Source organism: Salmonella enterica subsp. arizonae (assembly GCF_008692845.1).
Taxonomy (GTDB): Bacteria; Pseudomonadota; Gammaproteobacteria; order Enterobacterales; family Enterobacteriaceae; genus Salmonella; species Salmonella arizonae.
In genome coordinates, this window is sequence record NZ_VXJW01000016.1 from 1 (window position 1) to 55,928 (window position 55,928).

Sequence of the window (55,928 nt, forward strand, 5' to 3'; positions counted from 1 at the left end):
CCAACGCCGTTGGGCTGCTTCGATTTTACTATTAGTGCAAGTTTTCGAACGGCTGAGTACGGATTCTTTATAAAACAATATGTTATCTTCTTAGCGTACGTTTTCGTTCCATTGGCCCTCAAACTCCCTCACCGGCTGAAACAAAACATCCGGCTCAGGAGAAGGACCACAAGAGGCGAGTAACATGCCAAATGTGCTCATGTTCTCCGTTATTGATGGTGCCATTGAGGTGTCGAAAGCTCACGGCCGGAAATTTCGGTAGTTCTGGTGTAGGATCCCTAAAGTAGCCATGGAGACCCGTCAGCGCTGGATTGCCCATTTCAGAGTGCTCAGAAACGACACCGGCAGGCAATTCATCGATGCCATAACGTAAAGCACCGGAAACAGAAATTCGCTCAAGGTATTTCCACCTGCGGGTGATAATTCGGGCTGCACCCTGCTATTCCGGGAGGAAGCTCCGGAGGCGGAGGAGTGATTACATGTTCCTCAGTGAGTGGAGGAGAAATAATGTGGCGTTTTTTCTTCATCACAATGACCGGTGTATTTTTTTGTTTACCAGCCGTCATAACCACTTCGAAAAATAAGCATAACGCTATGAAATAATAGCATATTTAATTACAACAGACATAAAAAAAGAAAAACTTAACTGTTGTATGGGCACGCAGGGTGGAATTGTCAACTGCTGAATCGTGGGGCCCCGCGCCTTTGGCGTGGGTTCCGATTCAGTGGTTGACAACTGCACATAAGATACCCTGCTGGCGGGGTGATGGTTCACGCAGTGGGCCATCGCCCTGCAAAGCCATACGGGACTTGAAACCACTCGAAAGTTTAGTTACATCATCCAGCATTAAAAGCGACTCCACTCCGGCCCTTTGGGCCGGGGCGGCGGCGCTTTTCAGTGGTGGGGAAGGGCTGGATATTAGGTTTTTGCTCCGGTTTCGTTGGTCATAATTTTGGATGTTGTAACTATTTGCACGACCGGGGCCCGCCGCATAGCGACGGGAGGTACTAATGGTGTTTCCGAACCGGCGCGGACGTGAGTCCGCTGCAAGGGCGGTCATTCTCTGGAACCTGTCCACAGGGCAGGTGATGAACAGGTTATTTATTTATAAGAGAGAAAGATTATGTATTTAAAAGAAGTATAGATCTGGGGTTTAAAGGAAACCACGCACTTTGAAATCAGGTCGCCTGGCGCTTTGTCAGTATATCGGTTGTAACTTTATGGAAAGGTCCCTTGCAGTTATTTGTGGGTAACTGAATATTGCGACCGGAAATGGCTCAGGCTGGAACATTTCTGACCATTCTGGCAGCAGAATGAGCGATATTTTGGCAGGAAGAACGAGCGTTCCGCGCAGAAAACAGGCGGTGCCAGGCGACAGACGTACAAAATCCTCCGGCGTCAGCCGGATTTTCATAATCTGGTGGGTTATATGGGGACGGTGGCCATGGCCAGTCGCGTGTAGTTTTTGCCCCGCGACATCATCATGCGCTCTTTCACGCGCCGCTGCAGCTCCCGCTTCATGGCATCAAGCCCGCCGGTAAAGCGTCCGCTGGCGTATTCCCGCGTCAGCTGCTGTTTCACCAGTGTTTCGATGTCCTTACGGGTTCTGTCCGCGTCACGCCGCGCCCGGGCGCGTTTCAGTCCGTGCAGTTTACGTTCAGACTGGTAGCTGCGGAACCGTTCGCGCACAAATCGCCAGGCTTTCGCTATCAGTTCGTCCATCTCCAGCGGCTCCAGATTCTGCTTTTTGCGCTGCTGATTTTCCCATTCGACACGACTGCGGCGGGCGGCCACAACAGCCACGTCAGAGACGTCGAGCGCGGAGAACAGTGCCGGCGTGAAGGTGATATCGGTCGGGATGTTGCAGCCAATCTGCGGATCATACTCGGTCTGGTAGGTAATCAGCCCCAGCTCTGCCATAAACTTCAGCGCCCGTGTGGCGCGGGTGATGGACAGATTGCCACTTTTTGACTCGGTGGCCAGACCGCACTCTATAGCCAGATTGGTGATGGATCTCTGTACACGGTTGGCCAGTGGATCATAATGGAAGCACAACCCCTGAAGCAGCGCATCGATGGCACGACGGCGCAGCAAAGGCGGCATCCGGTGACGCTTTCCCAGCGAACGAACGAACGCCACATGGACGGAAAAATCAAAACGGGACGTGAACCCTTCGGCTTTCGCCATCAGCTTACGACAGAACGGCAGGGTCTTTTTCCCTTCTCGCGGCGTGAATTCCGGATTCGGATTTTTGACCTGTCGGTAATGAGTGAACAGTGTTCGGGTGTCAGTCACTTCTGCCTGCACTTACAATGCACGGAAGGAGTAAATGCCACAGAAACAAGTATTGAAATTTTCTGAGCATAAAACTATACTCCCTGCATAGCCTGATTGGTGGCTATACAGTTTAAGTAGGCCCCGTTAATCTTTCGTTCCCGCCAAGAAATGAGAAGATTATCGGGGTTTTTGCTTTTCTGGTCCCGGGTAGACACCTCATCAGAACCAGTTCCCTGCCACCTTACGGCGTGGCCAGCCATCAAAACTCTTTAGACGATCAGCAATCTAACACTCACTGACGAGACGATCAAGAAAGTTACTCATTCACCTTCTTATCTCAGGCTCTTTTGGCCATTTCCCGTTCAATTAGTAACTCAATCATTTGAGCCTGAGTAGTTCCAGTCTCTTCACAAAGCTGCTGCAAGCTTTCTTTATGCATGTTTTGTATGAAAACATTGAGCTCTTTATGCGTCGCCTTTTTTCGCGAAATAGATAATCTCTTCTTCTCAGCGGAAGATAAGGGATTACCCTTTCTGTAAATGCGTTTCGATGAGGAAGTTACTGCATTTTCAATCTGCGACATCTCTGCCTCCTCAAGGATCAAACCTAGATCGTTTGCAGAGAATACTACAGATTTCTAAAATCAGCGACTTACTTTATGAACGTAACCTGTGTTGGCGCACGGTTTACGTTTCAGGATCGTTTCTTGGGATGTCAGTACGTCTGTTTCCAGTCCGTTCCCTGCGCCCAGCGGGATGTCCAGTGGTTCAGGTAGCTGCGGGCTAAGACTGGGTCATCCCAGACGACAAGCACGTTCTCCGAATTCGAACGGTCTGCAGCCCGGCTGAAGTTAAATGAGCCGACCTGGGTGTTGCGGCCATCAACGACGATCACTTTGTTATGGAGAATTTTGTAGGCACTGACTGTACGAACCGGGATACCAGCACCAACCAGAATGTTCATGGCTGCTTTACTGGCGTTGTTGTTCCTTCCGGTATTAGCTTTCCAGTCCAGAACCACGCCCACATCTACACCCCGACGTTTTGCCCTGACAAGTGCCCTGGCCACCTCCGGAGAGGTGAAGGAATAGCCCATCAGACGGATTTCCTGTTGCGCGGTCTCAATTGTCTTAAGAACCAGCTGGAGAGCTGTACCTTCTGGAGAAAATCCTGCCTCAACGGTGGCTGCGTAAGTATTCGGTACTGGCGCGCACAGAACCAGACCGAGCAGGCCGGGCAGAAGCCATCGGCACATATGTTTTTTAGGCATTGTTTGCATGGTATTTCCTTCGCTGGATGTATTCAGAAACGCCGGAATCGGGGGAAACTCGTTTTTCCCCGATTGCCGGGGTTGGGCAACGACGCCCTGCGGAGGCGTCAGGCCGTTGAGGCTGAACTAAACCTGACCGGTAAAGGCCAGTTTCACGTGTTTAACTGCAGATACTGCATTTTGCTTTTTTTCCATGTGATTTATTTTCACTGGCAGAGACAGGTCAGAGAATACTGACCAGAAAACCAATACACAGCAGATGGAGGGCATACGCTGGTGCAAACCACCGTCCGGCCTGCAGGCGTCGTCCGAGAGCCGGTACCAGCCCGTGCACACAAAACAGCACAGTCAACGTCAGCAGTACGCCGGAGAGCATCATCACATCACCGTGCCGGGCATTAAGCAGGGCGACCAGCAATAGCCAGACAGCAAACAGGGCTGGCTGCAGTGAGTCCCGGACCTGCCAGATAAGCAGCGCACCGGCTAGCATCAGTAGACCAGGTATGCTGTAACTGGCGGAGCTAAGCGGCAGGTATCCCACCAGGGCCGTGAACGCTGCAACGCCATTAAGCACGGTTGCCGCCTGCAGGAAGCGGGTCACCTGCATGACAACGGCGAAGGCGAACAGGATATTCAGTTGCCACCACATGAGTCCGGCTTCCCTGAAGGCCAGCCAGTAACCCGGCTGGGCCAGGAGTGCCATCAGCCACAGGCGGTTGAGGCTGTGCTGACGCAGGGTTTTGCCTGCCATGTTACAGCCGCTGACCAGCGCAAACAGGGGGAATGCACAACGCCCGGCCATGTTCAGTAAGGGCATATCCAGCTGAAAGGCAGTGGCGATGTGGTCCCCCACCATTGCCATAAATGCGGCCATCCGGATGACATCGCGCTGCAGCGCGGAGAAATTCAGGAGCGGCCTGAAAGGATGCAGGGCAACAGATTTCCCCGGACTCATGCTGCAGCCTCCGGTCGTTGTGCGCAAAGGTGTGCCCTGACGCGCTCAGCCAGTTGCTGCTCATCATCGCCGCGCAGCAGCGGGATACCCGCCTGTTTCAGTACCTCTTCCAGCAGCAGGTCACGCCGCTGACGTTTCGGCGCCTGATGGGAACGGTCGTCCAGCTCCACTGCCGCAATGATTCGCCCGGCGCGGTCCGTGATAACCACATCGCAGTGCCACTGCGATACCAGGCGGAACAACTGCCACCATTCACGGCTTCCGGACTTACGGTCGGGCGCAACTCTGACGATATCGGCCACTCGAACCTGCGGGCACAGCCGCCACTGGCGGGTATCGGTCACCCTGTCGAGCCGGCGCAGAAAACGCTGCTCGCGTTCAGTCATTAACCGCCCGGCACTGACAAAAGACGGTCGGCCACACAGCAACAGTACAGTACTGCCCGGACGAATCCCTTTCTCACGCAGTCTCTGCAAAAGTGGATACCGGGCTGAACCGGCCTGCCTGAGCAATACCACAAATCCGGCGAGCAAAATGGCAATGATGATTATTCCGGCAACCATACACATATCCTCCCTGAATCAGTCCCCACCGAGCGTTTTTTCCAGCTCAATGTCTTTTTCCGGTACATTCACCCCCCACTCACGCTCGGTACGCAGCATCTGTTCGTGCACCTGCTGGCGGATACCCCGACCGTCCGCCACCGCTTCCTGAATGGCCTCATCCAGCTCACGTTCTCCCCGCGCTGTACCGTCACGCAGGCGACGTTCTTCATCAGCAGACAACAGGGGTTCTGGTCTGGTGCTCTCCTCACCCGGCACTGCCGGCAGCAGTTCCTGCCGGGCCTGCTCCGCCAGCTCCCGGGCCGCTTTTTCCTGTGCCTCTGCCAGTTTCTGCTGCTCGTCCGGAGGCAGCGTAATGGGGTCTTCCGCTTTCGCCGCCGATTCAACCTCCGCCACACTGCGCACTGTCCGTGCCACCTCGTCAGGCTCCGTGATACGTCCCCCGGTCAGACGAGCGGCATTGAGCAACCGTTCTTCGCCGTGCAGGCGTATCACCACCCCACTTTCCGGATTCTGCTGCGCCAGCTGCAGCGCGGCTTCCGCACTGTCGGCAATCAGTGTCTGACCATTCCGGCTCGCCTGCAGTCCGGCGAATTGCGCATCTTCACCGCCACGCAGTCGGGACTCATCACTGAGCACCACGCGCATCCCGTCATCCTCAATGCGGATTTCGGTCAGCAGTGCCCCGGCTTCTTTTCCGTGACGGGTCCACGCCGGCAGGGCCACATACGGTGTCGGGTATTTTTTACCTGCCGCGATAAAGCGGGCCATCGTTTCACCCTCAAGACCGTTTTCCGCCAGAACCCTGCGTCCCAGCGCTGTTTTATCCAGTCGTGAGGCGGTGGCCAGCAGACGGTTACCAGTGGCGGCATCCCGGTCACTCTCCTGGTGCAGCAGGTCGTGAGCAGTTTTTCCGCCGTCAGACTGCTGAACCAGCTGCCGCCAGCGCTCCAGGTTGTCCGTAAATACCTGAACATGCTCTTTTGCTCGTGACAGCGTCACGTAAAGAGATTCCAGTGATGCCATCAGTTTTCGCCCACCTTCAGCACCGAAAAGGGCGATAGCAAAACGCTCGCTGGCCCCCTGCACGCCATGCACCGTCAGGGCATACGCAAGGTCAATATGACGGTCCTCCGTCGTGGCCTGCGGGTCGACGATTTTCTCCTGGTCCCCCTGGCGGAAGCGGATGGCCCCGTCGTCAGTGAACCCGGCCACCTCCCACAGGCTGTTGGCCACATAGCCGCGGTCGGTGTCCGAGCGGGTAAAGCGCACCCGGTCTCCCTGACTAAGCGTCAGGTCGCGGTGCGTGAAGAGGGAAATATCCTGTGCAGTGTTCTGCTGAGGAGAGATCAGCACCGACTCCCCGTCAGCATTACGCAACGTGACCACGGCGTCCTGCGTATCCACCTCCGCCACAGTCCAGTAGCGCTCGTTCATCATGGCCACGGCGCCGGTATACTCCGCAAAGGTTTCAGCCGCACGCAGGGCATTGTCAGGCACCCGGAGCGGTTCCAGCACGGTGAACGTGCGTTCTTCAGCACCTGTATCGCCTTTCTCATGCCGGGCGGCATGAATGGCATCATTGATGGCATGACGATCGGCGTTGAGTTCCGCCACAACCAGCGTCTGCTGCTGCGCCTCCGGGGTGCGCCCCATCCAGTCATCCCGGATGGCTTCAATGATGTCAGTCCGGACCAGTGACAATTGCTCTGGTGTCAGTGTCTGTCCATCGGCAGCGGGAGTGTCCTGCTCCTGGTCCTTTTTCGGCGCACGGATTTCCATGACGGAATTCCCGGGCACCCAGGCTCCTTCCTGACGTGGTACCTGTTGCGGGCTGACATCATCCACCTGGCGCAGTGATGTATCAACCTGACCTGCGATGATGCTTTCAATCGCCGGGCGCAGAGCCGGAGTCTGGCGGACAATCTCCTGCATCACCACCGTATCGATGGCACTGCGCTGTTGCACCAGGCGGAACGGCAGACCGGTTGAGATGGCCTGCAGCTGCGCGGTGTCCCCGCTGGAGACCATTCGTCCTCCGCCTGCGGCAACCAGCTGATAGAGCTCTGTCATATCGCGGTTACCCACCATCGAGCTCTCATCGGTCAGGAACAGGACATTGCGGAAGTCCGGTGTTTCTCCGGCCTGAATGGCCAGCCGGGTTTCACTGAGGAAACTGGCCAGCGTCCGTGCATCCACCCCGGCCTCACGCATCTCATGCACGGCCCGGTGCGTGGGTCCCAGGCCGATGACCTGCGGGCGCACGGATTCAGACAGGGTGTTCAGGGCACCCATCACCGCCCGGAACTGGGTGGTTTTCCCCACCCCGGCATAGCCCTGAATGGCCATAAAACGGTCGGTGTTCTCCAGTACCGTCCGTGTGGCCTCCCGCTGGCCTGCCGTCAGACCGGCCAGCACTGAGGCAGGCGTCAGCGCTATAAGGGGCTGTACAGCATCCTTACCCTCAGCAATATGGCGGATGATGGTCTTTTCCATCTCATACGCCACACGCGGAACAAGCACCCTGTTTCCCGCCCCGGAAACCGAATCCAGCTGAATCAGCTCCCCGCTGTTCACCTGCCGGGCGATTTCAGTCCGGACATCAGCCAGCCGCTGGCCGGATTTTACCGCTTCTGACAGCAGGGCAATTTCACTGAGGTGTACCTGTCCCTGCTGCGCGCGCGGGATGGCCAGACTGACGGCCTGCTCTGCATCCGACATCAGACGCTCACGGCTGGCCTGTATGGCGGTATCCAGATTTGCCTCGCCGGTCGACTGACGGACCTGGTCACTGGCCAGTCGCACGGCAGACACACTTTCCACTTTGCGTGCTGCCTGCCGGGCTTCCAGCGGCGTATAAATCCGGATGTCGCTGCCACTTTGCGCCAGCGCGTTCAGGGTCTGTTTATTAAGCCCTCGCGGACCGACTGCGGCCAGTACCGTGCGCGACGCGCTGGTACCCGCCCCGGTCCCTTCCACATAGTCATGAGTCAGCTTCACGGCCCGTTCAGTGGGCAGGCGCAGTTCCCGGTCGCCGCTGCGCAGCCGTACCGCACCATTTTCCAGCCCCGCCACGGTGAACTTCTCTTTCGCTTTGATGGCTCCCTTCAGCTCTCGCCCCAGCGCCCTGACGCGGTCCCCTTCAGAAACCTCCAGTGTCCGGCTGCGGTACAGGCTCCAGCTGCCGTCCACCTGGGTCACCTTCAGGGTCAGGCGACTGCCGTCTTCCCCCTGCAGAACCAGACTGTTAGTGGCCTCTGCCACCCGGTCAATGGTGTGCCGTGTCATCGTTTTCTTCTCAGCGTCCCACTGCTCCATCACCATCCCGGGCCGGTAATTATCGCGCTGATGACGGGTTTTGCTGTCCAGCCACACCGGCTCCAGTACCCTGAGTGTCACCTGCTCCCGGCCCAGCTCACCCGCATCACGCCGTATATCCCTGATAACCTCCGTCAGCTGCTGCTGTTCCCGGGCACCGGTCACCTGGGCCACGACATCCCGCCCTTCTGCTGACAGGCGCACATACTCCTGCGCCAGCTGGCTGTAACGGCTGCGTTTGTCCGCCTCACTGACCAGCCGCACTTCCGGCAGCTGCGTGCCGTAAAACCGGTACTGCGGGATATCCGCCTCTTTCAGCACAGACAAAGCATTCCCCGTTCCCTGCCGGTTCTCCGTATCCATAAAAATCAGCTGCGCACCGGCGCTGAGCGCCTTTTCCTGCAGCAGCACGGTTTCTTTCAGTGACAGCCTTTCCGCCCGGTCAACGATAACCGTGCCCTGCACCGGCAATACGGTGTCAGCATTCATCTGCGAGCGCAGCATTACATGACCTGCCAGATGAAGGCTTTCTGACAGAAACTGGCCACTGCGACCGTCGGCTGCAATCACCATCACCTCACGGCCCTGTGCGCGGGCCATCATGGCCACGTCTTCCGTGCGCTCACGCAGGCTCTGCGCACCTCCGCGACCGCTGAGAATGGCCACAGGGCTTTTATCCTGCGACAGCACAGAGACAGCATCCCCGGCAGGTATATCGCGCTCCTGTGCCCGTTCAGGGAAGACCAGCACGGTTTGCTCCGCAACGGCCGTACGCGCCAGCTGATGGACACTGAGTTCGTTCAGCAGGTGGATATCAGAGGTGAAGATGCCCTTCTCCCGGTCCAGGGGAATAAGACGCTGCCCTTCAATCGCGGCCTCAATACCGGCACGGGCCTGCTCAAACAGGCCTGACGCTGACGGCAGACGACTGACCGTGCCGGCCAGCATTTCCGACCAGGTAAACTGGACCTTCTTCTCCGACAACGCCGAAATCGTGTCACTGACGGCTTTCTGCACGTCTGACTCAGAAATCTGAGCGGAAGACGCACCACCAGGCTGGCCTGTAACCCGAATACCCTCTGTACCGCCGACAGCAGAACCTGGTGGCTCGGCCCGCGTCTGCACCTGGCCGATGTAGTTATCGATATCGAATTTTTCATCGGTCAGCCGCCGGCGCCACTCAGCTTTCAGCAGGTCCGGGTCGGCCCAGGCTTTAGCCTGGCGGGTATCAAGTGCGGCAACGTCGCGGGTTTTTTTGGACGCATCCGGCCCTGCCGCTTCGCTGATAGCCTGACTTCGGGTCGAAAACGGCGCAACGGGAACATCTTTCAGCTCCCAGAGACCATTTTTACCGGCTGCAACCGTTTCATAACCGAGTTTTTCCGCCTCCTGTCTGAAGGGTTGCAGTACGAGGTTTCCGATCGCCACCTGCAGCGCATACAGATTTTCACCGAATCCGGTTTTCATACGTGTATCGCTGGCCAGCGCCCGCCATTTGTCTTCCGCAAACGTGGTATTGAACACGAGCGCATGCGTATGGATCTGCGGATCTAAAGCACGGGAGGTATCATGGTTGTACAGTGCGGCCACCATGTTTCCCGTCAGAACAGTGTCGGTTTTTCCACCGTCCGTGATGCGCGCACTGATAAGCTTCTCAACCTCTTTCATGCCGTTTTCAACACTGCGGTTCCACGCATCAAGCAGGCGGGTATCACCACCAATGAGGATCATCATCGACACACTTTTGGGGGCTGAAAAGGTCAGGTCGTAGCCACTGCGGTGTTTATTCACGCCATTGACCATTCTGGAGAGATCGGTGCCGTCAGGAAGTTTGCCCTGACGTATCGCATCCATATCGGCGTTGGCGACTTCGCCCTTCAGGCCCAGTTTCTCCGCGCCATCTCCCAGCCAGCGGGACTCCAGCGAACCGCTGGCATAGTAGTTATCTTCATGACTGTAATAGGCCGAATCACCCTTTACAGAAGAAATGGAGAGCATCAGAACACCTCCCTGTCGTCATCAAAGTCATGCGTTTTATCTGTCGCATGGTTGATGTTGACCTCTTCCCTGCGGGTCACATCGCGGGTCTGATGTGAGGACTGAGCCCAGGCCTCATACGCTGCGAAATCCACCACCTCACCGTCGCTGTTCAGGCCCGGGGGAATATCCTGTGGTAAATCCTGTTCAATATCCCGTTCCGTCCCTCCGGTAGTGACAGGGCTGCCAGCAGTTGCATCGGTAGAAGAAGTGGTATTCACCGTGGCCGTTGCAGGAGCTATGGATGGTGATGTCTTCGGTTGGATGTCGGTTTGTGGTGTTGTCTCCAGGAGTGGGTTTTCAGCTACCAGCTTCACGGGGTTAAACAACCCATCCAGGCTGCGGCGTTCCTCCTCTGTACGGCGTACCAGCTCGTCCTCAATAGTCCGGTCGAGACTAGTCTGTACGTCCCGCAACAGCAGGGAGTCAGCCACTTTAGGCATCGCTTCATACTTCATTGTCAGCTTCACTACCGGGTAGCTTCCCGGCAGGGTGACATAACACTGCAGGTCGTTCAGGGACTGTACATCCGAGTAGCTGACGATGCTGACACGTTCTTCTTCCTTGCCAAAAGAAATCCCGTCACGCACCTGTTCATGACCAAAGCTGGTCTGTTCGCTGAACTTCAGACGGCGGGTTTCCCCAATATCCTCCTCCACAAACTTCGCAATCTGGGCGCTCGGTGAGCGGAAGAAGAACTTGGTATTCAGCAGGTCAAAAAGCCCCGCTGCCGCTTTCGGGCCGTAGATTTCTTCCATCTGAGCCTCGTTCTGAAAGCCCAGAATAAAACAGCCGCCAAATTTACGACCTTCAGCAATGATGCGGGGTAGAGTGACCAGCTTATTGAGTGACGGAATTTCATCGTATACAAACCAGACACGACGCTGCCGGTTTTCCCCCATCGCAAGCAAACTAGTGGCGGCAATACTGAGCCACATCGTTATAAGCGGTTTGAGGGACTCGTGATACTGCTCATCAGAGGTGATGAACAACCAGCCATTCTTCGATTTATCGGCCTGGCCCTTCATCCATTCGCGGATGGTGAATTTCTCCCGCCCCGGGCGGTCGATACCCTGCAGATAACGCATCGCCTTGACGTAGTTGGTCAGCACACTGCGAATGGAGATGGCTGTTTTTTCAATCTTACCGTCAACCAGAGTGGATGCAGGCGTACCGGCAAGGAATGTCCTCAACTGATCAAGTTGAATGGCCAGCAACGTGCGCAGGAATTTGTTATAGCTGCGGTCTTCGTCCTTGCGCATGCGCTCTGCACCTTCCGCAAAGATGGTGCGTGCACTACCCTGCCAGAAAGGATCTTCACCGCTGCTGGCCGGGATAAGTGTACTACTTGCGTTCTCCAGTTCAGATATCGTGCGGCATTCTTCCCACAGATCCCAGTTAGGGCAGCGGGCATCCATAGCATTAAGCACTTCATCCCGGGATTCATCATAGAAATCCTCAACAAAGGTGCAGCCCTTGTCGTAGATAATGACCTGGTCACCACGCTCGCGCAGTTGCTTCAAAATCTTGCGCATCAGCTGGGACTTACCCGATCCCACTGTCCCGTGCATGGCGAAGTTCTGGATTTCAGAATCCAGCTTCAGCGGCAGGTCATCGATACGAATATCGGATGCTTCTCCGCGTTTTTTCATCATCCGGGCAACTTCTTTTGGCGATTCGCAGAGTACCCGGCCCCCGATAATTTCATCCTCACTCTGTTTACGGCCAGCACGCCCGAGATACCAGTACACGGCCAGCGTGGCCAGAAAGGCAATCAGCAGCGCGGCACATCCGGCAATAACCAGTTCCTGTTTCAGCAGTTGACCGCAGTACAGGGTGTAACTGTCGCTCAGTACCTGTCTGGCGCTGTACTGCAGGTTATGTTCGTAATAACGGATGGTATAGACAGGCTGACTAACCATTTTTTCAGTAAAGGGCGACATTACCCGGACAAACCAGTAAATAATGCCGTTGGTCAGATTCTGAATACTCATTCGCATAAGCAGGACGGCGATGCCAAATAAAACCGTCCCCATAATAACGTAATAAGAAATCAGGTTATTTATTTGCAGGAACATTTTCAGGCGCATGAATGCGACCTGACCGCCCTGCGTTAAGTCACGAGGATTCAGGCTCATTATATTTCCCATAGACAGACTGATCGTAAAAGCAAAACAAAATGCTTCAGACGATTAGTTTATGGAGTCAAAGAAGATTGGTGTGTGTTATTTGCAACAGGCAAGTCAGGAATAAGGGTGGTTGAATAACCACCCTGGTATTTCAGAGAATATTAGCTACAGATTTTGCAAGCTGATCCTCAAGCACCGGCTTCGCCTCTTCAAATTTCAGGTTTACTTTATTAGCAGAAGACACAACGCGGGTCTGGTATTTATGCTGATTACCAGTTTGTGTACTGGTCTGAACTTTATAACCAGAAGTGCCCTGTTTCAGAGCAGCGACATTATCGGTCTGCACGCTGGCGTTTGTTTTTTCAGAAATCTGAATATCCGTCACCATCGTATAGTTGATATCTTCCACCATCGCGTCAGCGGCCATCCCCACAAGCCCGGCCGCCAGACCTACACCTAATGTTGCACCGGCAGAGTTCGAGTTATAACCGGTGATCCCCGCCCCTAATGCAGCGCCCGCTATTGCACCTTCATAACCCTGGTTCAGGAACCCCTGCGCAGTGCGCAGATCCATTTTATCCGCCTTCAGGACATTAGCCTGAATCCAGTAGTATGCGCTGTCCGGTGAGGACGTCACGGTATAGCCCTTATCCTGAACCGCTTTGGTTATTTTCGCCTGCAGGCCGGACATATCTTTGTCAGAAGTATTTTTTATCTGGAGGTATACGGTCTTCTGTGAGGAAGGCTCCAGCCAGATGGTTTCACTCATCTGTGTTTTCACTTCGAGGTTGCGTTTTTTAATCGCTGTGCTCATCGCGCCACACCCGGAAAGCACAAGGACAGAAGATAATACGGCTATCATTGTCATCAATTTAACATTATTTTTCATATACTTTTCTCATTTCCATATAAGTCGCATGCCATATGCCATGCTCTGAGGTACTACTGTTGTTACCCGCACGCCCAGCACGGGTATGGATAATGTAAAGCCTGCAGTACAACCACATCAACTCTATGGTTGTACTGTGCGAATTTTCAGAGTATGTCACAAAATCAGACGCTTATTTTGGGGAGGCAGAAAGCAACTCTTTCACTTTTGACAAACTGCTGACCACCGCAGGAGTCATATATCGGGATAATGAACCCTGTAAAAAGAGAGCACTCATGAGAAAAGTCACAAACCATGAGATACCTAACCCAGCAATAAAGGGCTCACCGGCCCACAGTAAAATGAAACCAATCAAGGAATTAACAATGAGTAACAAACGACTGTAAAAGCCTATTTTTTTCTTGATAATCCTCAGCAGGATTGATTCATTTTTAACTTCCTCCCCTAAAATCAGGGAAATACACACATTACTGTATGTCGCGCCAATAAAAACGAGAGTGAAAACCAACATGAATGGTGCGGAAAGCAAAATAAGGGAGACAATTTTTTGCATTTGAAAATTGAGATCTCCAGGCTCCCTATAAATAAAGAACGCCAGAAAAACAAAAACAATCTGAATCCCATAAACATACTTCAACCAGTTAAAAACAACCTTCAAAATATTTTTATTTGACGGAATCTCATAATCCCTTTCGCTCATTGATTTCAATATAAAAGCTGCATCCTTTTCTAAATCTGAACGTTTCATCTAACTTCACCTTATGACTTATCAATCCGTTTTTGCAAATCATCCTTTATCTTATTTAACTCTTCACGTCCTTTGCCACTCCCACCGTCCCATTTTTGTCTATCTTCCTCGGCACTTTTAGCGTCATTAAAGTTTTTATTACCCTGTTCATGTTCTTTCTGCAAGCGATTGTAATCCGTCCTGGCAGAACTACCGGATGAGTTCACAGAATTTTTATCAATATCGACCTGAGATTCAGCACTATTGCGGCGATGTTGTACATCAGCACCAACCTCATTACCTTGTTTCACTCCATTCGCACTGGCCATTGCATTCATGCTGCTCTGCTGCTGAGCGTATTCCGCCTGAAGATCTACGTGACCTGATGATGCGCCGACACCGCCGATTCCGTCACCGGTTCGTCCTTTATTTTGTTCAAATTCCTGCAGCAACTGTGGTTTCATGCGGTCTTCCACAAATTCCTGGACCAGCCTGTCTCGTTCTGCACGCACCTCAGGGCTGGCGGCATCTGACAATATTTTGTCAGCCTCCCCAGGGTGCTTACTCGTGACATAACCAACAAACTCCTGAGAGTAGTTCTGGTTAATATTGGCACTGTTATTTTCCGCATAGCTGGCCAGCTGTGAGTACTCATGACTTCGGGTAACCGCATCGTTAAACTGAGATGCCTGGCTCTTCAGACTGGAGAATGTCGAAGACAGCTGGTTAGCAAGGGATGATGATGCATTGTCGGTATGGCTGCCGCTGTCCGTCACGCGGGTAGACGTCACAACGTCCATTGCGTCGCGGAAATCCTTCAGTTCCTGTGCACTGAATCCTTTGCTTGTACCTCCCTGATGAGTCAGATCGGAACTGGTACCATGCGAAGAACCACTTCTGCCGGTATACTCGGTCTTCAGATGCCCTTCTACCGAGCCTTTCATCCCGGTAGCCAGTCCAGCAACTTTCCCCAGAATCTGTCGGTCAGAATCGAAAGAAATCTGAGCACTTCCGCCTGCTCCGGCACTCATATCCTGACTTTTAGTTGCCGCTGCCCGAATACCTTCCGCCAGAGTGGTATTTTCATCGCGGGCATAGCGGGAACCAATAGACTGAATGGTGTTCAGTGCTTTGGTCAGATTGCTGTTAGTCGACGTGTCTGTACCCGAAACAGTGGTATCGCTGTTACCACGTTGCTGACTCCACTGGTTTAACTGCGATGTCGCCAGGCTTGAGGTCTGAGACAAGCTGTTGCTCAGGCTTTGAGCCTCGCTGATAGCATCGCGTTGCTGTTTCTGCCAACTGCTTGTCGCCGTTTTACCCAGCATGATATCCACCGGCAGTTTTGATATGGACTCAGCATTATTGAACACCTGCTGACCTGACGAAGTCAGGGTTTTCGTCGCCCCGCTCTCAAGCTGGTTCGTCATATGACCTTCACGATGACTGTAGTTGGTGTCCCACTTATTACCCTGTACATTCCCCGTCGTCATATTGTTATAGGACCAGTTACCGTCAATCGCCTGCGAAGACGACTGTGTGGAGGCTGACTGCAGGGTCTGTCCCAGATAGTTCCCCGCCTGCGAAACCACCTGCCCTAAACCTTTAACCATACCCCATGCGATAAACGGGATGGACAGCGCCAGCCAGCCGGCTGTGGTGCCAATATCGGAATAGGTATTCTGTACCTGGTCAAACGTGGCCAGCGTCACCGCCGTCCCGTTGAGTTTGCCCTGCAGGTAGAAATTCATCGCATGGTTCAGGATGGAGAACAGAATGGGCCACATCTGCAGATAAGCAATGGTGTAGATGTAGCCTTTGATAATGGTCCAGGACAGAGAACTCACCACGGCCAGAACAATCAGCACCGGGAACAGCGCCATTGTCATGCCCAGCAGAACGCTGTGCATCACCGGCAGCGTGTTGGCAGCGATGGACGCACTGGTCGCCTGAGACAGGCGCATTTTTGCCATCGATGTCTGCGTTGCGGTGTTCACCAGTCCGGCCGTATCGCCATTCTGTGCTGAAAAGCTCTCCAGGCCACTGCGCAGGCCATTCATCACCACGTTCTTGCGGATGATTTCGGTGGATGTCATGGAATTGCCGTGAAAATAGTTATAGCTGTCGCCCAGCATTTCGGTGAACAGTGCCGTACTGGCACCGTTTGTCGGACCAAAGACCTGGTTCGTGAAACCGTGCATCCGGTTAAGCACCTGCTGGAGAAACGGAAACATATTCCTGCCACTGATATCACTCGAATCAGTGTTTATTTTGGTTGCGGCCTGCTCGCAGGTCAGAAAATTGCGGTTTTTGTCATACAGACCACGCAGCGGACTCGGTTTACTGAATATCAGCGCGTAGGGGTCTGTAGAATTCATCAGGTCGCCAATGCTGTACTTGTTGTTCAGCATAATGTCACCCACCACGCAGTTATGAACGTAATCAGAGAACATGCGCTGAATTTCCGGCTCAGAGAACCGGAAATCACTGCTCCCCGCCGCCAGCTGCGCGCCAAACAGCATCCCGGTTTTGCTGTAAGTCAGCGCGTCCGGACGGGCAAACACAAAATCGTAAACCTGTGCCATTCCGGCACCAATACGGGTGATCAGGCTGGCAGGGGCTGCAAGGCCGGTAGGGACATTATCCACCTGATAGATAGCCGCTGGCTCAGACAGGTCAATAATCTGCACGTTCCGCTTGTCCCCGACCAGAACGGCAATCACCAGGACATAAAATCCGGCCCATTTGACCAGGTCCATAATATTGCGCGTCCGGATATAGGTTGCCGCCCCGACAATCACCGATACGGCGGTGGCCATAGCAATCAGTGAGTCTCCGGCTCTGCTGTTAAAAAATGCCGCCACGCCATTGAGCGTATCCTGAAACCACGCCCCGCCGGCAACGGTGTAAATCGTATCAACGGCCATATCAATTCACCCTGCTGAACTGGTAGTTACCCAGCACACGATCGCTCATCTTTGAGGAGACCTGCTGGCGGATAAAGCGGATTTGCTGCTGCGCGGAGATAAGGGCATCCTCCTTAATCTGTACCTCCATACGCAGCGAGTTAAGGGCCTGTCTGGCATCTGACAGGCCATTTTTCAGCGCCTTCATGTTGGCGCCCGGGTAATCTTTGGTGGCAAGCGATCCGTTAACCACCTTCATTACGGCTTCCAGATACTGCAGATAAATATCGACCGCGATGTAATCCGTCAGTTGGGCGAACAGGGACTGCGAGACACTCAGTGACGACTGGTCCACAATCCAGGAGAGGATGGGGATGGAGGTACTGTTGATGAACTGCTTCTCTTTTTCCGTCAGCGGTGTGTCGGTGATGGCCTTGTTCTCGATGCTGGTCAGCATGTCCTGCACCATCTTAATAAGGGATTTGTCTGCGGAAATCGTCACGTTATTCAGGGTCGGGGACAGGCATTTATTCTGGTTATCGCAAACGTATACCTTTGCCGTCCCCCCGCTCATCATCGCTGTCAGCAGGCTGCGGTCCGATGCCATTGAAGACAGAACCCGCAATTCGCCGTTACTGCCGAAAATCACCGAACCACTGATGCTCATGGCGAACTGACGCAGCTCTGTGTTGCTGCTGAGCGAGCTGTTGCCGAGCGCATCCCACATCAGGTTAATATCCTTCAGTACCTGATCCTTTTCCGCGCCGGTGGCCTTGTCAGCGACGGAGCCGTATTTGCCGCCTGAAGTACACCCCTGGCGGGAGGCAACCCAGTCAGAGAAGACACTTTTCTGCCCGCCAACAGACTGGCAGACGTTCTGCTGGCTCTCTCCCCACAGCGATGCCACGCTGTCGACCATCGCCTTTGCCGCCTGACAGCTGGACATATTGAACCGGTTAATATCAGCGACCATCTTCTGTAGGAAGTCTTTCGCGGCCTTCAGTTCCGGTACGGTGGTTTCCAGCGCAAGGTCAAAGAAGTAGCCCGCAGCATTAGCCATCGTCTGTTTCACAAACGCCATAATCTGGTCGGAGTTTATGAAAGAGAACGCCCCCAGATACACATCAATACCGCCACACCCGGCGTTAATGGACGGCAGGCTAATAGAAACCAGCTGAATGTTCTTGTTGCCAGTGCGCGCATAAAACGAGCCTCCGGAGACATAACGTGCGGCCTGTCCCTGCCAGGCTTTTGCCGAAGTGGTGTTGCTGGCATAACTCATGTCATTAAAGAAGGAATTCATGTCATCCTGCAGCCCGGCATGTGCCGTTCCTGCACTGTACAGGCCCAGCGCAAAAGCCAAGCAGAGCGGTTTCAGTCGCATTATTGTTGTCCCTGAGCGTTGAGTGGCATGCTTTTCCCTGACTGCCGATCCAGTGCCATACGCAGCACCTCATTGAGCCGACTGCGGAACTCACCTGCCTCTGCGGCACCCTGCAGCAGCGGCCAGGTTTCCATCGTGTTGACGTTGGTCAGAAAGGTGGTTGGCGTGGCCACCGGCAGGCCACTCTGGAAATATTCCACCATCACATCCGGCGTTGCTGGCAGAACATCGGGGAATTCGGCATCCCCCTTCCCGTCAAGGCTGATGGGAAAGACATCAAAGCCCGTCTTCTGAGAAAAGGCTTTCAGCACCGGCGCAAACTGGCGGCAGTACGGACAGGTCGACTGCATGAACAGCACCACCTTCCAGTCCTGGACCTTCACTTTCCGGTTATCACTCAGTGAATACCAGACGGGTGACGTATTCTGAATATTACGGTCTGTGGTTATTGCTGCCCCGTTTTCTGGCAGACTGAGCGAATCCATCGCGGGTGCGCTCCGGCCCGTTTTTCCGGCTTCAAGGGCACGAATATCATCCAGTGTCCCGGCCTGCAGACAGCCAGCCAGCATCGCCGCCATCAGGATGGCGGTCCGCAATACAGTAGTAAGCATGGGTTACCTCAAAAGACAGGTGTTATCAGTAGTCAGGTGCAAAGTGGGTAAGGACGCTGACCATCTGGCGATCCAGGTCGTCGTGGCTCATAAAGCCCCATGCAAGGGGTTGCCACTGGTGAGTTTTCGGGTCGACCAGAAACGTAGCCGGGAAGTGGGTGACACGCATTTTTTCAGCCTGTCCGCTGTCAGGACGGCTTTGCGGCAGCTGGTCGCTGAGTTTACCGTCCACGCTGACGGCCATTAGGCTGATCCCCCGATCTTCACAGAAAGCCCGTATCACCCCGGCCATCAGGTTGTCGACGGCATTGTTGCCCCGGTAGAAAAAGAACAGGCCATAGCGCTGAGCCACCTGGCTGATAACCGCACTCTGGACCTTCTTCTCTTCCGTCAGGCGGGCTTCCACCGTGCCGTTGTAATGGCTGCGCTTCACGTTGTAATCCAGCTCCGGATACTTCAGCCGGGCCAGTTTCGCCGTCTGGGTGAAGTCCGTTGCCCGGTCAGTCCAGAAGTTCTGCAGTGTCATAAAGCGGCGGAAGTTCTCCGCAGAGGGATACAGAATGGCAGTGTCCAGCGCTTCACGTGTTGCCTGCTGGAGCACCTTTTTCTGCTCAGATGGTGTCATGCTGGCCAGACGTTCCCGTAGGGTCGGCGCCGCCGGTTCAGGCTCGGTCTCTTCAGCATTGGGGTTGTACCACTGCCATCCCTCTTCGCGGGCATACTCAGGAGCCAGCACATCCTCGGGAGCAGCATGCAGCGATACTGCCATCATCAGGGCTAGCGCACCGGCAATACATCTCATGGTGCGTTCTCCTTCATTTTTTCGGTAATGATGTCCTGCGCTTTTTTCAGCAACGCCTGGTCTTCCGGTATTTCACTGCCGGCATCCAGGTCGCTGTAAAAATCGCTGAAGTTCATCACCCCAAAATCGAGGCGCTGCAGTTCATCCACCGTTATGCCGCGACAGTTCGGTGACTTTCCGCTGCCGAAGCCAACGCCCAGTTGGTCACGACGCCCCTGCTCCTGGACAATACGGGCCAGTTTTGAATCAAACTGGCAGTAGCCGCGCTTTTTCTCGAGGCAGACGCCGAGGACTTTTTTACTACAGTATTCCCCGACATAGACCGTCAGCTTTTTCTCTTTAGCCTTGCCCAGCGCTTTTTCATCGCTGCTGCAGCTCGACAGCCCCACATCCTGGCCCCATCCGGAATCCTTGCAGCAGTTATTGAAGCCCGCAGCCATCTTTTTGCAGGATTTGGCCTCGCCAGTGAATGCTCTGACGTTCTCCCCGTTCAGTTCAGCCACATCTTCGCCTGCAGCAGCTACGGCGGCCAGCGCGGAGACGGCCTGACCAAACATATTGCTGGTCCCGGTCTGGCCCTGCGCGCAGCTACCGTCCGTACAGAAAAACTCACCACCGCAAATCTGCCCGTTACCCGTTTTCTTCCGTTCACAGGAGTACGTCACCTGCTGACTCACACAAAAACCATCAACGGTATCTGCACACTGGCTGCGCGTCACCGTACAGGCGGAGTCCTTCATATACTCCCCGCAGGTTCCTTCTGTCTCGGTCTGGGTCAGGTAGGTGTCTTGCCATTTCCAGCAGTCCTGATGAATGCTGTAGGTTTTTCCCTCAACAACGACGGACCGGGTGCCTCCCGGCTCCACGCACTGAGAACCGGTCATTGCGCCTTCAGACTTGCTGAACGGGCAGCTTTCTGACCACTCTACCCGCGGTACCCATTCACGGCTTTTCACCTGCATCACCAGCGTCAGCGTGAAACGAGAGCTGCCCCCGACGAACTGGTTATAGATGACATTATCCAGCGTACCGGTGCAGCTGCCGTTCCCGCTGCAGCTTGTCCCGCTGAGAGTCTGTCCTTTGGTCAGCACCATCCCTGTCGCGCCTCCCAGTGCAATGGTGTCATTCCAGCCCAGATTGAACGTGGTATTCATAAAGCTGGCCCGGGAATTCCAGAGATAATTTTGGGTGGTCACATTCAGGCTTGCACTGTGGATGATGCCAGCTTCAGGAGCTGCCACACTGAACACAATCTGCTTTCCGGAACGGCTGAAATTAAAGGCGGTAAGGGTGTAGGTTTTAACCTCTGTGGTTTCCTTCCAGTCGCCGACAATGGTCGCGGTGCGGGTGCAGTACTGCTCAATTTTCGTGTCCCGCAGACACTGATGTGTGGTGATTTCGGTAAAACTCGCAGGCTGATCCACACATCCGTCAAAACCGCCGCCGGTAATGGTTTCCGCTTTCGCCTGCATATCCAGCCCCTCGGAAATAAACGGCGCATCCAGCGATGGTTTGTTGTTTGCAGGAGTATTAAGAATAGATTCCGTAATAGTTTTCCCGGCCTCAGAACTGTTTAACGCTGCAGAACCTGGGGATGTCATATCCACACCCGATGAGGTCACCCCACCGTAGTATCCGCTTTCAGAGGGGGATGTTGTGTATCCCGGGATGACTTCAGCGGGCTTAAATCCCTGAATGGCATCAGCCCCCTGTCCTTTGTTCGCTTTCCCCTGCTGCATACCCTGATTAAACTGCTCGTTAGCGATGAGCGGTTGCACCATAAAGACCGATGCCGTAGCCACCAGTAAAGGGAGTATCCTTTTCATTCAGCCTCCTCTCCCAGCAGGCTTTTCGCGGTCTGCGCACAGTCCCCCTCTTCTGCCACGCGCTTCAGCGCCTGATGCAGCGTGAGATCACCCTGAAGGCGGTCAACTTTATCGCCCTGATTTCCGCAGGCGACGATCAGTACCGGTACAGCGGTAATGTTGTACTTACGAAAGGTGGTTGGGTCTATCTGCACGCCTCCGGTATTGCTCTCTTTTACCAGACCAGTGACAGCATTCGCTGTGGCCCGCATGTCGCCGTTAACCATCCCCCGGATAACCACCGGAATATTCAGTGCTGCCGCGTCCTGAACGCGCTGTTTCAGTTCATCAGGGGGCATTGAGAATGAAACAAAAACCAGAGCAGCATCAACGGGGCGCTCACCAGGCTGCATGGATTGACGGAATTGCTGTGCCTGAGCGTCGAGAAATGACTGATCCTGCGGCGCTACCGGACGTGCCTGCTTCAGGAAATCCGGGGTTTGCAGAGACTGAAATCGCTGACGGTCCAGTTTGAGCTGTTCCTTGATAAATTGACGGTTTTCCGTGTGTTCTGTGGCCTGAGCCAGCCCTGTGGTCAACAGGGCGAACAGGAAAATCAGTGTTTTGTTCACAGGGTTTCCTCCTCTGGCTGTTGGAGTTCCGGGCCATAAGCCATTGCAGCAGAGCGGCCGTTCAGCATGTCATTCCACATCAGCCTTTCTCCGTCCGGCATCTGTTGCGTCAGGAATGGAAGCAAATCGCTTAATCCTCTGTCGATAAAGGCCAGTCGCTCCGTAGTCAGTTTTGTGCTTTCCCGTCCAGGTTGAGTCACGGCCATTGCCGCTTCACGGCATTCGAGAATGCACTTGTAAAGTCCACCATATTTCAGCGCCATACCGTAAAGTTGTGCGAGTACCTGTTCAGCCTGGTCGGCGCGGGAAGCGGCCAGTTCATAGCGGGAGAGGACAAGCTCATACTTTTTTTTGCTCACAAACATACTGTGCTCCTTAGAGGAAAACGCAGTTGCGTTTACGCCAGAAGAGATACCCGAAATTTCGACGGTCATTGGGCATGTTCTTGCCGGTTTCCCAGCGGGTCACGCTTCGGCCCAGCGGATGACACTGCCCTGCATCGGGATATTTATTGACCAGGTGATAACGCCAGCGGCTTTTCGGAATGATGGGAGATGGATATTCAAAGCAGACCGCCGTATCAGCCCCAACGGAGTTCATGATCATGCCCTGACGGTGAAGCTTGAATGCCATTCGTTCACTGAGAAGCAGAGAGGTCTGCATCGGGCTGAATTCATTCGATACCCAGCCATTAAAGGGGTACATACTTCCCTGGCTACCGGCACACCAGAACAGGGGGTCCAGCGGCATATGCACTAGACTTGCGGCGGCATCAGCCGCACAGGCCGCCTGCGCAATCACGTTGCCGAACAGAATGGCTTCAGGCTGGATAATCATGCTGAGAGAGCTGCTGTCCCACATCGGATCAAGTTCAGACAGATATCCAATGTCCATGTCTCCTCCCTGAAGACAGCCCATTGACGTAATGATATTGAGCCAGTACGTCAGCGGATATTTGTACCAGTGAACATGGTAGAACGCGCCGGGGTTTGCCCTGTTCTCCTGCCCGCCAGTCCCGGTACCGACATTACCCACGTTGATATTGAACCCGCCCAGATTCACCATGCAGTAAGGGGAACGGGTAACATCAGTCAGCGCCATAGGCTCCCAGTAGCCTATGGCCAGCCCCACACGGTAAAAAATTCCCATAGGACAAAACTGGATGGGCATGCCAGGATTCGGCGTATCCGGCTGACGTCCCTTTGCGACGGGCACATTGCCAATGGTTACGGGGAAAATGCACTCCCAGCAGACATCGGTGATCGGGTTTACAAAACGCCCCTCGCACTCAACGGAAGCGCTGGTAGTGGCAGCCTTGCTCACTGACGACCAGCTGAAGGCAAAAGCCATGAGTAACAAAATAAGTGACCTATTCATGGGCTTCTCCTGGACCAGGGAGGGCAAAAGTATCTACCCGAAGACGACGTCGGTCTTCTGAGAGTGTCACCCGGGCAGGGATAGCCTTCAGTTCAAACTTCCTGCTTAGCGTGCCGTCCTGGTCAAAATAAATCCGCGTGTCCAGGGCTTTGATCGCCTCACGGATATCGCCGTTGACCAGAATGACGCGGTAAGTCAACGTTCCGGGTTTCTGCGCTTTCATCCAGGACAGTTGTTGCGGATTATCTGCATCAATAAAATAGAGCGTGTCGGTGAACGGGACGGTATCCAGCGGGTTAATCACCTGCCCTTTACGGGCGAACACCCGCCCCTGATGGTCTTTCAGATCTTCACTAACCGTCAGCGACGGATCGATATAGTGCGTGGTGTTCTCCTGAGCCAGCGTCAGTCCTTCAACCGGTTTAGGGCGTAGAGTGTTTTCAATGACACGCTGTTTGAATGCTTCCTGCTCCCGGGCCATTTCACCACTGGCCTCCATTGCCTTCAGGCGTGTCTGGATGGTAGTGAGCATGTCCTGCTCAGCAATGGGGTACATTTCCCCCCATGTCCCCAGATTTTTTGCCTGTGCTACGCCGGAAATCAGCAACAGCGCCAGCAGCCCTTTTTTCATCAATTGCCGCCTCCCGCCGCCATTCGGTGTGCCACCCCTGTCTGAATCTCATCAGTGATATCGCCCGCCCCGCTGACCACTGCGGGCGTAACCAGGATCAGTGCATCATGACGGACCTGCCAGTCCTGCAGCTCCGCATTAAGGCTGGTCATAAATCGTTCGGTAAGTGCCTTAGTCTGAGGCTCATCCAGTGACTGAGCGCCAGCCTGTTCAGTGAACTGATCCAGCGTTTTTTTCATATCAAATGACACCACCACTGGCATACGCCAGCTAATCAGCACCGACGTGACGGCAGCGTTAATACACAGGATGGTGGCGGCAACCAGCAGCAGGCTACGCAGACAGCGGCGCCTCTGGCGTTCACGTTGAGTCAGTGCCTTTCTGGCAGTTGTGGGTTTTGATTGAGTGTCGTTAACCTGTTCCGTTTTCATCAGAATCCCCCCTGGAGACCTCGCCCAATCGGGCGGGGAGGAAAGGGGGGGCTAAACAACCTGACTTCTTTTTGTTTGACCATCGTCAACTCCTTTCACATTTTTACGCGTATTTTGTGAAGCCATGAAACGTGCATACAAATACAGGTTTTACCCCACTCCCGATCAGGTTGAGCTACTGGCTCAAACGTTCGGGTGTGTGCGTTTCGTCTATAACAGCATCCTTCGCTGGCGCACTGATGCGTACTACGAACGCCAGGAGAAGATCGGCTATACACAAGCCAGCGCCCGATTAACGGCACTGAAAAAAGCGCCAGAATTCGCCTGGCTGAATGACGTTTCCTGCGTACCGCTTCAGCAGTCGCTACGCCACCAACAGGCCGCGTTCTCTAACTTCTTTGCCGGGCGTGCTGCATATCCGGCATTCAAAAGTAAGCGCCATAAACAGGCAGCGGAATTGACCGCCAGCGCGTTTAAATACCGTGACGGCAGGCTGTATATGGCAAAGAGTAAAACGCCGTTAGACGTGCGCTGGTCGCGCCCTTTGCCGTCCACACCTTCCACTGTCACAATCTCCAGAGATGCCGCAGGACGATATTTCGTGTCGTGCCTCTGCGAATTTGAGCCTGCATCACTGCCGATCACCGCTTCCACGGTCGGTATTGATGTTGGTTTAAAAGATTTGTTCGTCACTGATACCGGATTTAAGTCCGGCAATCCCCGCCATACCGCTAAATACGCGGCACACCTGACGCTACTCCAGCGCCGACTAAGCAAAAAAGCCAAAGGCTCAAAGAACCGCGCCAAGGCCCGTTCAAAGGTGGCCCGACTCCACGCGAAAATTGCCGATTGCCGAATGGATGCCTTGCACAAGGCCACCCGCAAACTGATTAACGAAAACCAAGTTGTTTGCGTCGAATCCCTCAAGGTGAAGAACATGATCCGCAACCCGTCGCTGTCCGGAGCGATAGCCGACGCGGGATGGAGCGAGCTTGTGCGCCAGCTCCAGTACAAGGGCGAATGGGCGGGGCGGTCAGTGGTCGCCATTGACCAGTTTTTCCCGTCCTCAAAACGCTGTAGATGTTGCGGTTTCACCATGCAAAAGATGCCTCTTGACGTTCGTAAATGGCACTGCCCTGAATGCAGCGCAGACCATGATCGTGACGTTAATGCGGCCCGTAATATCAAAGCTGCCGGGCTGGCAGTGTTAGCCCACGGAGAGCCTGTAAATCCTGAATCGCTTAATGCGGCTTAGGTTCGGCTCCGTGAAGTGGGAATCCTCGCCCCTTAGGGCGGGGATCAGTCAAGCGGCCTCCGCAAGCGCTTCCAGTTCGCGCATCTCATCAGGGAAGTTACGTTGTGCCAGCTGGTATACGGCGTCATGGATATCCATGTTCTGTTCCCGGCACTGGCGGATAAATTCGAAGTCATCACCCTTTGAACTGAACATCGCGCGACTGAGCGGATCGACAAAGAGACGATGGAAACTGCAGGTATCATTGATGCGCAGCATAAAGGAAGAGAACCACTGGTCTTTGGCATCACCGAACTTGCTGATAACACTGCGCTCCAGCTCGCTGAACTGGTTGGGACGGTTCTGGTTGTACTGTTTAAACTCAGACGCATCCTGTTTGAGGACAACCTTGAAGGCAGAGTTACCCCAGGCCGCTTTGGCCGCGCCGGAGGCATCATCGGCGTCAAAGTCTTTGATGTTCTGACTGATGGTGATGAACGCGCCACGGTGGCGGCGAACCGTACGGTAGCCGGTTTCAATGAACTGACCGACCTTCTCATTTTTAAAGTTGAGCAGCTTCCAGCCTTCGTCAATGGTGCAACATTTCTTTAGGCTGCGCGGCGTGCGGTACATTTTGTCTTCGATGTAGATGATGAGGGAAAACATCACCGCAACCAGCAGGTCAGGCTTGTCCTGCAGGCCCCCCAGCTCCAGGACGATAAAGCGGGCGTCATCGGTCAGTGACGGCTCGTCACTGTTAAAGTATTCGCCGTAAATTCCCCAGGAGCAGTACTTACCGAGCAGTTCGATAATTTCATCCAGCCGGTTGGTGATACCCGGCGAGTTCTGGTATTTATCATCCTCACGGATGGCCGTCAGCTTCTGGACTACGTGGTCAATTCGGGCCTTTTCCCTGTGCGCTTCCCAGGCCTCCTGAACCCCACGCAGCAGCAGACTGTGGTGAACTTCATCCAGCGTGCCGTTCGGGCTTGCCAGCACCGCCAGCTGATCACGGATACGTTCCCCGGACTCATTGATATTGGAAATGTTGGCAAACGGATTGAATTTGAGCGACTTGCCGTCAAGGTATGTACCACCCACGTTCTCGCAGAACGATTTGTAGCCATCCCCCATGTCAAACACCCAGGCGATACCGCCGGAGTCCAGCACGCTGCGCAGGATAGGCTGTACCAGACCGGTCTTACCTGCACCTGATGTGCCGGTGACCGCCATGTTGTAGTTGGTGTTGCCCATCCCGTCCCCGTAGATATCGAGGAACGCCAGCTGATTGCGGTAGGACGGCGTCAACAATCCCCCCTGACACAGCCGGTTGTCGGCCACCACCGGCAGCAGATTCACGGCCTGGATACTCTCCGCCCGGCAGGTGGCTCCGCCCATTTTGATGTCTTCCCAGAGTCCTTCCGCATGAATGAAGGGGATCATCGCTATCCAGTTACGGAACTGCATATAGGTCGGGGAAAACAGGTCTATGCCGTTCTTCTTGAAAGTATTAATGACCTGCTGTTCGCAGACCAGCGCATCCTCATCCGTATCCGGACAGAACGTGGTGACGTTATAGTAATAGCGGACTATACAGGTCTGGTTACTGTTGAGATGCTCGCGGATCTCCTTCCACTCTTTAGCCTGTTTGGCCACGCCGGGAAACAGGGTGGCATAGGGAGAGTTCGCTTTTTTCTCCCGGTCGAGATACTTGCGCGTGGCTTCCCCCTGAGTCGCCACCTGGTCTTCGGCCTCCATCACCATCGTGATGACGAACGGACTGGCGATTGTCAGGTCGGGGCTGAGCAGGTTGGACAGGTTATCGCCGCCCATCCATAGCATGAACATATCTGGGTTGTTCTCCAGCATGAAGTTCATGGCCCGCGTGGAGGTCACGCTGCCCTGACGGTCAGCAAGGCTGATAAGGACATCATCCGGACGCACATCGATACCAATACGCTGGTCAACACAGCGCTGATGCAGCTCATCAAATTTGCCGACACGAACCTCATCGGGGTACAGCTGATCATGACGGGCATTCAGCATCCCGTGAACCAGCGTGGCCAGCTCCTGGTCATCGGCCGCCTGCGTGTAAATTTTTGCCGCGTCCAGAGAGGAACGCAGCACTTTCAGGGTATGAGCAACTTCCGTCATCACGGCCGCCGTCCGCTTCTTCGCCTTCACGCAGTAGGAGATATACAGGCGGTAGTCACGCAGGGTCAGCGGCAGACCGGTTGGGCTGTTGAACTGCTGCTGCGCCGCGCGCTGATAATATGCCCTGGTGATACGGTTAAATTTGTCAGCATGCTTTCCCTGCCAGCGGAACTCAGACAGGCCCCGGTCAAGCTGATCACCGATCAGCTTGCTGGACACCAGGTGGAATGATATTGGCGTCTTACGCGGCAGCTTGCTTTTGATGAGATCTTCCAGCACATACACAATCTGTTCGTTAGCACCGATAAGGGGCTCTGCACGTAGCAGAAAGCCCACCGTACTGCGGTTCACAAACAGCCCACTGTCACGGTCATAGTCACGGTACGGCAGGACGCTGGTCAGCTGCGGGAAGTCCAGGCTGGCCAGATTGCGCGTCATCTCCGACGCGCCATCCGGCATCCGGAAGGCGTTCTGCAGATTTTCCAGTACGTTCAGAAATTTTTTCACCCGAACTCCTTAATTTACCCGGGACGGAAGAACCCAGTCGGCAGGGCTGACCACAAAGGACACCCGACCGGGCTGATGAAAGGCGTTATCGCTGTCCACCCAGGGTGCAATCCAGACCGTTGCTATCTGGTCCTGGCTGCGTTGTGGATGCACCGATCCAGGATGGTCACAGCGCACGCTCTGACATGACGGTGCCGGTGTGACCACGGAGCCGACCGGACGGTAAGCCACTGATGACGAAGTGGTTGTGACCGGCGTTCCGGCAACCGGACGTGGCGTCAGTGTTGACGCTGCGGCGTTCGTGCTTATACCTGTTGCGGCGCCAGCTGATACTGCAGGTCTGTTACTGGTTACCCGCGCACCGGAAGGGACATTGACGACGGCACGGGATGCTGACGGAACCGCCGCCGCAGAGGGGGCAGGAAGATTAACCAGGGAAGGCAGTCCGCCCGCAACCGGCTTTCCCGCCTGTTTTGCCGCCTTGTCCCGGGCCAGTTGATTGGCCTTCGTCATGGTCATACAGGTATCAGACGTTGTGGCATCGCAGTCGAAACTGCTTTTGACTCCGGCACAACCGGATAACAGCAGGGCGCACCCTGCCAGCAAAAATGTGATTTGTTTCATCGCTGTTTCCTGTGTATGCTGCCCGGACACGCTACCGCCCATCCCTTTCTCGTCTTCCAGGGCACTAACTATTCCGGATTGTGTTGTTGCGGCCGGTTTCCCGGCCCGTTTACTGTGTGACGACCTGCCCGGTCGTCGGATCTACGGTGTCCCCTACCCTGAAGTCCTGCAGCTGCTTCAGCATGTCCGGCGTATTACCCGGCATGGCAGCAGGCGTTGATGAGGCAGAAGGTTGATTTTGTTTCTTACGTGCAGCCGCTTTCGCGCGCGCTTCCTCCAGTGTTTCGAGCTGGAAGCCGTCCTGGAAAACAAGCGTGACTTCATTGCCCGCGCCGATTGGAATGACCGGGTGGTACTGTTCGGCGCGTTTGATGTAGTAATCGGAGAGTGTTTTGGCAGCAGAACTGACTCCACCGCCGAGCCCTGCCTGGCCGATATCGCCGGCGCTCATGCTGGCAGTTGCGCCGACACCCACGGTAGTGGAGGAGGCTTTCTCAATGCCCTTCCCTATCCCGTCCAGGAAGCCCGCGCCCCCCGCATACAGCAGGATCTGGCCATTACGCATAACCACTTCGCCCTTGATACCGTTCTTGCCCATAAAGGACACATGACCGGCAATTTTCTGGTCGATGTTGTCATCACCCAGCTTGCAGCTGATTGAGCGGGTCCGAACGATGGCACGTTCACTGGAAACATCCCCCCATGCCTCCAGGGTCACAAAGCAACCTGTCAGATCGAACTCTTCATCGTTAGGCATCTGAACTTTGCCGGTAAGGCGCAGCTGCATCGGGGCGGTATTTTTATCGCCGGTAACGGACGCATTGGCATCAGCCCCTTCCACCACGATCGCTTCAGCAAAACTGCCGGAAGAAATCCACGGGAAACGGGGCTTTTTCGGCCCGGTATCTGGTGGACTGAATTCCTGACTGTCCATCATTCCCGGACGCTGAATGGGGGTCATCACCGGTGCAGCTGGGGCCTGTCCGCCGCCTGCTGGCCAGAAACTGGTCGGGGGTGGAACATTACCAGCGGGAGCAGGTTTCCCCTGAGAGGCCAGCGCCCCCGGCAGAGGTTCGGCACTGAGAGAGTCAAAATTTTTCCCGGCCTCAAGCTGTGTCTGTAGCAACTGGTTCTGGTCTTCCAGTTCACGAATGCGATCCTGACTGCCTTTAAGGTCACGACTGACAAGCCCCATTTCAGTACGCAGTTTTTTAATCTCTGTCTGCGTTTCTTTATTAAGCCGCTGGGCTTCCGCAATGGCGGAACGCTGGACTTTGTTATCGAAGGACTGATTGACCACACCGGTCATATCCGGCGCGGGTTCTCCTTTTGGCGCTTTTGCGGGCGGCGCTTTCTTCAGGTTCATCTCTGAGACCATCCATGTCCCGGCACCGCCAGCACCAATCCCCAGAACAAGAGCTATAAGCAGGGCAACCTGACGACGGCGGACGACTTTATTAACGTTGGCCATCTTCACCCTCCCCGTTTTCACGGATAACGGTGACGGTCATTCTTCCTCCGCCCATCAGAGTCTGTGCGTTGTTATCAAACATCACGGCACGCACCCCGGGCTTCCAGAAGTCCTGCTCCCGCAGCGCCACACCCCAGGTATTGGCATTACGCAGTTCATAACGATCGGCACGCAGCTGGTCGCCCGCCCAGGCTTTCAGGGGGGTAACAGAAAAACCACCGGGGAGACGAATACCGTCAGAAAGAGGTTTCACTTCACCGTAGCCATCAGGTATGTCACCCGTCAGCACGGCACGGTTAAGGTTGATTAGCAGCTTTTCATAAGCCTGAGCGGTTTCCCATTTACGGGTTTCAGGCCGTGAGGGCGGTTCGGCGCTCATCAGTCGATAGACGCGACCTTCACTTTTTACGGGCGTGGCCACGACAGAGAAGGTCTGGCCCAGCGCAGTTTCTACAAAAATCGTGAAAGTACGGGTGGCCACCGAGGTGAAGAGCACACCTCCGGCCGTTGTCAGCCGCTTGTCTGCCAGCATTCCCCCAGGCGCTGTGATGGCGGTGACTTTGTCACCCGGGATAAAAATCATGTTGGGATCGGTATTGCTGATACTTAGCCGGAACTGCCCGCCCTGTGGGAGGCTGATCGTGGCAGGTGACTGTGCCTGCGCAGCCGGGGGCACAACGACCATCATGGCTGTACCAAACAATAACGCCGGAAGGTTATTTTTCATTGGTCACCTCATAGAACCGGCCGATACGGGTAAAGCCTCCGGTATACTTCAGACGAAGCCGGTAGGTTTTTATTTCCGTGGAAGGCTTAGAGTTACCAATCCACATTTTCAGCACGCCGCGAACATCGATTCGGCCGTCAACGGGATAGACATTAATTTCTGTGGTGTAGAACGTGGAATTCACATCATTGGCTTTAATCTGTGCAGCCTCTTCATCCAGGACTTTTACAAAATCCGCCCGAACATCAGGTTCGACAAAGGTCATCAGAAAGGCGTGGTTGGAATCGACCGTTTCAGGGGCAACATTGAGACGCAGGGCCAGGAAGGACAGCGTCATCATCCGGAAATACTCGGTATCGGCTTTCGTTTCGGATACCACAAAAGGCGCGTTGTAGGTCATCGGTGTGACGACTGTACGTTGCTCGTGGATGAGTGCTCTGTTGGTCACAGCCAGCCATGCCACGGCAAAGCCCAGAATAAAGACCAGTGTCGTGAGCGACAGAATAATAACGGCAATAATTTTGGTGGATGAATTACGAGCGCTAATTTCCATAATATGGCCCTGCGGTAATTTATTTTATCCATTTCCTGAAACTGGAATCGGGAATAACGCGGTAGACAACCCGGAATAATTCAGTAGGCAGATACCAGTAACACCAGTTGTATAACCAGCGGGAGCTTTTTCCGCGTTTCGCCGCCCTGATCAGTTGCCAGATAACTGCCGCAATAATCAGACTGAATAAATATTTCTTGGTGAAAAATCCCCACAGCAAAACAACCGCTGCGGGGATAGCTTCATCAAGGGGCAGTCCAATAATGCGGTTCTGCTCTGACAGGGTTTTCGGGAAACGGTATTTGTCTAAATCGTTTCCCTCCATATCAGTTGATGAAGGTAAGACCGACGGTGGTGAAGACGATAACCACAACCAGGCCCAGCAGGATCAGCAGGTTCTTGGTGCGGATATACATCGCCACACCGACAATCAGTTCGGCGATGATGATACACATCATGACGAATGAGTCGGCACCGAAGGTGGCTTTCACATCATCCTTGCCTCCGGCCAGCAGGTCGGTTGCATTGGCCATCTGCCCCACACCGAGTAACAGCAGCGGAGACAGCGCAGCCAGACGGGACAGCGCTTTTTTACTGGTCACACCACGCCATGCCATCTGGCAGAACTGCCATGCACGGTTTTTTACAGACGCGGGGAGGCCGCCTTTTGATAAGGATAAATTCATAGAAACTCCGTTTATATTATTTACAAAACAACCCAGAGCGGTATTGACGGGTTAAGTCAATCCGGCACAGAACCATTAACCACAAAAATGATTCTGTACCGGAGTCACTCCTTCAACCCTAACGCCTCCTCAATAATAAGAATTGCTGTCTTTTGTACTGGCTTGGCATTTTTTTTAGCTTTCTTTCTTAACTCCTCATATACAACGCCATCCAGATAAAGTCGGATGAATTTCCCTGCTGGACGTGGTTTTAGGGGGATGTCTTGAATCATTTCCAATGCTCCGCTAAGTCATAAAAACTACGTATATGATGACGTTAAAAAATAAGGGTTGTCCAATTGGAAATAAAACTATTTTCAATACACTTAACATTCTGATTTAAAAATAAGAAAGAAGAATACGCGAAAAGTCTGACAACCGCATTTTGATCTAGATCAAAGGAAAAAACGTGATATAGATCACATCACGTTTTTTCCCGGAAAGAGGTTAATTACTCCTCCGGCTGAAGTTCTATTCTGAGTTCAAGAAAGGAGTGAAGAGCAAGTCGCGTAATGTACAAAGTCTTAAGGGCCTCATTGGAGGGTGAGCTATATTGTTCACACAATTCCTTAAGGGTCTTATAGACTGCCTGTGTAGTAGTATGTCTGTAATCAGAAATTTCTCTAATAGACATTCCAAAGGCGAAAAGAGTAAACACTTCGATTTTGACATCATTAATCTCAGGAAAGATCTTGCGTAAAATTTCCATACGGATAGGATCGATGATAACCATCTTAACCTCCTGTTAAAAATGCTTGGGTTATTGGTGGCCAGCGGTGACAGGGGGGGCCAACCCCTGTTATCGCGACAAAAGCAAATCAATTAAATATACGAATTCTTCTTCCTGGGAATAACTGATTTACCTTAAATCGAATATACAACATCACAGATCGACGCTCAATAAATACCAAAGTTACGCATTAATTTATGATTAAGCTCACAAAAAATAGTTTCAAATTAGAATGCAAAGCAAAATCCGATAAAGCAATAGCGTGAGTTGTTTAGGAGGGAATAAAAATTTAGATTAGATTATCGCTGGCGATTTATAAGAATCTTCCCGCACAAGAATCCTGACAGCAAATTGTATCAGATTTGCGGTTAATAGCCTTAAGGCCATTTTCATTATGAAAAAAATTTATGATCACCAGAAAACGTCATTACTAAAAGATACCTGGCTATCTAAAATTGCAACAGGATAAAAGAAAATTCAGAGGCTCCGCACTCCATTGGATCTAACAGCTATCAATTCAGAATCAACCTCATGAATGATAGTACTCAGATGTTTATTTAAGCGAGCAACATTTCAAGCCTACCAGCTACGCAATACAGTATTGAGTAAAGCCTCCTGTACAATGATATAGGCAGGAGGCAAGATAAATGAACTGTAGACTTAGTCCGTTTCTTCTTCTTCAGGAAAGAAAATACTTACCTGGTCTTCTGCAAATTTCGCTATGGATCTCTTGATGACTTCATTATCAAAGTTACCGTTGCTTATAACTTCATGACTTAGCGCGCCCATCTTCATTATCTCTGAACACATTGCCCGGACTCTGGCCATGTTATCCAGCATGATCTTGTTATACTCCATCTGGTTAAAGCCACCTTCCTTTTTTTCTCTCTGAATCCGGTATACTCTGAGCCCCAGCTCTATAAGCATTGAAGTAACAGACGATACCGTGGCATCATGTTCCGTTGCACCTTCCTGCCTCCTTTCTGTAACCAGAGATTCAATTTCTTCACGAACCTGATTGCTGACAAAAGTTTGTATACGTGGCATCGTTGATCCTTCTGAAACCAATAATCATGATTAATTAGAAATATTACCTGAATACTTTTATCCATAGTATAAGGCGAGTATACCATTAAAAAAAGCAGAGTATAGATGCGAGTATGGAAGGTTGTTAAATACGAGTACACTCGCGAGTACACTCCACCTAACAAACTGAATTTATTGAAATACTCTAATAAGAGTATACCCGACACTCTAATTAGAGTGTCATAAGAGTATAGTTATACTCTATCTCACAACCTTTTTTCTAAAACACAGCATAAAAATAACTGTAACTGCATGTTTTTAAAAGCTTATCATGCAAGATGAAATCTTGCGAGGTGTGTGGGACTTTGATGTTAAGGAGCAGGCATATGAAAATTAGCGGGCCGGGCAGGATTCAGTATTAACGGGCATTGCCGTTTTTGTTAGAAAATGGCACTCTTGCATAGGGAAAGATAACAATGGAATTTTGCAGATGAAGAACGTTCTGCTTGTTGGATTACTCGCGCTTACCTCTCCGGTCATTGCTCAGGACTGTTTTGAAATGGCGGGAAGGGATTACCATATTGAACCTGATTTATTACGGGCAATCTCTTTCAGAGAGTCATCATGGCGGCCTGATGCAATGAATATTGTCAGTAATGAAAGTTACGCCGTCGGAATGATGCAAATTCACTCGCAGAATTTTTCACATCTGGCTCAGTATGGTATCACGCCTGGTAATCTTTACAGAGATCCCTGCATGAATATCTATACTGGAGCTTATTATCTCGCAATTGCTTTTAAGCGCTGGGGATACTCCTGGCGGGCAGTCGGTGCTTATAACGCAGGTTTTCGTGAAACCGAGGAACAAGAAAGGAAACGCCAGAAGTACGCACAGGAAATTCAGGCAATTTATGTGGGCATCAAGAAAAATGCGCCACCAGAGTGACGCATTTACTATCAATCAATAGCGCGAAATATTAATCCCCTCTCGGGATGTTGAATAAGGCTGATATAATCCTTCAGGGCATCCTGGCGAGCGACAAGATGTTTGCAGACTATGGCGTATTCAGGCCCCATATCAGCTACCTGCCACGACAACCAGTTCATTATCATTAATGTCGCAATAATTCCGGCGGTATCGGCACTGACCTCTGATTCAAAATAATTCCCAGGAATACACATGTCATAACGTTGTACTCCAGCAGGTGCGATATACCCGGTTTGAGTTGTAGTGAAGATAATTCTGTTCGGAGCCACATTACCGCCGACACCCTGTGGAATAATCCAGTAATTCCAGAAACCGCCATCATAATTTGAATGCTGCCGTAACCAGCTGGCGATCATATTGTCAGCTGACGGTGTAAAAAATAATGCAGGGATAAAATCAAGTCGTTCATCATCATCTGTTACACAATAGCGCTGAAATTTATCTATTTTAAATTGTTCGGCTGATTCAAGAGTGGCGGTTTTGACGTTAATTGTGTGCATTCTGTTTTTCTCCTTAGCGTTTATTAAATCGTTCGACTTCATCACTGAGCAGCGAAGGGCAATGAGCAGCTGGCATGGAGGAAATAAAGGGGCGCGCAGCGTTTATACACCCCTTTATTTCCTCATGACTGATGCTAAAAGCAGCCCTCCGCGAATTGATGAAGTCGGGCGACATACACACCAGGAGAATGCACACAATCCGTAACGGAAAATCGGCGCAAGACGAATTACCGTTACGGCCATTAAAGTGGCGGGGATTTATTACCGCCACGGTTAAAGCGGCGCATCCTTTAAGGATGCAGCAAGCATGAATTTGAATTTGCGTCAGGATGGAAGCCCGAAGGGCGGAGACGGTTTACCGGCTCCGTTCACGACAGCCGTGTCCCGCCAGGGACGACGCCCGGGCCGATATTTATTTTATACCTCACAAAAGATAAATACCGGAAAATACATACAGCAGAATGTCGGATGAGATATAACAGGTTATTCTAAATAATATTGAGACCACCCCGCGCCTGAGTAATACGGGCGGCGCGTAGCGCAGCCGGTATTATTCTGCGCCGCAGGCGCGCGGCCTTTTAAAGCAGTCGGGCAGGTTGTCCCCTGCCCTTCTGGTTATTTACGCGGCCTCCTGTAATCCGCGCATAAAGTCCCGCATGGCCCTGAACCTGCGCAGGTCAGCCAACCGTTTCTCAAAGTCATTAAGGTAATACACGGGGGTATACCTCACCCGGTTAAACTGCATCGTGAGCGTATTACCCGTCACCACTTCCGCCGCAATACCCAGCAGTGACAACTGGATGAAAGCCATATCTGCCGCCACAGGATCGATATCGATGCAGCTGCCGAACATGTGCATGGAAGGGTTTATATCCGCTTCAAGCAGACACTCCGCATAAGCAATCAGCATCCCGGCAGCCCCGCAGGCCGGATCGCTGACGGAGGCAATGCCTTCCCGGCGGATAGTGTCCCTGACACCCGGCATCAGCATCCGGGCCATCAGGCACTGTACCGAATACGGCGTAAAATACTGCCCGCGAAAGTTATCGCCGAGTTCAAGCTCCATGAAGATCGCGCCGAGGAAGTCATGGAATTTAGCTTCCAGTGCGCACACCATCAGGCAGAACATCTCCTGCATGTTCGCAATGTCTGAAGCCTCATATCGCGCACAGATTTTCCGACAGTGCTCCATGCTCTCCGGCGTTCTTATCCGCACCATATCCAGTTCACTGGCGGCGAGTGACAGAAAATCACTGAACACTTCCCAGCGCCCCAGCTGGCGGCCTGTGGATCTAAACACGCTGATAAAGCGGCTGCGGCTGTACTGCGCACTCATCAGCCGCTGAACAGAGGGACATGATTCGTTACCCGGCTGCGTGTCCTGGGTACTAATTTTACTGCCAGCGCTCTCTCTGGCCATATTGAAGACATCGGCAAAGCTCAGTTGTGACATGAAAGTATCTCCGGTAATGCCGCCCCCACAGGGGGCGGCAGGTTTCACATCACGCGAGGCCGAGGCCAGCGTAGACAACTGTCATAAATTGCTGCCAGTATTTCAGCTTTAAGGCCGGAACTCGGGCGCGTTTACCACTGCGCAGGGCATTTACAAACGCGTTCGCCTGTGCGACGATTTGCGGGTCAAATTGCATGGTTTAATCTCCATGTTGGTTTTGCGTATGCCGGATGCAAACTTTTGCGGGTGTGTCATCCGGCGTGGAATGAGCAGGCTTATGCCTGCTTTTTTCATTTCTGGCTCTTGTCTGATACCTCCTTAACGCGGGCCAGAATTTCCGCGTGGTCAAGGTTGCTGTAGTCACGCATCCGGTAATAACGGATACCGATCCGTGCATAAATTTCGGTCACGTTTCCGCAGATCATTTCTGCCAGCATGAAGGTTTCACACTCACCGTTCTCACTGCTGTGCCAGTTCATCGGGTACATCAGCCCCAACGCATCATGGAAAGCGTGTACGTCGATTTCAGTGGGGACTTTCACTGCTGCTTTCTCACGGCTCAGCCAGTACGCCCGCTCGGCTTCAGCGGTGGCCTGCATTCCCGGAAGGGCCGAGGATTCTTTGAGGTGTAAGTACATGTGTTTCTCCTTCTGATTGAGAAGTGGCAGCGACGCGCCGCCACACGTATTTATTCGTTTGCTGCCAGTTCGCTCATCAGCGCATCCTTTGCTTCCAGCGCGTGTTCTTCTTCTGCAAATGTCAGGATGTAGCCGCGTTTTGCTGCCGCGCCCATCAATGCCGGGCGATCTTTCAGTGGCAGGGCGTCCAGATAATCCAGCGCATCGCCCAGCACTCGCGCCTGATACAACTCGTAATGCATACCGCAGCACCGCCCCGCCTCTTTCTCAATACGCGCCAGCACCACGTCCGCGCGGATAACATCGAACGGATTACGGGCGTGAATATTGCGTACAAAGCCATCAGTCCGCAGGGCCGTGTTTTCCCCCCATCTTTCGGAAGATTCTTTGGTGGCGGTTTTGATGTTGACGTTCTGTGTGTTCATCCTGCTTTTCCTCTTGTCTGGTGGTTAATCCATCTCTCGGTGAGTTCCCTGGCGGCAAAGGGCAAAGGAGCAACGTCGCAAGGAGGAAGGAAAGGGGCGGAGACAAAAAGTTTTTGCATCCCTTCGCAAAAAGTTTTTGGCGGAGTTCATTTCACCCCTTGGATGACGACGCGACGGTGCTACGACCAGCCCTCCGCCCGGGAACGGACGCGAGATGGCTCACCAGAGGTATGAGAAGAGGATGAACACACCCGACACGGCGGAACGACGTGGCGTCACCTGAGTGCCGGCTGCTCTATCGCCGGCATGGTGAAAGCGGCGTGACCGGAACGGTCACTGCGAGCCGCTGTTGACGTTGCGACAGTGGGATGGAAGCCCGTCAGGGCGGAGACGGTTTACCGGCTCCGTTTACGACAGCCCCGATTCCCGTCAGGGAAGTCGCCCGACAGCAGGCAAATTTGAAAAGGTGATACAGACAACTGCCACCATAATTCGCAGCGTCCGTTCTTCAGAGGAGATCCACAGCAGGGTATAACAAAGCGTAAGGGGAATAAAAAAGAGCAGCTTTACCGCAGGCATAACCGCTCTTTTTACTTTCCTGCCCTCACGCTGGCGTATTGTTTGTTACCTTAGCCTCCAGTACACCCAGCCACTGACCAGAAGCAGAACACCGCTCAGCACAGCCAGATTCGGCAAGATGGTATCGAACGCGCTGCTGAAAACTACATCGGGGTTATGCTCCCCCCAGAATTCCAGCTTGTATCCGATACCCCAGATAAAAAACGCCAGTCCAGAAGCCACAATTCCCCACTTAAAGAGAAACAAGAGCACGTTGTCCAGCATCCCAGGAGGATCGCGCCAGGTGATAACCATCGCTATCAGAGCGCAGATCCCAGCGCCGACATAATACTCAGTACTTCCGAACATTTCCGGCGCGGCAAAGTGCATGACCAGTGCAAATAAACCGTTTAGCAGAATAACCAGTATCCAGTATCTCATTATTTTTTCCGCATCCATATGAAATGGTTGAATCCAAGAATCCACTGCACTCCCAGGCCAGCCAGGAAGATAATTCCGCCCGTGATAAGGTAAAAATGGTCACCTTTAATCAGTGCAATAATGGCTAAAATGATGCCTGCAACAGCAATCATTACCGGTGCCCGGTAATACCAGCGAAGCTCATGCTCCAGTAGTTCAACCACCTCATTTTTTTAGTCATAGTAGCCTCCGAGCAGTAAAACTATAAAACCGAGGAGATGAAAAAACACAAACGTTGCAATACAGATGCCCATTAATAAAGGCAGGCTCATGAATCCAGTCAGGAAGCATCGTATGAAATAGTTTTCCGGATAATCATGATATTCAAATTCATTCAAAATTTGTGGATAAAAATCAAAATATTCATAAACCATACCTATTGGCGTGATTATCACTATCAGCAAGGCTAATATGGCAACCAGACGAACACTTCCCTTAAGCAAGGCCATGAAAAAAAGTCTTTTTTCGTCAATAATCATTCGTCATCCTCCCGGTAGCCACTCCCGTCAGCCCATTCCTGAAGTTGTTCTTCCAGTGCCTGCAGATGCTGACCGACCTCTCTGGCCAGCCGGTCGCTTTCTGTCTCCAGCCAGCCGCTGAGTCCGTCCCACTCACTGGACATTTCAGTCAGTTTTTTCTCAATGGTACGTAGCCGGTTACGCTGGCTTCGGGCAACCTTAAGCTCTGTTTTGCAGGGATTGTTTCTCATCAGCTTGCCTCCTGATGCATCAGCTTGTTGGGTACCATCCAGCGCTCCAGTTGCCGGACAGATTCCGGGCTTTCTTTTGCGAGGGCATCAGATTCGACCATCACACTCCAGAAAGGCTGGTTCGCCATCATCCAGCGCTCCATTGGCTCAAGTGACGGAAAACGCTCGCTCCAGCGCCAGAACATGTCCTCAAGATCGTACTGGCGCAGTTCAGTACCCGACCAACGTGCGCTCCAGCTGCTGACAGTTTCCGGGGTATGAAAAGCCAGGTCTATTTCCGCCTGTCCCGCAAGCGCCTGGTACGCGGATTCCCGCTGGCACGCCTCTTTCCGGCGCTGGCGGGTGTATTTTTCAGCGCTCAGTTCATTTTGCCTGCGACGACGCTCTGACGTCTGAAACTTCGTTTCCGGGAACAGTCGCCAGCCGTCCGACACCGACAGGGGTAACCAGCAACATGCGCCACGGCTTTCAATCAGCCGATCAATCGCTGCCAGCCAGTCCTGCTTTTTCCCCCGCAGGTTCTGTGCTGTCATCCCCGGAGAAAACCAGCCGATATCTTTTACGGTGACACGTTTGCTGCCGTTCAGGATGCGGAAGAAGGCGTGGGCGTAGGCAAACTCAGCAATATGAACGCCACGCTCATATTTCTTCTCCACCTCCGCGATGGCCTGCATTGCAGCACGACGCTCATGACTCAGGGGTATCAGTGACAAATTCGCCGGGATCATTGTGCACCCTCCATCGCCAGAACACTGATAATGCCGGCCTGACTGTAGCCATCGGCATCGAGGCGCGCTGTCAGACTGAGTGTGTGAGAAATAACCTCCGGCGACCAGGTAGGCAGGGTGCTGATAACAGAAAACGGGCGACCGCTGGCAGGAATGAACACCACCATCCATGACGGGGTGATGTCGCCGGGACTGCATACGGCGATATGGAAGTTGCCGTGTGACGGCGTGAAGCGAACCTGTACCGGAAAAAAGCCACCGAACTCACTCCGGTATTCACCATTCATGTCCCAGTCAGCCGGGCAGGTCAGATCGCGCATGACTGCATGGGTCAGTTCGCGGCGCAAATCTTCACCCGCTTCGCGCCAGTCTTCAAATTCCTGGGGGATCATGGTTTTCAGTACGTCGGGAGTAATAATGTTTCGCATAATGGTCTCCTTATCGCCGCCCCGGAGGGCGGCGTTTCCGTTATCAGGCTGCGTGTGCCGTATGGTCATCAGAGTCTGTCGCCTCACCCTCAGCGACGTCAGGTTGCGCATCAGGTGACCGCATCCAGGCAGGAACCCAGCACGTACCGGAGAGCCATTGTTCAGCATGGCTGGCGGCATCTCCCTTCTTCATGTTCCCGGCATCTGACGCAGCGCCTGACAGTCCGGCATCTTTCAGCGCCTCCACAATCTGGTTCTTACTGAGCAGACCGAGGAAGTTTTCTGCCGTTGGCTGCCACCAGTCGCGGAGGTGGAACCCAAGCGCCGTTTCCACGCCATCGAGGTCGCTCTGTGTGGTATGCCCCATTGTCCGGGTCTGCACCCCGTCCACCGAACAGGCCGTGCAGAACACCATCAGACTCATCAAAGTCTGTCCGTCGAGCGTAAAGAAGGTGGTGAAATCCTTCTTCCAGCCCTCCGGCAACAGCGCCTCCAGACGGGCTTTCTCCTGCATCAGACTCAGCCATGCCTGACCACTCTTTCCGGTCGGCGCTTCGCTGGTCAGCCCACTGTGATGCACCTCAAGACGCATCACGAACGGATGACGGGTGGTATTGCAGTAATCGAAAACACAACTGCACAGTCGCCATACCATCAGGGCCACCGCTTTTTCGGGCTGCTGTACCAGGGCGGCCTGTACTGCCAGCGTTCTTTCTGAAGACATCTTTTTGAGCAGCGGGGCGCTGATCCCCTCCGTCACATCCGGCTTGCTGCTGACCACATGGAGGGAGCCGCTACTGCCATTCTCTCCCTGCCCTTCTTTCGTCTCGTTCTGAGGCTTCTTCTGCACCCCTCGCTGGACACAAAGCTCACCGTCATACAGGCTGACCACCACGCCACAGGCTGATTTCTGCTCCAGTGTCCACGCCCGGATCGATGCCGCATTTTCAATTTCGTCAATCAGCACCTGAATCGCGGCTTCATCTTCAAACGTTTCCGTGGCCTCCTGAGTGGCGTACAGTTCATCAAGACGCTGCTGTTCGTCAGTGGTGTACTGTGCTTCCGGCTCTGGTAACAGCAGATAATGTTCGCGGTCGTCACCGTAGTTTCTGACCGCTCCCTCCCGGGCCAGTGACCATGACCACCCTTCCTGCAGTTCGATTGCCAGTGCGGCGGACTCCAGCTTCTCCTGCACCAGTCGCTCGACCAGCACACCGTCTGCAGTACCGTCACCCTCCTGGGCGCTGAACAAATCCTCACGTACCACGCCACCTGCAGACTCATACATCTCACGCCCGATAAACACGAAGCGGGAGTGGTTCACGCTGATTTCGGTATCAGTGACAGCGCGTTTAAGCATGTGCGCAGGGGCATAGCTGTGCTGCGCCTTCACGCGCTGGTAAATATCTACCTGACGCACGGGATCGTTCTCCAGACTCAGCGCCTGACACTGCTCCACGTCGAGCTTGTTCTCTGCCAGCAGGGCGATAAGTTCCGGGGCAAGGTTCGCCAGTTTCAGCATCCGCTGGACGTGACGCGAGCTATACCCCAGCTGGTCACCAATCTGCGCCGGAGTCTTCCCCTGCTCAGACAACGTGCGGAACCCGCTGATCTGCTCTGCCGGATGCATTGCCACTCGCTGGTTGTTCTCCACCATCGAGGCCACCACCGCCAGTTCGTCGCTGACGCGCTTGACGATGACCATATACCCGGCATCGATGCGCTTTTCACTCAGCAACAGTTGCAGGGCTGCGAGACGACGACCACCTGCCGCCACGCCTGACAGGCCACCCGGCAACGAGTGGACCACAAGATTCTGGATCAGGCCGATAGCAAGAATGGTGTCAGCCAGGTCGCGTACGCTCTCCACCGGATACGGGATGGTACGGACGTTCAGCGGGGATTTGACGAGCGCCGACAACGGCACCATTTCTATCTGAGCGGCCTCAAGCGCCGCCTTAAGGGCTGCGGCTTCGGCAGGTTTGACTGCTTTTTTGCTGGTTTTCGCGGTGGTTTTTGCTTTAGACTCGGTTACTGACATAGTTGATACCTCACTGGATATTGATGATTGTCCGGCCCTGCGGAGTTGCTGCTCCGGCAGGGCACCTTTTTACTGCTGTTTACGGATGCCGTAGTCCTGGATATAACGGTTCATCAGGTACTCACCACCCGGCTCAAAATTCCATACCCGCCAGATCATTTCGCCGTTCTTACGAACCACCAGGCGAAAGTGCGTTCCCTGATCGTCTTCAATCGCTACATTCTGATACTGCGCTGCGACCGCTTCAGCCTGTTCGCGGGTGAATGTGCCATCAGGCAGTGACTGAAGGGGCGGTATAACGTTGCTGGTCATGTATCTCTCCTTTCCCTGCCCCGCAGGTTGCGGGGCGTTTTCATCATGGTTTCAGTACGGGGCGACATCATCCATCGGCGGACAATCGTCCGGTAACGGCTGAGGCGCTTGCTGAGACGGCGCTGTAGTCTGACGGCCTTTTCTGCCGCCTTTTTTCGGGGATTTTTCAGGGGAAGCGGCAGGACTCTGCGGTTGTGCGGGTTGCTGCGGAGCAGTGTTCTGTGGCTGACCGCCGTCACGACGACCGCCCAGCATCTGCATAGTGCCGTTCTGTCCGACAACGATTTCAGTGACATAGCGCGTTACGCCGCTGTCGTCCTGCCAGTTGCGGGTACGTAACTGCCCTTCGACATACACCTGAGCGCCCTTGCGCAGATACTCGCTGGCCACTTCCGCGAGCTTGCCGAACAGCACCACGCGATGCCATTCGGTGTTTTCGCGCATCTCTCCGGTCTGTTTATCGCGCCAGGACTCCGAGGTGGCGAGGTTGAGATTGGCGACCGCGCCGCCATTGGGCATATAACGGACTTCCGGTTCCTGGCCCAGATTACCCACGATGATGACTTTGTTGATGCCGCGTACTGTCATGATGAATCTCCTTCCGTTTGTTTTTCTTTTAAAAACCATCACCCGTTGAGTTGCCGGGGCCGCGGTTTTGACGTTTTGCGGGGACCTGCTGAACGCGCCCGCTGGTTGTTACCTTCACCCGTTTGAGAGCCGTTCGCCGCAAGGGCGTAAACGGCCACGGCCCGGTGCAGGTGTCCGGGGTGAGCGGTCAATTTTTTACGGTCTAATGAAGCCTGCGGAATGGCCGGAAAAAATTTATCGCGAAAGGCTTCGCCGTCCCTGGACAGCCAGGCGGGTTGTGGTTGTCTCAGCCCCGGCGAAAGGACTCAAAAGGGTGAAAAAAAACCAGGCAAGAAATGAGCAGGAAACCGCCGCAACGACGGAAAGCGCGGGCGCGAAACGGCGTTGCGCCTTACAGCCCGGCGTCAGTTTGCCGGGGTGCAGGGAGCGCAGGTGACGGCGCGACAGAGGCGGCGCCTCCGGAACGGAGGCTGCAAGCCCTGGTGTTGCGTCATGGGATGGAAGCCCGAAGGGCGGAGACGGTTTACCGGCTCCGTTCACGACAGCCCGCCCGGACGCCCGCAGTGAAACCGGGAACGGGCAGAAAACAGAAAATGGGAGGATAAGAATGGATTACATGCGGCTTAAGAGATGGCTGACAATTATCCGGCTTAATTCCAGCCGGGAACATCAGGAGCGAAAATGCTTTTCTTTTCTGTACTGCACAACGCTGTACCAGGCTGAAGCCAGGAAAGCAAAAACGGTGATCAGCACTCTTAATTCGTCACCCGGCTCCTTCCCCTTTAGCATCAACGTTATGATGATGCCGGCAACGATAATCCATGCAACGCCACTCCAGAGACGCAATTTATCCGCCACGACATTAATCAGTATAAAAGCAACGGCCAGGATTCCCCCCCACAGAGCCGGTACAGGCTGAAACGGAATAAACAACAGGTTAATACCGGTTAAAAGAGTAACGGCTGCAAACATCAGAGACATACGCACAGATTTTCCTCCCTGGACACACTGACTATAAGAATCACTTCTGCTGCTCATCACCGGGTTTATTATATTCGGGCGCATTTGCGCGCGGCAGCTGCTGACTGTTCTGCCGATGAACTTCAAGCCGTTCACGGAAATACTGGCGAAGATGTTCAGGCTGCTCCCGTTCAGCCAGCTCCGGCACCACGGGCTTGTTCATCCGTTCCTGCCAGGCAACAGCAGCGGCCGCTTTATCGACCGATACTCTGTCCTGCTCGTCTTTTGAGAAAGAAGCGATATTCCACTTCGACATATGCATCACCGATCTGCTTTACAGGACGTTATCCCTGATAATACGCACATTCCCGGTCAACTGCGACTGACAACGGAGAGGAAAGTGCGCGGCGCCGGAGGCGCGGCGAAGTTTCTCTCCGGCAGGCGCAGCCTGCCCGGGTTTTCGCGCGGGCTGACAGGCGCCCTCCGGGCCGGACGCCTGCCATCATACTTACTGCCCTTTACCGCCCTGTAAGATGAAATGACCGCCGATGTACACGGCACACTGACACGTCATGTAGTAACAAATTTCATCCATCACTTGCGCGGTGGTCAGTTCCCGCTGACCGGCATCACGTCGGCGGGCATTAATCAGGGCTTTGTACTGTCGCAGGATCTCACAGCTTTGTGGTGCAAGTTTCATACGTTTTCTCCCTGTCCGGCGGGTTTCCCCGCCGGACATAAATCAGTTGCTGAAGACATAACCGTCATGGAACACATAGCCGCTGCTGAACAGGTCACACGCCCAGGCTTCAAAATCGAAATAGCTGCGCAACGGCTCCGGCACCTCATTTAACAGGCCGTTGTCCTCAACCATCTCCCGCGCATAGTCCTCCTCGCTTTCCGCCTCGCCGCGGTACGCATCATCAAACATGTCATAGTCACACTCGCCGGTATACTCCGCCCAGGCGATAAAAGCGGCTTCCCTGCTCTCTTCTTCGGCGCGTTTGTAAGCGGCGATAAAATCCCAGTCAATGGAGCTTTCAGAGACGAACTGCGACGGGATACCTTCCCAGTCCTGGAACATAAACTCGGCATCCCATTCATCGGCATGCAGTGCCTGACAGGCCTCGTAAAAATCCTCCCTGCCGTCAAACTCCGTCAGATCAAACCATTTGCCGAAAATGCTGCCGCAGTTGTATTTATGGTAGGTGCCCACGTAAACAGCCGGTGTGGTGGTCGTAGTGCTCATAAAAAATCCTCCATAGTCGATGTCGTCTGAGTTCCGGCTTACGCCGTGCCGACACGACAGCCGGGCGAAAAGCGGAGGATGCAAGGGCGTCACCGAAGCCGCAGCGCAGTAAAAAAGCAGGAGCAGGTTGGACGGTTTGACGGCGAAAAATGAGCCGGAAAACGACGGGAAGACGACGGATAATGCCTTTTAAATAAACTGCGACCGGGTGAAGGTGACGGCGTTTACGCTTCCCTTGCATCAGCCGCGGCCCGGCTATAGTAGAGGCACGGCGTTTGCCGCAGGACGCACGGGGCGTTACTCACCGCGAAGCCGGAACAACGTGGAGGAAGAGCCGTAAAAGCGGAGCCGGCGACATCCTTATCCTTCGATGTTGATTCAGGGGGCCGCCGCCCCCTGCTGTTCGCTACACTGGCCGGATTGCTGACAGGGCATTGCGGACAAAACTGATTTCTGCACGCGCTTCTGCCATGACCTCGTGTAACAGGGTTAAATCCATCCACCGGCGCGGAGGCTCGCCCGGAATACGCAGCACATCGCACATCTGGCCACATGCCAGGATTTGATCAACTTTGTCGCTGATAACGAAGAACTCAACGCTGCTGTAGCGTGCCCCTTTGTTCAGGATGGCATCGAGCACCACCGGCAAATTGTCATCATCGTCCAGCCAGCAGGGCATATCATTTTCCTTCACAACCAGACGGAAATTTCGGGTCTGGCGATAAAACAGCGTTTCCCCGCGCGTGGTCAGCGCCGCCTTTATCCGGCGCGCATCCTCCCATACCTGCCGGGAGACATCCCGCACGGCGCGGGACAGGCAATCCGTTACCGCCTGAATCTCCGGCTCTGTCAGCCATTCCCCGGCCCAGGGGAAAGCTATCTGTGTTCCTTCCTCCGGAAGCTGCGGCGCGTCGGCATAGCGGCTGCCGGATAAAATAATCTGCGCTGGCGTCCCGGCTAGCTTTGACATGGCACTTTGCAGCTCTGCGGGTACTTCACCGGTACAAAGCAAAGGAAGCAGATGAACAATATTTGCCGCATCCAGACGGACATAAATACTTATCCATCCCGGTTTATTGACCGGATCACGCTGATCAACATCGGTATGGTCAGGCCATCCATAATAAGCAATCAAATCGCGCGCACGGCGCATCACAAGGGCGTTTAACGTGGTGGTTTCCTGCATAATGGGTTCCTTCTGAACGGGTTCAGTACACGCCGCCCGGGCGGCGTGCAGATTTCATTTTTTCAGTAACGCGCGAACTTTCGCCGCATCAGCCAGGCGACGGGTAACGCTTTCTGGCACCGGATAATTGCTGTCACGGGCGCTCCATTCCCTGTGCCATAACGCCTGTTCGGCAGTAGTCAGCAGGGTTTCAAGCAGTTCCACCGGCACCACCACTCCCGGCGCGGCCTCTTTCACCTGTTCAATCAGATCCATCACCGCACTGGCAGACACGCCCGACTCAAGCTGTTGTTCTTCCGGTATGGCGTCCATACGCGCCAGTACCGCCCTTGTCTCCTGTTCCGAAACGGCATGTTCCATTCCGTCGGCCAGCGCTTCGATATCCGCCGGGGACCAGATAATCAGGTTCAGCGGGGTTTCTGCGGGATACTGCTCACGCAACAACCGGCAGAGGGTTTCACAGGTTCCGTACATGTTTTTCTCCTTAGTCCTTAAAGCAGGCATCCAGCTCAAGAATTTCGTTGTACGCCGCCATAAACAGGGCATTGATGCGAAAAAGGGTCTGACAGGTCAGGCGTTCGACCAGCACATCGGAATCAAAGCGATAGCGGTGCCCCATCCCGTTCAGAGTCGCCCGCAGGTCACACATGTTGCTGGCGACTTCCGCCACTTCTGCGCGGAGTTTTTCGTGTCCTGCATAGTTCATTACGCGGCCTCCGGGAACTCGTCGTTAGCGGCCGGGTACTGCATGGCGCGCCGGACGGCGGCCAGACGTTTCTGTCCGGTCCGGTGATACTTCTCCAGCAGTTCAATACCGATGTAGCGACGGCCAGCCTGGAGCGCGGCCACGCAGGTGGAGCCGCTGCCGGCAAAGGGGTCGAGCACAATCGCGCCGGGATGTGTGAAGGACTCAATCAGCGGTTGCAGGCTGGTTACGGGTTTTTCGGTCGGGTGGTGCCGGTTGCCGCTGTATTTCCAGCCCAGCACGTCCGGCAGCGGGTTTTGCGGCAGGGGCGGACGGCCTTTTGCCAGCAGGTAAGCACACTCATGGCGGTAGCCCACCCAGGCAGACTTCGATGTGTAGGTTTTGGTAAACACCAGGTGGCCGACAACGCTGAATCCCGCATTTTTCCAGGCAGCCATAAAACGATCGACGCGGTTCCAGCCGTAGAAACTCACCATCAGCGCGTCTTTTTTTAGCACGCGGTACATTTCATTACTGGCAGGCTGGAGCCATTCGTCGGTGACGTCTCCTGCAATTGAGCGCCCCTGACGGTCACGAAAACCGACGAGATATAGCGGGTCGGTCAGAATGAAATCGACAGCATTATCCGGAAAGCCGGACATGATATGGACGCAATTACCCTGGATAAATCGGGACATGGTAGTTCTCCTTTCTCAAATGCGGCGCCAGTTACGCCGTGCCGATACGACAGCCGGGCATGCAGGGGCGGTGCCGCAAGCCGCAGCGCAGTGAAAAAGCAGACACTGGCTGGACGGTTTGACGGCGAAAATTGAGACGGAAAACGACGGTAAGACAGCGGGTAATGCCTTTGAAATTAACTGCGACCGGGTGAGGACACCGGCAGAGCGAACCCTTGCATTCGAAGCGGCCCCGCTAAAGTAGCGGCACGGCGGCAACACGATGGCAGGAACCTGAAAAACGGCCTATGTTCTGAACTGAAGAAAACACAGATTTCGCATGCGAAATCTACACCGGAGAAACGATAATGTGCGGTCGGTTTACGCAGTACAACTCTCGCGAGGAGTACCTGGCCTTTCTCGGAGAAGAAGCAGAACGGGACATCCCGTATGATCCGGAGCCCGTCGGCCGCTACAACGTTGCGCCCGGAACCCGGGTATTACTGCTGAGTGAACGCCGCTCGCAGCTGCATCTTGATCCTGTTCACTGGGGTTATGCGCCGGAGTGGTGGAACAAGCCCGCTCTCATCAACGCCAGAAGTGAAACTGCGGCCGGCAGCCGGATGTTCAGGCCACTCTGGGAGCACGGACGTGCCATTGTTTTTGCTGACGGCTGGTTTGAGTGGAAACAGCAAAACGGCGTGAAACAGCCGTTTTTCATTTACCGCAAGGACGGAAATCCACTCCTGCTCGCAGCCATCGGGAAACCACCTTTTGAGAACGGCAATGACCAGGAAGGATTCCTGATCGTCACGGCAGCTGCGGATGAGGGACTATTGGACATACACGATCGGCGACCGCTCGTGTACTCACCGGCTGCCGCACGTAAATGGCTCAGCGAAAACACAACCGGTAAAGAGGCAGAAGACATTGCCCGTGAGGGCAGTCTTTCCGCCGAAAATTTCACATGGCACCCCGTCAGCCGGGCTGTTGGCAATCCCCGGAACCAGGACCGGGAACTTATTGAGCCGCTGGCTTAACAGACGATGAGATACCCGGTATCCACTCACAGGGTTATGCACTGTTTCTGTGGATAACCCACAGCCTGTTTTATCCGCCAGAACAATGACCTGGCAGGAGCAGGTAAAATTCTCCTTGCAGGACGGGAAATATCTTAAATACTACTGTATATAAAAACAGGTATTTTAAGAGGTATGCCATGATCCTTTTTGTCACTCCCGCATCTGAGCCAGCACTGTCAACCGCACCACTTTTCACAGAGCGCTGTCCGGCAGGTTTTCCGTCACCGGCCGCAGACTATACCGAAGACGAACTGGATCTGAATGCCTACTGTATCCGTCGCCCCAGCGCGACCTATTTTGTCCGGGCCATTGGCGACTTGATGAAAGATATGGGCCTGCACTCCGGCGATTTAATGGTTGTCGACAAAGCTGAAAAACCCATGCAGGGGGATATTGTTATCGCGGAAACAGATGGCGAGTTCACCGTTAAACGCCTGCAGCTTAAACCCCGAATAGCCCTGCTGCCGATGAATCCCGCCTACCCTACCCTCTACCCGGAGGAACTGCAGATATTCGGCGTGGTGATGGCATTCATACATAAAACGCGGGGTACTAACTGATGTTTGCGCTCGCTGATGTGAATTCTTTCTATGCGAGCGGTGAAAAGGTGTTTCGTCCTGACCTGCGTAACAGGCCTGTTGTGGTTCTCAGTAACAACGATGGTTGCGTCATCGCGCGCAGTGCCGAAGCGAAACGGCTGGGTATTAAAATGGGCGTCCCCTGGTTCCAGCTGAAGACGGCACAATTCCCGGAGCCGGTCATCACGTTCTCGAGCAATTACGAGCTCTATGCGTCTATGTCGAACAGAGTTATGTCTCATCTCGAGGAGCTGGCGCCGCGCGTGGAGCAGTACAGCATCGACGAGATGTTTCTGGACATTCGCGGCATAGACCGCTGCATTAATTTTGAGGACTTCGGCCGGCAACTGCGCGAGCACGTGCGCTCCGGTACCGGGCTGACAATCGGCGTCGGGATGGGGCCGACCAAAACACTGGCTAAAAGCGCGCAATGGGCGTCGAAAGATTGGCCACAGTTCGGTGGGGTGCTTGCCCTGACGTCACATAATCCGAAGCGAACGGAGAAACTGCTCTCACTGCAGCCAGTGGAAGAAATCTGGGGAGTAGGTCGCAGGATCTCAAAGACGCTTAATTCGATGAGCATCACTACGGCACTGCAGCTGGCGCGTGCGAACCCTGTATTTATCAGGAAAAATTTCAACGTTGTGCTGGAGAGAACCGTCCGAGAACTCAACGGAGAAAGCTGTATTTCGCTGGAAGAAGCGCCTCCGCCGAAACAGCAGATTGTCTGCAGCCGCTCCTTTGGGGAGCGTGTCACGACATATGAAGCCATGCGGCAGGCAGTCTGTCAGTATGCTGAGCGTGCAGCTGAAAAGCTGCGCGGCGAGCGTCAGTTCTGCAGGTATATTGCCGTTTTTGTGAAGACGTCACCGTTCGCTGTAAACGAACCGTATTACGGGAATGTGGCCAGTGAAAAGCTGATGACTCCCACGCAGGATACCCGGGACATCATAGCCGCAGCGGTGAAAGCGCTGGATCGGATCTGGGTGAATGGCCATCGATATGCAAAAGCAGGTTGCATGCTCAATGATTTCACTCCTACCGGTGTTTCACAGCTGAATCTGTTCGATGATACTCAGCCCCGAAGCAACAGTAATCAGCTGATGAAAGTCGTGGACGGTATTAACCATTCTGGTATGGGGAAAGTGTGGTTTGCGGGGCGAGGCATTGCTCCTGAGTGGCAAATGAAACGAGAAATGCTTTCACCAGCCTATACGACTCGCTGGTCTGAATTGCCAGTAGCCAAACTATGACGAAGCAAAAACACAAGAAAATTCGTGGTGATTTCACTATGAAAGAATTTTAAAAAAATCTTTATAATCAATATAATAGACTTCAAAAAAGCATGGTGAAAAAAGTAAAAAAAAGATGCCATTTGGCATCCTTTTTTTTAAAATTCTTATCGCTCCGATGAAGGCAGTTTTTCAAGAATACGCTTAATAGCTTCATCAATCTCTGACTGCACTTCATTAGATATACGTGAGAATTCATAAACAACAAGCCGCTTCTTCGAGTCAGTTTTCTTCCTTGCAAACTGGTTGCGATCAGCAAACTCTTTCAACTTCTCAGTTTCAACAGTTTTTGCAGGCCGGTCCATAAGAGCTTTGCTCTCTGTCCGAAAGACTGACAGGATTTTGCTTTTATCAATTGCTGGATAATCAGGCAGAGCCATCAGCTTTTGCCGCACTTTATCCATCAACTCCTTCACTGACGTTTTTTTGTGGTTTGCTTCTTCAGACAGTTTCAACAAAAATTGATAATCCGACAGCGAAATATCATTTATTACAGGAAATACAGAGATCATTTCGTCCGGTACTGATGCCGCCTGAAATGCCCGTGTAACTTTTGCAGAAGAGATATTTTCAGCCAGAGCGATCTCTTCTTTAGTCATACTGGTCCCATAGGTAACTTCCAGTCGTTTTCCCAGTTCGCGAAGACTATGCTCTCTTGCAGTCTGTATGTCTTTTGCAAGCTGCCTTGCGTCTGCAAGATCAATATCGTCTTTTGTTACCAAAATTTCGAATTTTACGTTGTTATAGATGCAGGCAGCCCGACGACGAGTACCGTCTAATATTTCAATTCGTCCGTTTACTTCCCGACCAATAGCCGGAAAGAATTGTTGAAGTTTAATCGTGCGGGAAATGTCAGTAACTGACTCGCGCGAAAGCATAGCCTGATCGCGTCCATTAACCGAAGCATCAACGAACGTCTTTGATTCAATCTCTCCGCTTAACACTACCGTTTTGACAAATTTGGCCTGCTTACCTGATTTAAGGGTAAAGGTTTTAACATCTCCGTCACCTTCAAGCATACGGGCGAACTCTGAATTGCTATTACCCAGAACGCGCCCACGAGCTAAAACCTTTTTCATTTGGACGCTCCCCGGATGTATTCAATGCGGTCAAAAACGGCTTTAGTAAAACGCTCCGCTTCGGTACGTGCTTTTTTCAATGCCTCTGCGCTTCCTGGATACGAAACAGGGTTAGCACTGATGATAGTGTCAAAAGATTCACCACATCGTTCGAACCCGTCCAATCGAGGAAGTGATGAGTCAAGAATATTACTTGCATACACCTCACGAGCCAGACTATGGGAAGTTTCGTGATCGCGCTTACTGGTCATTTTGGACATAAACCCTATGCTCGCACTTAGGCGAGGCTCAACCCCTTCTTCTTCTAGACGTTCGAGCATTTCAGGTAAACGAGTCAGATATTTTAGGGTTGAATGGAAATCAACTTGCGCCGGGGGAGTAGGGGTGAGAAGCAAATCACTCGCAGCCAGGCCATTAAGAAGGAACGGATCAAGATGAGGACCAGTATCAATGAAGACAAAATCATAATCGCCGGCGATACGGTCAATGATGGTTTTCCTGAGTACTTCAGAAGGCTTAAAACCTGGTAAGTGTTCGGCAACCAAAGCCTCCCATTGACTTGCCACAAAGCCGTCATCAATAGAAGCAGGGATGACATCAACGCCAGGAATAATAGTGGGCCGAATAACTGCTTCTCGCAGTGTTTCAGCATCGAGATTATTTAGCATTGCCTGGGCGGCGGTTTCAAGAACAGTACCAATGCTATGGGTATGGTCCAAAAACATAGTGCTGGACGCCTGCGGGTCAAGGTCGATCACAAGGATACGAAGGTCATGACGTAGCAAATCCTGATGTACTCGTAGTGCATGCGCCAGCGTGACTGTGCTGACAGTTTTTGATACCCCACCTTTCAAGTTGACGACAAAGATTACGTAAGGTTCTTTATGAACATCGCGATATTTTGGTATCTGTCGGTGAGCGTATATATCAATCACGTTCTGAATTGTTAGTGCATATTGCTCGACGTTGCCAACCTGCTTTTTATTAAAATCATAGCCGCTTTCTTCCATTTCTTTCATGGCCAGTTCTACGATGCGTCGGCTTAGCTTCGGCAATTTTGCAACCGCATTACGAGTATATGTTTGATGATACTCTGTCAGATTGAATTCCTTTCTTTGCTCCTCAATATCCCGGCTCATGGCCTGAAGTAGAGCGCTTGCTCTGAGCGCTATGGTACCGACACTACCGTAATCTCGTTTCATAGTTTTCCCCTGAGATAGATTCCCTGCCCATGAATTGCGTATAAAGCTCAATCACATTGTACACAACAACATAAAACGTACAACACATTTTGCATTGTCAATAATTTGATGTACGTAGACAACCATCATTCACATTGGAACGAGTCGTTAGACATGAAGGAGTAGGCAAAGCGTTGGAATAACCCGGCGGGAGCGTCAAACTGTCACATTGGGGTATGCTCTATATATACCACCAGTAAAAATACCGACGAATGTTATTGTGACCACATAAGTGATACCATAGTATGCAAGACCACTTAAATGTTACCAGAAGGACAAATAATGTTCGTTTTTGGTTACCTCCGGGCATCAACATCAGAGCAGGATGCCAGCCGGGCAAAAAATGCACTGAAGGCATTTGCAAACCAACATGGCCACCGTATTGCTGGCTGGTATATCGATAATGTATCCGGTACGACAATGAACCGTCCTGAACTGATCAGGCTACTTGGTGATGCTGAACCAGGTGATGTTATTCTCATTGAACAGGTCGACAGGCTTACCCGTCTGGATGATAAAGGCTGGGAGACACTCAGAAAACAAATCACCGACAAGCAGCTGGCCATCGTCAGTCTTGATCTACCGACAAGCCATCTGGCGCTATCCAGCACAGTAAGTGATGACTTTACCCGAAGTATGCTGAAGGCCGTAAATGGCATGATGCTGGATATGCTCGCCGCTATTGCCCGAAAAGACTACGAGGACCGGCGACGGCGCCAGGCTGAAGGTATAAGCAAGGCAAAAGCGGAGGGCAGATATCGGGGCAGGGTAGCCGATGCACAGAAACATGAATTGATACGCACTCTGCGTCTGGCCCACGGAAAATCACTGCGTGAAACAGCCCGGCTAGCTGGCGTATCAAAGATGACAGTAATCAGGGTCTGTAACGGCAATCATAAACAGGATACTGATTGACGATACTTATTCACGTTAGGTCAGAACAAACAATTAAGCTTATGGAGCGAATATGGCTGAAAGAATATCTCAAAGAGAACAGGAGTTGTTGGAGGAATTCCTTTGTACTGTTCTGGATGATTTCAGTGAAGGCAGTATAACCCGCCATCAGGCTGTCAGGGGTATTGCGACATTATATACAGCTGCCGCAGAAGGACGGAGAGAAGAGGCTTTAGAATATCTGAGAGAGGGAAGAAAGTTGCTAAGGCAGTAATTGATGATGAGTAAAGATGGTTTAGGAAGGGGACCGAACCACCCCGGAACGGTCCCCTGAAGGAATGGCAATTCCGTTCACCGCCAATATTAGCTTTTTCCGGGCTGTGATAACATCTCCGGGTCATTTTTCAGAGCCAGGGCAGATGAAGAAGAAAAACAGCACACCCACTCCTCACGATGCCACGTTCAGGCAGTTCCTGACGCAACCGGATATTGCCCGGGATTTCATGGAAATCCACCTGCCTGCAGAGCTGCGAGCAGTCTGCGATCTCAGCACGCTGAAACTGGAATCCGGCTCGTTCGTTGAGGATGATCTCCGCCAGTATTTCAGCGACGTCCTCTATAGCCTGAAAACTACAGCCGGCGACGGCTATATTCATGTTCTT

62 protein-coding genes and 3 pseudogenes (1 of these 65 running past the window's edge) are annotated in these 55,928 nt (G+C 53.2%); 10 read left to right on the top strand and 55 right to left on the bottom strand.

The features are described from left to right. Window positions 1-325: 325 nt before the first annotated feature. From F4V61_RS22545 to tap, 3 genes and pseudogenes are all read right to left on the bottom strand, one after another. Window positions 326-566 (bottom strand): annotated as a pseudogene (locus F4V61_RS22545) (ProQ/FINO family protein); the annotation flags it as partial. 860 nt (window positions 567-1,426) lie between these two features. Beyond that, window positions 1,427-2,308 (bottom strand): incFII family plasmid replication initiator RepA, encoded by an 882-nt coding sequence (repA, locus tag F4V61_RS20005; protein WP_077915586.1) that lies wholly within the window; start codon window positions 2,306-2,308, stop codon window positions 1,427-1,429. Beyond that, complete coding sequence (gene tap, locus F4V61_RS20010; protein WP_001541552.1) at window positions 2,289-2,366, bottom strand: RepA leader peptide Tap; 78 nt, start codon at window positions 2,364-2,366, stop codon at window positions 2,289-2,291. The genes repA and tap overlap by 20 nt, the downstream gene beginning before the upstream one ends. A gap of 88 nt (window positions 2,367-2,454) precedes the next feature. Here tap and F4V61_RS22695 point away from each other — a divergent pair. Then, a pseudogene (locus tag F4V61_RS22695) lies at window positions 2,455-2,577 on the top strand (replication protein RepA). Window positions 2,578-2,615: 38 nt separating this feature from the next. Here the strand turns inward: F4V61_RS22695 and F4V61_RS20015 are convergent. The 18 genes from F4V61_RS20015 to trbI all read right to left on the bottom strand — a co-directional run bounded on the left by F4V61_RS20015 (window position 2,616) and on the right by trbI (window position 24,744). Continuing rightward, entirely contained in the window at window positions 2,616-2,861 is a 246-nt protein-coding gene (locus F4V61_RS20015) for a replication regulatory protein RepA (protein WP_306292152.1), read from the bottom strand. 131 nt (window positions 2,862-2,992) lie between these two features. Further along, entirely contained in the window at window positions 2,993-3,547 is a 555-nt protein-coding gene (locus F4V61_RS20020) for a phospholipase D family protein (RefSeq protein WP_080160938.1), read from the bottom strand. 223 nt (window positions 3,548-3,770) lie between these two features. Beyond that, a complete protein-coding gene (traX, locus tag F4V61_RS20025; RefSeq protein ID WP_079799369.1) occupies window positions 3,771-4,502 on the bottom strand; it encodes a type-F conjugative transfer system pilin acetylase TraX in 732 nt (243 codons plus the stop codon). Beyond that, on the bottom strand, window positions 4,499-5,065 hold the full coding sequence (locus F4V61_RS20030; RefSeq protein ID WP_080160902.1) for a DUF2726 domain-containing protein: 567 nt from the start codon (window positions 5,063-5,065) through the stop codon (window positions 4,499-4,501). The genes traX and F4V61_RS20030 overlap by 4 nt, the downstream gene beginning before the upstream one ends. An 18-nt stretch (window positions 5,066-5,083) precedes the next feature. Then, on the bottom strand, window positions 5,084-10,381 hold the full coding sequence (gene traI / locus F4V61_RS20035; protein ID WP_080160901.1) for a conjugative transfer relaxase/helicase TraI: 5,298 nt from the start codon (window positions 10,379-10,381) through the stop codon (window positions 5,084-5,086). Beyond that, a complete protein-coding gene (gene traD / locus F4V61_RS20040; RefSeq protein ID WP_080160900.1) occupies window positions 10,381-12,558 on the bottom strand; it encodes a type IV conjugative transfer system coupling protein TraD in 2,178 nt (725 codons plus the stop codon). Before traD ends, traI begins: the two co-directional genes overlap by 1 nt. A gap of 142 nt (window positions 12,559-12,700) precedes the next feature. Further along, the gene (gene traT / locus F4V61_RS20045) at window positions 12,701-13,438 is read right to left on the bottom strand and encodes a conjugal transfer complement resistance protein TraT (protein WP_079799373.1); all 738 of its coding nucleotides are present in this window, start codon (window positions 13,436-13,438) and stop codon (window positions 12,701-12,703) included. 172 nt (window positions 13,439-13,610) lie between these two features. Beyond that, complete coding sequence (locus F4V61_RS20050) at window positions 13,611-14,186, bottom strand: protein traS (protein ID WP_080152502.1); 576 nt, start codon at window positions 14,184-14,186, stop codon at window positions 13,611-13,613. 11 nt (window positions 14,187-14,197) lie between these two features. Next, window positions 14,198-17,092, bottom strand: a complete 2,895-nt coding sequence (traG, locus tag F4V61_RS20055; RefSeq protein WP_079799375.1) for a conjugal transfer mating-pair stabilization protein TraG — start codon at window positions 17,090-17,092, stop codon at window positions 14,198-14,200. Window position 17,093: 1 nt separating this feature from the next. Then, window positions 17,094-18,455, bottom strand: coding sequence for a conjugal transfer pilus assembly protein TraH (gene traH / locus F4V61_RS20060; protein WP_079799376.1), 1,362 nt, complete (start codon window positions 18,453-18,455; stop codon window positions 17,094-17,096). Further along, complete coding sequence (trbB, locus tag F4V61_RS20065) at window positions 18,455-19,066, bottom strand: type-F conjugative transfer system pilin assembly thiol-disulfide isomerase TrbB (protein WP_080160899.1); 612 nt, start codon at window positions 19,064-19,066, stop codon at window positions 18,455-18,457. The genes traH and trbB overlap by 1 nt, the downstream gene beginning before the upstream one ends. Before the next feature lie 25 nt (window positions 19,067-19,091). Then, entirely contained in the window at window positions 19,092-19,868 is a 777-nt protein-coding gene (traF, locus tag F4V61_RS20070; RefSeq protein WP_079799377.1) for a type-F conjugative transfer system pilin assembly protein TraF, read from the bottom strand. Continuing rightward, entirely contained in the window at window positions 19,865-21,694 is a 1,830-nt protein-coding gene (gene traN, locus F4V61_RS20075) for a type-F conjugative transfer system mating-pair stabilization protein TraN (RefSeq protein ID WP_079799378.1), read from the bottom strand. The genes traF and traN overlap by 4 nt, the downstream gene beginning before the upstream one ends. Next, window positions 21,691-22,305: a type-F conjugative transfer system pilin assembly protein TrbC gene (trbC, locus tag F4V61_RS20080; RefSeq protein WP_079799379.1), complete on the bottom strand. Its 615-nt coding sequence runs from the start codon at window positions 22,303-22,305 to the stop codon at window positions 21,691-21,693. The genes traN and trbC overlap by 4 nt, the downstream gene beginning before the upstream one ends. Further along, window positions 22,302-22,670: a hypothetical protein gene (locus F4V61_RS20085; RefSeq protein WP_079799380.1), complete on the bottom strand. Its 369-nt coding sequence runs from the start codon at window positions 22,668-22,670 to the stop codon at window positions 22,302-22,304. The genes trbC and F4V61_RS20085 overlap by 4 nt, the downstream gene beginning before the upstream one ends. 10 nt (window positions 22,671-22,680) lie before the next feature. Then, window positions 22,681-23,682 carry a conjugal transfer pilus assembly protein TraU gene (gene traU / locus F4V61_RS20090; RefSeq protein WP_088545127.1) on the bottom strand — a complete coding sequence of 334 codons (1,002 nt, stop codon included), beginning with the start codon at window positions 23,680-23,682 and terminating at the stop codon, window positions 22,681-22,683. Next, window positions 23,675-24,313 carry a type-F conjugative transfer system protein TraW gene (traW, locus tag F4V61_RS20095; RefSeq protein WP_079799381.1) on the bottom strand — a complete coding sequence of 213 codons (639 nt, stop codon included), beginning with the start codon at window positions 24,311-24,313 and terminating at the stop codon, window positions 23,675-23,677. The genes traU and traW overlap by 8 nt, the downstream gene beginning before the upstream one ends. Then, a complete protein-coding gene (trbI, locus tag F4V61_RS20100; RefSeq protein ID WP_079799382.1) occupies window positions 24,313-24,744 on the bottom strand; it encodes a type-F conjugative transfer system protein TrbI in 432 nt (143 codons plus the stop codon). Before trbI ends, traW begins: the two co-directional genes overlap by 1 nt. 124 nt (window positions 24,745-24,868) lie before the next feature. On the opposite strand from trbI, the gene F4V61_RS20105 reads away from it, so the two are divergent. Continuing rightward, window positions 24,869-25,999, top strand: coding sequence for an RNA-guided endonuclease InsQ/TnpB family protein (locus F4V61_RS20105; protein WP_079799383.1), 1,131 nt, complete (start codon window positions 24,869-24,871; stop codon window positions 25,997-25,999). Between the two features lie 48 nt (window positions 26,000-26,047). On the opposite strand, the gene traC is transcribed toward F4V61_RS20105, so the two are convergent. The 10 genes from traC to traM all read right to left on the bottom strand — a co-directional run bounded on the left by traC (window position 26,048) and on the right by traM (window position 34,516). Beyond that, window positions 26,048-28,639, bottom strand: a complete 2,592-nt coding sequence (gene traC / locus F4V61_RS20110) for a type IV secretion system protein TraC (RefSeq protein ID WP_079799384.1) — start codon at window positions 28,637-28,639, stop codon at window positions 26,048-26,050. 9 nt (window positions 28,640-28,648) lie between these two features. Then, a complete protein-coding gene (gene traV / locus F4V61_RS20115) occupies window positions 28,649-29,263 on the bottom strand; it encodes a type IV conjugative transfer system lipoprotein TraV (protein ID WP_079799422.1) in 615 nt (204 codons plus the stop codon). Window positions 29,264-29,372: 109 nt separating this feature from the next. Next, entirely contained in the window at window positions 29,373-30,734 is a 1,362-nt protein-coding gene (gene traB, locus F4V61_RS20120) for an F-type conjugal transfer pilus assembly protein TraB (RefSeq protein WP_079799385.1), read from the bottom strand. After that, on the bottom strand, window positions 30,721-31,461 hold the full coding sequence (traK, locus tag F4V61_RS20125) for a type-F conjugative transfer system secretin TraK (RefSeq protein WP_079799386.1): 741 nt from the start codon (window positions 31,459-31,461) through the stop codon (window positions 30,721-30,723). The genes traB and traK overlap by 14 nt, the downstream gene beginning before the upstream one ends. After that, the gene (gene traE / locus F4V61_RS20130; RefSeq protein ID WP_000406022.1) at window positions 31,451-32,014 is read right to left on the bottom strand and encodes a type IV conjugative transfer system protein TraE; all 564 of its coding nucleotides are present in this window, start codon (window positions 32,012-32,014) and stop codon (window positions 31,451-31,453) included. Before traE ends, traK begins: the two co-directional genes overlap by 11 nt. Before the next feature lie 19 nt (window positions 32,015-32,033). After that, a complete protein-coding gene (gene traL / locus F4V61_RS20135) occupies window positions 32,034-32,339 on the bottom strand; it encodes a type IV conjugative transfer system protein TraL (protein ID WP_000398849.1) in 306 nt (101 codons plus the stop codon). 1 nt (window position 32,340) lies between these two features. Next, entirely contained in the window at window positions 32,341-32,700 is a 360-nt protein-coding gene (traA, locus tag F4V61_RS20140; RefSeq protein WP_079799387.1) for a type IV conjugative transfer system pilin TraA, read from the bottom strand. Window positions 32,701-32,804: 104 nt separating this feature from the next. Further along, window positions 32,805-32,972 (bottom strand): hypothetical protein, encoded by a 168-nt coding sequence (locus F4V61_RS22110; RefSeq protein WP_157141380.1) that lies wholly within the window; start codon window positions 32,970-32,972, stop codon window positions 32,805-32,807. A 218-nt stretch (window positions 32,973-33,190) separates the two neighbouring features. Further along, the gene (locus tag F4V61_RS20145) at window positions 33,191-33,472 is read right to left on the bottom strand and encodes a conjugal transfer protein TraJ (protein ID WP_079799388.1); all 282 of its coding nucleotides are present in this window, start codon (window positions 33,470-33,472) and stop codon (window positions 33,191-33,193) included. Window positions 33,473-34,129: 657 nt separating this feature from the next. Continuing rightward, entirely contained in the window at window positions 34,130-34,516 is a 387-nt protein-coding gene (gene traM, locus F4V61_RS20150; protein ID WP_008455364.1) for a conjugal transfer relaxosome DNA-binding protein TraM, read from the bottom strand. 469 nt (window positions 34,517-34,985) lie between these two features. On the opposite strand from traM, the gene F4V61_RS20155 reads away from it, so the two are divergent. Next, window positions 34,986-35,441 carry a transglycosylase SLT domain-containing protein gene (locus tag F4V61_RS20155; protein WP_079799389.1) on the top strand — a complete coding sequence of 152 codons (456 nt, stop codon included), beginning with the start codon at window positions 34,986-34,988 and terminating at the stop codon, window positions 35,439-35,441. Between the two features lie 11 nt (window positions 35,442-35,452). On the opposite strand, the gene F4V61_RS20160 is transcribed toward F4V61_RS20155, so the two are convergent. The 14 genes from F4V61_RS20160 to ssb form a co-directional block, all read right to left on the bottom strand. After that, window positions 35,453-35,983 carry an antirestriction protein gene (locus tag F4V61_RS20160; protein ID WP_079799423.1) on the bottom strand — a complete coding sequence of 177 codons (531 nt, stop codon included), beginning with the start codon at window positions 35,981-35,983 and terminating at the stop codon, window positions 35,453-35,455. Window positions 35,984-36,602: 619 nt separating this feature from the next. Further along, window positions 36,603-37,436 carry an N-6 DNA methylase gene (locus F4V61_RS20165; protein ID WP_079799390.1) on the bottom strand — a complete coding sequence of 278 codons (834 nt, stop codon included), beginning with the start codon at window positions 37,434-37,436 and terminating at the stop codon, window positions 36,603-36,605. Window positions 37,437-37,485: 49 nt separating this feature from the next. Then, window positions 37,486-37,632, bottom strand: a complete 147-nt coding sequence (locus F4V61_RS20170) for a hypothetical protein (RefSeq protein ID WP_001159047.1) — start codon at window positions 37,630-37,632, stop codon at window positions 37,486-37,488. Window positions 37,633-37,726: 94 nt separating this feature from the next. Continuing rightward, window positions 37,727-38,074: a hypothetical protein gene (locus F4V61_RS20175; protein ID WP_079799391.1), complete on the bottom strand. Its 348-nt coding sequence runs from the start codon at window positions 38,072-38,074 to the stop codon at window positions 37,727-37,729. 50 nt (window positions 38,075-38,124) lie between these two features. Further along, window positions 38,125-38,499, bottom strand: a complete 375-nt coding sequence (locus F4V61_RS20180) for a hypothetical protein (RefSeq protein ID WP_079799392.1) — start codon at window positions 38,497-38,499, stop codon at window positions 38,125-38,127. Between the two features lie 624 nt (window positions 38,500-39,123). Then, window positions 39,124-39,498 (bottom strand): hypothetical protein, encoded by a 375-nt coding sequence (locus F4V61_RS20185; protein ID WP_080160898.1) that lies wholly within the window; start codon window positions 39,496-39,498, stop codon window positions 39,124-39,126. Next, entirely contained in the window at window positions 39,498-39,701 is a 204-nt protein-coding gene (locus F4V61_RS20190) for a hypothetical protein (protein ID WP_080160897.1), read from the bottom strand. The genes F4V61_RS20185 and F4V61_RS20190 overlap by 1 nt, the downstream gene beginning before the upstream one ends. 9 nt (window positions 39,702-39,710) lie before the next feature. After that, window positions 39,711-40,016 (bottom strand): hypothetical protein, encoded by a 306-nt coding sequence (locus F4V61_RS20195; protein WP_000582564.1) that lies wholly within the window; start codon window positions 40,014-40,016, stop codon window positions 39,711-39,713. Next, window positions 40,013-40,246 (bottom strand): hypothetical protein, encoded by a 234-nt coding sequence (locus F4V61_RS20200; protein ID WP_001245587.1) that lies wholly within the window; start codon window positions 40,244-40,246, stop codon window positions 40,013-40,015. The genes F4V61_RS20195 and F4V61_RS20200 overlap by 4 nt, the downstream gene beginning before the upstream one ends. After that, a complete protein-coding gene (locus F4V61_RS20205) occupies window positions 40,246-40,974 on the bottom strand; it encodes a plasmid SOS inhibition protein A (RefSeq protein WP_079799394.1) in 729 nt (242 codons plus the stop codon). The genes F4V61_RS20200 and F4V61_RS20205 overlap by 1 nt, the downstream gene beginning before the upstream one ends. Further along, entirely contained in the window at window positions 40,971-41,405 is a 435-nt protein-coding gene (gene psiB, locus F4V61_RS20210; RefSeq protein WP_080160937.1) for a conjugation system SOS inhibitor PsiB, read from the bottom strand. The genes F4V61_RS20205 and psiB overlap by 4 nt, the downstream gene beginning before the upstream one ends. Window positions 41,406-41,445: 40 nt before the next feature. Then, a complete protein-coding gene (locus F4V61_RS20215) occupies window positions 41,446-43,443 on the bottom strand; it encodes a ParB/RepB/Spo0J family partition protein (protein ID WP_079799395.1) in 1,998 nt (665 codons plus the stop codon). Window positions 43,444-43,512: 69 nt separating this feature from the next. Continuing rightward, a complete protein-coding gene (locus F4V61_RS20220; RefSeq protein WP_079799396.1) occupies window positions 43,513-43,755 on the bottom strand; it encodes a DUF905 domain-containing protein in 243 nt (80 codons plus the stop codon). Between the two features lie 51 nt (window positions 43,756-43,806). Beyond that, window positions 43,807-44,343, bottom strand: a complete 537-nt coding sequence (ssb, locus tag F4V61_RS20225) for a single-stranded DNA-binding protein (RefSeq protein WP_079799397.1) — start codon at window positions 44,341-44,343, stop codon at window positions 43,807-43,809. A gap of 335 nt (window positions 44,344-44,678) precedes the next feature. Here ssb and F4V61_RS22700 point away from each other — a divergent pair. After that, a pseudogene (locus F4V61_RS22700) lies at window positions 44,679-44,895 on the top strand (hypothetical protein); the annotation flags it as partial. A gap of 117 nt (window positions 44,896-45,012) precedes the next feature. Here F4V61_RS22700 and F4V61_RS20235 read toward each other — a convergent pair. The 8 genes from F4V61_RS20235 to F4V61_RS20270 all read right to left on the bottom strand — a co-directional run bounded on the left by F4V61_RS20235 (window position 45,013) and on the right by F4V61_RS20270 (window position 49,121). Next, entirely contained in the window at window positions 45,013-45,330 is a 318-nt protein-coding gene (locus tag F4V61_RS20235; protein WP_079799398.1) for a hypothetical protein, read from the bottom strand. Between the two features lie 34 nt (window positions 45,331-45,364). After that, on the bottom strand, window positions 45,365-45,619 hold the full coding sequence (locus F4V61_RS20240) for a DNA polymerase III subunit theta (protein WP_170243781.1): 255 nt from the start codon (window positions 45,617-45,619) through the stop codon (window positions 45,365-45,367). A gap of 192 nt (window positions 45,620-45,811) precedes the next feature. Further along, the gene (locus F4V61_RS20245) at window positions 45,812-46,003 is read right to left on the bottom strand and encodes a hypothetical protein (protein ID WP_079799400.1); all 192 of its coding nucleotides are present in this window, start codon (window positions 46,001-46,003) and stop codon (window positions 45,812-45,814) included. A 42-nt stretch (window positions 46,004-46,045) separates the two neighbouring features. Beyond that, entirely contained in the window at window positions 46,046-46,552 is a 507-nt protein-coding gene (locus tag F4V61_RS20250) for an antirestriction protein ArdA (RefSeq protein WP_080160896.1), read from the bottom strand. A 406-nt stretch (window positions 46,553-46,958) separates the two neighbouring features. Then, on the bottom strand, window positions 46,959-47,738 hold the full coding sequence (locus F4V61_RS20255; RefSeq protein WP_080160895.1) for a hypothetical protein: 780 nt from the start codon (window positions 47,736-47,738) through the stop codon (window positions 46,959-46,961). Window positions 47,739-47,792: 54 nt separating this feature from the next. Next, window positions 47,793-48,212 carry a DUF1380 family protein gene (locus tag F4V61_RS20260; RefSeq protein WP_079799403.1) on the bottom strand — a complete coding sequence of 140 codons (420 nt, stop codon included), beginning with the start codon at window positions 48,210-48,212 and terminating at the stop codon, window positions 47,793-47,795. Between the two features lie 10 nt (window positions 48,213-48,222). Next, the gene (locus tag F4V61_RS20265) at window positions 48,223-48,444 is read right to left on the bottom strand and encodes a hypothetical protein (RefSeq protein ID WP_079799404.1); all 222 of its coding nucleotides are present in this window, start codon (window positions 48,442-48,444) and stop codon (window positions 48,223-48,225) included. Further along, window positions 48,444-49,121 carry a DNA methylase gene (locus tag F4V61_RS20270; protein ID WP_079799405.1) on the bottom strand — a complete coding sequence of 226 codons (678 nt, stop codon included), beginning with the start codon at window positions 49,119-49,121 and terminating at the stop codon, window positions 48,444-48,446. The genes F4V61_RS20265 and F4V61_RS20270 overlap by 1 nt, the downstream gene beginning before the upstream one ends. Window positions 49,122-49,468: 347 nt before the next feature. On the opposite strand from F4V61_RS20270, the gene F4V61_RS20275 reads away from it, so the two are divergent. The 3 genes from F4V61_RS20275 (at window position 49,469) to F4V61_RS20285 (ending at window position 52,013) form a co-directional block, all read left to right on the top strand. Next, complete coding sequence (locus F4V61_RS20275) at window positions 49,469-50,140, top strand: SOS response-associated peptidase family protein (RefSeq protein ID WP_079799406.1); 672 nt, start codon at window positions 49,469-49,471, stop codon at window positions 50,138-50,140. Between the two features lie 179 nt (window positions 50,141-50,319). Then, complete coding sequence (gene umuD / locus F4V61_RS20280; protein ID WP_079799407.1) at window positions 50,320-50,742, top strand: translesion error-prone DNA polymerase V autoproteolytic subunit; 423 nt, start codon at window positions 50,320-50,322, stop codon at window positions 50,740-50,742. Beyond that, window positions 50,742-52,013, top strand: coding sequence for a Y-family DNA polymerase (locus F4V61_RS20285; protein WP_079799408.1), 1,272 nt, complete (start codon window positions 50,742-50,744; stop codon window positions 52,011-52,013). Before umuD ends, F4V61_RS20285 begins: the two co-directional genes overlap by 1 nt. Before the next feature lie 146 nt (window positions 52,014-52,159). Here the strand turns inward: F4V61_RS20285 and F4V61_RS20290 are convergent, their stop codons facing one another. Together F4V61_RS20290 and F4V61_RS20295 are read right to left on the bottom strand one after the other, a co-directional pair. Next, window positions 52,160-53,131, bottom strand: coding sequence for a ParB family protein (locus F4V61_RS20290; RefSeq protein WP_079799409.1), 972 nt, complete (start codon window positions 53,129-53,131; stop codon window positions 52,160-52,162). Then, window positions 53,128-54,333, bottom strand: coding sequence for an AAA family ATPase (locus F4V61_RS20295; protein WP_032648871.1), 1,206 nt, complete (start codon window positions 54,331-54,333; stop codon window positions 53,128-53,130). The genes F4V61_RS20290 and F4V61_RS20295 overlap by 4 nt, the downstream gene beginning before the upstream one ends. 321 nt (window positions 54,334-54,654) lie before the next feature. Between F4V61_RS20295 and F4V61_RS20300 the strand changes: the two genes are divergently transcribed. From F4V61_RS20300 to F4V61_RS20310, 3 genes are all read left to right on the top strand, one after another. Then, on the top strand, window positions 54,655-55,287 hold the full coding sequence (locus F4V61_RS20300) for a recombinase family protein (RefSeq protein WP_079799410.1): 633 nt from the start codon (window positions 54,655-54,657) through the stop codon (window positions 55,285-55,287). Window positions 55,288-55,339: 52 nt separating this feature from the next. Then, on the top strand, window positions 55,340-55,540 hold the full coding sequence (locus F4V61_RS20305) for a hypothetical protein (protein ID WP_079799411.1): 201 nt from the start codon (window positions 55,340-55,342) through the stop codon (window positions 55,538-55,540). 145 nt (window positions 55,541-55,685) lie between these two features. After that, window positions 55,686-55,928, top strand: the start of a protein-coding gene (locus F4V61_RS20310) for an Rpn family recombination-promoting nuclease/putative transposase (RefSeq protein WP_080160936.1). Its footprint extends 687 nt past the window's final position; only the first 243 of its 930 coding nucleotides appear in the window; the start codon lies at window positions 55,686-55,688; its stop codon lies beyond the right edge, outside the window.

Excerpts from the sequence above, each read along its gene's own strand:
- traG (WP_079799375.1), bottom strand. The coding sequence starts at position 17,092 with ATGGCCGTTGATACGATTTACACCGTTGCCGGCGGGGCGTGGTTTCAG.
- traW (WP_079799381.1), bottom strand. The coding sequence starts at position 24,313 with ATGAAAAAAGGGCTGCTGGCGCTGTTGCTGATTTCCGGCGTAGCACAG.
- F4V61_RS20030 (WP_080160902.1), bottom strand. The coding sequence starts at position 5,065 with ATGGTTGCCGGAATAATCATCATTGCCATTTTGCTCGCCGGATTTGTG.
- traK (WP_079799386.1), bottom strand. The coding sequence starts at position 31,461 with ATGAAAAATAACCTTCCGGCGTTATTGTTTGGTACAGCCATGATGGTC.
- F4V61_RS20290 (WP_079799409.1), bottom strand. The coding sequence starts at position 53,131 with ATGAAAAAGGTTTTAGCTCGTGGGCGCGTTCTGGGTAATAGCAATTCA.
- F4V61_RS20105 (WP_079799383.1), top strand. The coding sequence starts at position 24,869 with ATGAAACGTGCATACAAATACAGGTTTTACCCCACTCCCGATCAGGTT.
- traH (WP_079799376.1), bottom strand. The coding sequence starts at position 18,455 with ATGCGACTGAAACCGCTCTGCTTGGCTTTTGCGCTGGGCCTGTACAGT.
- F4V61_RS20175 (WP_079799391.1), bottom strand. The coding sequence starts at position 38,074 with ATGTACTTACACCTCAAAGAATCCTCGGCCCTTCCGGGAATGCAGGCC.
- trbI (WP_079799382.1), bottom strand. The coding sequence starts at position 24,744 with ATGAAAACGGAACAGGTTAACGACACTCAATCAAAACCCACAACTGCC.
- ssb (WP_079799397.1), bottom strand. The coding sequence starts at position 44,343 with ATGACAGTACGCGGCATCAACAAAGTCATCATCGTGGGTAATCTGGGC.
- F4V61_RS22110 (WP_157141380.1), bottom strand. The coding sequence starts at position 32,972 with ATGATTCAAGACATCCCCCTAAAACCACGTCCAGCAGGGAAATTCATC.
- F4V61_RS20300 (WP_079799410.1), top strand. The coding sequence starts at position 54,655 with ATGTTCGTTTTTGGTTACCTCCGGGCATCAACATCAGAGCAGGATGCC.
- F4V61_RS20295 (WP_032648871.1), bottom strand. The coding sequence starts at position 54,333 with ATGAAACGAGATTACGGTAGTGTCGGTACCATAGCGCTCAGAGCAAGC.
- F4V61_RS20260 (WP_079799403.1), bottom strand. The coding sequence starts at position 48,212 with ATGTACGGAACCTGTGAAACCCTCTGCCGGTTGTTGCGTGAGCAGTAT.
- F4V61_RS20305 (WP_079799411.1), top strand. The coding sequence starts at position 55,340 with ATGGCTGAAAGAATATCTCAAAGAGAACAGGAGTTGTTGGAGGAATTC.
- F4V61_RS20165 (WP_079799390.1), bottom strand. The coding sequence starts at position 37,436 with ATGTCACAACTGAGCTTTGCCGATGTCTTCAATATGGCCAGAGAGAGC.
- F4V61_RS20200 (WP_001245587.1), bottom strand. The coding sequence starts at position 40,246 with ATGAGAAACAATCCCTGCAAAACAGAGCTTAAGGTTGCCCGAAGCCAG.
- F4V61_RS20145 (WP_079799388.1), bottom strand. The coding sequence starts at position 33,472 with ATGGTTATCATCGATCCTATCCGTATGGAAATTTTACGCAAGATCTTT.
- F4V61_RS20220 (WP_079799396.1), bottom strand. The coding sequence starts at position 43,755 with ATGACCAGCAACGTTATACCGCCCCTTCAGTCACTGCCTGATGGCACA.
- F4V61_RS20015 (WP_306292152.1), bottom strand. The coding sequence starts at position 2,861 with ATGTCGCAGATTGAAAATGCAGTAACTTCCTCATCGAAACGCATTTAC.
- F4V61_RS20155 (WP_079799389.1), top strand. The coding sequence starts at position 34,986 with ATGAAGAACGTTCTGCTTGTTGGATTACTCGCGCTTACCTCTCCGGTC.
- F4V61_RS20180 (WP_079799392.1), bottom strand. The coding sequence starts at position 38,499 with ATGAACACACAGAACGTCAACATCAAAACCGCCACCAAAGAATCTTCC.
- traF (WP_079799377.1), bottom strand. The coding sequence starts at position 19,868 with ATGAGATGTATTGCCGGTGCGCTAGCCCTGATGATGGCAGTATCGCTG.
- F4V61_RS20160 (WP_079799423.1), bottom strand. The coding sequence starts at position 35,983 with ATGCACACAATTAACGTCAAAACCGCCACTCTTGAATCAGCCGAACAA.
- F4V61_RS20215 (WP_079799395.1), bottom strand. The coding sequence starts at position 43,443 with ATGTCAGTAACCGAGTCTAAAGCAAAAACCACCGCGAAAACCAGCAAA.
- F4V61_RS20085 (WP_079799380.1), bottom strand. The coding sequence starts at position 22,670 with ATGTTTGTGAGCAAAAAAAAGTATGAGCTTGTCCTCTCCCGCTATGAA.
- traV (WP_079799422.1), bottom strand. The coding sequence starts at position 29,263 with ATGAAACAAATCACATTTTTGCTGGCAGGGTGCGCCCTGCTGTTATCC.
- F4V61_RS20050 (WP_080152502.1), bottom strand. The coding sequence starts at position 14,186 with ATGAAACGTTCAGATTTAGAAAAGGATGCAGCTTTTATATTGAAATCA.
- traD (WP_080160900.1), bottom strand. The coding sequence starts at position 12,558 with ATGAGCCTGAATCCTCGTGACTTAACGCAGGGCGGTCAGGTCGCATTC.
- traT (WP_079799373.1), bottom strand. The coding sequence starts at position 13,438 with ATGAAAAATAATGTTAAATTGATGACAATGATAGCCGTATTATCTTCT.
- traB (WP_079799385.1), bottom strand. The coding sequence starts at position 30,734 with ATGGCCAACGTTAATAAAGTCGTCCGCCGTCGTCAGGTTGCCCTGCTT.
- traN (WP_079799378.1), bottom strand. The coding sequence starts at position 21,694 with ATGAAAAGGATACTCCCTTTACTGGTGGCTACGGCATCGGTCTTTATG.
- F4V61_RS20250 (WP_080160896.1), bottom strand. The coding sequence starts at position 46,552 with ATGAGCACTACGACCACCACACCGGCTGTTTACGTGGGCACCTACCAT.
- traM (WP_008455364.1), bottom strand. The coding sequence starts at position 34,516 with ATGCCACGTATACAAACTTTTGTCAGCAATCAGGTTCGTGAAGAAATT.
- traA (WP_079799387.1), bottom strand. The coding sequence starts at position 32,700 with ATGAATTTATCCTTATCAAAAGGCGGCCTCCCCGCGTCTGTAAAAAAC.
- F4V61_RS20020 (WP_080160938.1), bottom strand. The coding sequence starts at position 3,547 with ATGCCTAAAAAACATATGTGCCGATGGCTTCTGCCCGGCCTGCTCGGT.
- F4V61_RS20255 (WP_080160895.1), bottom strand. The coding sequence starts at position 47,738 with ATGCAGGAAACCACCACGTTAAACGCCCTTGTGATGCGCCGTGCGCGC.
- traI (WP_080160901.1), bottom strand. The coding sequence starts at position 10,381 with ATGCTCTCCATTTCTTCTGTAAAGGGTGATTCGGCCTATTACAGTCAT.
- F4V61_RS20285 (WP_079799408.1), top strand. The coding sequence starts at position 50,742 with ATGTTTGCGCTCGCTGATGTGAATTCTTTCTATGCGAGCGGTGAAAAG.
- F4V61_RS20265 (WP_079799404.1), bottom strand. The coding sequence starts at position 48,444 with ATGAACTATGCAGGACACGAAAAACTCCGCGCAGAAGTGGCGGAAGTC.
- F4V61_RS20245 (WP_079799400.1), bottom strand. The coding sequence starts at position 46,003 with ATGAAACTTGCACCACAAAGCTGTGAGATCCTGCGACAGTACAAAGCC.
- traU (WP_088545127.1), bottom strand. The coding sequence starts at position 23,682 with ATGAATAGGTCACTTATTTTGTTACTCATGGCTTTTGCCTTCAGCTGG.
- traE (WP_000406022.1), bottom strand. The coding sequence starts at position 32,014 with ATGGAAATTAGCGCTCGTAATTCATCCACCAAAATTATTGCCGTTATT.
- F4V61_RS20275 (WP_079799406.1), top strand. The coding sequence starts at position 49,469 with ATGTGCGGTCGGTTTACGCAGTACAACTCTCGCGAGGAGTACCTGGCC.
- traL (WP_000398849.1), bottom strand. The coding sequence starts at position 32,339 with ATGGAGGGAAACGATTTAGACAAATACCGTTTCCCGAAAACCCTGTCA.
- F4V61_RS20240 (WP_170243781.1), bottom strand. The coding sequence starts at position 45,619 with ATGTCGAAGTGGAATATCGCTTCTTTCTCAAAAGACGAGCAGGACAGA.
- F4V61_RS20185 (WP_080160898.1), bottom strand. The coding sequence starts at position 39,498 with ATGAGATACTGGATACTGGTTATTCTGCTAAACGGTTTATTTGCACTG.
- F4V61_RS20205 (WP_079799394.1), bottom strand. The coding sequence starts at position 40,974 with ATGATCCCGGCGAATTTGTCACTGATACCCCTGAGTCATGAGCGTCGT.
- F4V61_RS20195 (WP_000582564.1), bottom strand. The coding sequence starts at position 40,016 with ATGATTATTGACGAAAAAAGACTTTTTTTCATGGCCTTGCTTAAGGGA.
- tap (WP_001541552.1), bottom strand. The coding sequence starts at position 2,366 with ATGCTCAGAAAATTTCAATACTTGTTTCTGTGGCATTTACTCCTTCCG.
- trbB (WP_080160899.1), bottom strand. The coding sequence starts at position 19,066 with ATGCTTACTACTGTATTGCGGACCGCCATCCTGATGGCGGCGATGCTG.
- traX (WP_079799369.1), bottom strand. The coding sequence starts at position 4,502 with ATGAGTCCGGGGAAATCTGTTGCCCTGCATCCTTTCAGGCCGCTCCTG.
- F4V61_RS20270 (WP_079799405.1), bottom strand. The coding sequence starts at position 49,121 with ATGTCCCGATTTATCCAGGGTAATTGCGTCCATATCATGTCCGGCTTT.
- F4V61_RS20170 (WP_001159047.1), bottom strand. The coding sequence starts at position 37,632 with ATGCAATTTGACCCGCAAATCGTCGCACAGGCGAACGCGTTTGTAAAT.
- umuD (WP_079799407.1), top strand. The coding sequence starts at position 50,320 with ATGATCCTTTTTGTCACTCCCGCATCTGAGCCAGCACTGTCAACCGCA.